This window comes from Nitrosomonas marina (assembly GCF_900110145.1).
Classification (GTDB): domain Bacteria; phylum Pseudomonadota; class Gammaproteobacteria; order Burkholderiales; family Nitrosomonadaceae; genus Nitrosomonas; species Nitrosomonas marina.
On sequence record NZ_FOCP01000012.1, the window covers coordinates 57,672 to 104,249 of the forward strand.

The 46,578-nt window shown below is 45.4% G+C and carries 39 protein-coding genes; 16 read left to right on the top strand and 23 right to left on the bottom strand.

What is annotated here, in order from left to right:
- Positions 1 to 500: 500 nt before the first annotated feature.
- On the top strand, positions 501 to 1,553 hold the full coding sequence (locus BMX44_RS09655; RefSeq protein ID WP_090632054.1) for a multicopper oxidase domain-containing protein: 1,053 nt from the start codon (positions 501 to 503) through the stop codon (positions 1,551 to 1,553).
- A 33-nt stretch (positions 1,554 to 1,586) separates the two neighbouring features.
- Complete coding sequence (locus BMX44_RS09660; RefSeq protein WP_090632058.1) at positions 1,587 to 4,361, top strand: multicopper oxidase domain-containing protein; 2,775 nt, start codon at positions 1,587 to 1,589, stop codon at positions 4,359 to 4,361.
- A 217-nt stretch (positions 4,362 to 4,578) separates the two neighbouring features.
- Here BMX44_RS09660 and BMX44_RS09665 read toward each other — a convergent pair whose 3' ends face one another.
- Both BMX44_RS09665 and tyrS read right to left on the bottom strand, forming a co-directional pair.
- Positions 4,579 to 5,079: a hypothetical protein gene (locus BMX44_RS09665; protein ID WP_090632063.1), complete on the bottom strand. Its 501-nt coding sequence runs from the start codon at positions 5,077 to 5,079 to the stop codon at positions 4,579 to 4,581.
- 49 nt (positions 5,080 to 5,128) lie between these two features.
- Positions 5,129 to 6,331 (bottom strand): tyrosine--tRNA ligase, encoded by a 1,203-nt coding sequence (gene tyrS / locus BMX44_RS09670; RefSeq protein ID WP_090632230.1) that lies wholly within the window; start codon positions 6,329 to 6,331, stop codon positions 5,129 to 5,131.
- Between the two features lie 175 nt (positions 6,332 to 6,506).
- Between tyrS and BMX44_RS09675 the strand changes: the two genes are divergently transcribed.
- Together BMX44_RS09675 and BMX44_RS09680 are read left to right on the top strand one after the other, a co-directional pair.
- Positions 6,507 to 7,850 (top strand): M23 family metallopeptidase, encoded by a 1,344-nt coding sequence (locus BMX44_RS09675; protein ID WP_090632067.1) that lies wholly within the window; start codon positions 6,507 to 6,509, stop codon positions 7,848 to 7,850.
- Between the two features lie 159 nt (positions 7,851 to 8,009).
- Positions 8,010 to 9,107: an anhydro-N-acetylmuramic acid kinase gene (locus tag BMX44_RS09680; protein WP_090632071.1), complete on the top strand. Its 1,098-nt coding sequence runs from the start codon at positions 8,010 to 8,012 to the stop codon at positions 9,105 to 9,107.
- A 26-nt stretch (positions 9,108 to 9,133) separates the two neighbouring features.
- Here BMX44_RS09680 and erpA read toward each other — a convergent pair whose 3' ends face one another.
- The 6 genes from erpA to rplM all read right to left on the bottom strand — a co-directional run bounded on the left by erpA (position 9,134) and on the right by rplM (position 12,733).
- Positions 9,134 to 9,496 carry an iron-sulfur cluster insertion protein ErpA gene (erpA, locus tag BMX44_RS09685; RefSeq protein WP_425433715.1) on the bottom strand — a complete coding sequence of 121 codons (363 nt, stop codon included), beginning with the start codon at positions 9,494 to 9,496 and terminating at the stop codon, positions 9,134 to 9,136.
- 70 nt (positions 9,497 to 9,566) lie between these two features.
- Positions 9,567 to 9,977: a bactofilin family protein gene (locus BMX44_RS09690; protein ID WP_090632076.1), complete on the bottom strand. Its 411-nt coding sequence runs from the start codon at positions 9,975 to 9,977 to the stop codon at positions 9,567 to 9,569.
- 14 nt (positions 9,978 to 9,991) lie between these two features.
- Positions 9,992 to 10,720, bottom strand: a complete 729-nt coding sequence (locus BMX44_RS09695) for a DUF6776 family protein (RefSeq protein ID WP_090632081.1) — start codon at positions 10,718 to 10,720, stop codon at positions 9,992 to 9,994.
- Positions 10,721 to 10,761: 41 nt separating this feature from the next.
- On the bottom strand, positions 10,762 to 11,796 hold the full coding sequence (argC, locus tag BMX44_RS09700; RefSeq protein WP_090632087.1) for an N-acetyl-gamma-glutamyl-phosphate reductase: 1,035 nt from the start codon (positions 11,794 to 11,796) through the stop codon (positions 10,762 to 10,764).
- A gap of 103 nt (positions 11,797 to 11,899) precedes the next feature.
- The gene (gene rpsI, locus BMX44_RS09705; protein ID WP_090632090.1) at positions 11,900 to 12,292 is read right to left on the bottom strand and encodes a 30S ribosomal protein S9; all 393 of its coding nucleotides are present in this window, start codon (positions 12,290 to 12,292) and stop codon (positions 11,900 to 11,902) included.
- Between the two features lie 6 nt (positions 12,293 to 12,298).
- The gene (rplM, locus tag BMX44_RS09710) at positions 12,299 to 12,733 is read right to left on the bottom strand and encodes a 50S ribosomal protein L13 (protein ID WP_090632094.1); all 435 of its coding nucleotides are present in this window, start codon (positions 12,731 to 12,733) and stop codon (positions 12,299 to 12,301) included.
- 306 nt (positions 12,734 to 13,039) lie between these two features.
- Between rplM and BMX44_RS09715 the strand changes: the two genes are divergently transcribed.
- Positions 13,040 to 14,734: a glutamine--tRNA ligase/YqeY domain fusion protein gene (locus tag BMX44_RS09715; RefSeq protein ID WP_090632098.1), complete on the top strand. Its 1,695-nt coding sequence runs from the start codon at positions 13,040 to 13,042 to the stop codon at positions 14,732 to 14,734.
- A 92-nt stretch (positions 14,735 to 14,826) separates the two neighbouring features.
- On the opposite strand, the gene BMX44_RS09720 is transcribed toward BMX44_RS09715, so the two are convergent.
- The 12 genes from BMX44_RS09720 to BMX44_RS09775 form a co-directional block, all read right to left on the bottom strand.
- Positions 14,827 to 15,006: a hypothetical protein gene (locus BMX44_RS09720; protein ID WP_090632102.1), complete on the bottom strand. Its 180-nt coding sequence runs from the start codon at positions 15,004 to 15,006 to the stop codon at positions 14,827 to 14,829.
- 97 nt (positions 15,007 to 15,103) lie between these two features.
- The gene (locus BMX44_RS09725; RefSeq protein ID WP_090632107.1) at positions 15,104 to 15,781 is read right to left on the bottom strand and encodes a Bax inhibitor-1/YccA family protein; all 678 of its coding nucleotides are present in this window, start codon (positions 15,779 to 15,781) and stop codon (positions 15,104 to 15,106) included.
- A gap of 198 nt (positions 15,782 to 15,979) precedes the next feature.
- Positions 15,980 to 16,405, bottom strand: coding sequence for a YdbL family probable chaperone protein (locus BMX44_RS09730; protein ID WP_090632112.1), 426 nt, complete (start codon positions 16,403 to 16,405; stop codon positions 15,980 to 15,982).
- 68 nt (positions 16,406 to 16,473) lie between these two features.
- Positions 16,474 to 16,656, bottom strand: coding sequence for a hypothetical protein (locus tag BMX44_RS09735; RefSeq protein WP_090632117.1), 183 nt, complete (start codon positions 16,654 to 16,656; stop codon positions 16,474 to 16,476).
- Between the two features lie 22 nt (positions 16,657 to 16,678).
- On the bottom strand, positions 16,679 to 18,727 hold the full coding sequence (locus BMX44_RS09740; RefSeq protein WP_143056918.1) for a translocation/assembly module TamB domain-containing protein: 2,049 nt from the start codon (positions 18,725 to 18,727) through the stop codon (positions 16,679 to 16,681).
- 9 nt (positions 18,728 to 18,736) lie between these two features.
- Positions 18,737 to 19,624: a cysteine synthase CysM gene (cysM, locus tag BMX44_RS09745; RefSeq protein WP_090632123.1), complete on the bottom strand. Its 888-nt coding sequence runs from the start codon at positions 19,622 to 19,624 to the stop codon at positions 18,737 to 18,739.
- Positions 19,625 to 19,745: 121 nt separating this feature from the next.
- Positions 19,746 to 20,045 (bottom strand): ComEA family DNA-binding protein, encoded by a 300-nt coding sequence (locus BMX44_RS09750; RefSeq protein ID WP_090632126.1) that lies wholly within the window; start codon positions 20,043 to 20,045, stop codon positions 19,746 to 19,748.
- A gap of 230 nt (positions 20,046 to 20,275) precedes the next feature.
- Positions 20,276 to 21,163, bottom strand: coding sequence for an alpha/beta fold hydrolase (locus BMX44_RS09755; protein WP_090632131.1), 888 nt, complete (start codon positions 21,161 to 21,163; stop codon positions 20,276 to 20,278).
- Between the two features lie 276 nt (positions 21,164 to 21,439).
- Positions 21,440 to 22,687, bottom strand: coding sequence for a D-alanyl-D-alanine carboxypeptidase family protein (locus tag BMX44_RS09760; protein ID WP_090632135.1), 1,248 nt, complete (start codon positions 22,685 to 22,687; stop codon positions 21,440 to 21,442).
- Positions 22,688 to 23,038: 351 nt separating this feature from the next.
- Positions 23,039 to 24,142 carry a lipocalin-like domain-containing protein gene (locus BMX44_RS09765; protein WP_090632137.1) on the bottom strand — a complete coding sequence of 368 codons (1,104 nt, stop codon included), beginning with the start codon at positions 24,140 to 24,142 and terminating at the stop codon, positions 23,039 to 23,041.
- Positions 24,142 to 26,703 (bottom strand): FtsX-like permease family protein, encoded by a 2,562-nt coding sequence (locus tag BMX44_RS09770; RefSeq protein WP_090632142.1) that lies wholly within the window; start codon positions 26,701 to 26,703, stop codon positions 24,142 to 24,144. The genes BMX44_RS09765 and BMX44_RS09770 overlap by 1 nt, the downstream gene beginning before the upstream one ends.
- Positions 26,703 to 27,365 (bottom strand): ABC transporter ATP-binding protein, encoded by a 663-nt coding sequence (locus tag BMX44_RS09775; protein ID WP_090632147.1) that lies wholly within the window; start codon positions 27,363 to 27,365, stop codon positions 26,703 to 26,705. Before BMX44_RS09775 ends, BMX44_RS09770 begins: the two co-directional genes overlap by 1 nt.
- A gap of 275 nt (positions 27,366 to 27,640) precedes the next feature.
- Between BMX44_RS09775 and BMX44_RS09780 the strand changes: the two genes are divergently transcribed.
- The 11 genes from BMX44_RS09780 (at position 27,641) to BMX44_RS09825 (ending at position 43,138) form a co-directional block, all read left to right on the top strand.
- Positions 27,641 to 29,038: a TIGR03013 family XrtA/PEP-CTERM system glycosyltransferase gene (locus BMX44_RS09780; protein ID WP_245738894.1), complete on the top strand. Its 1,398-nt coding sequence runs from the start codon at positions 27,641 to 27,643 to the stop codon at positions 29,036 to 29,038.
- 25 nt (positions 29,039 to 29,063) lie between these two features.
- Entirely contained in the window at positions 29,064 to 31,154 is a 2,091-nt protein-coding gene (prsK, locus tag BMX44_RS09785; RefSeq protein ID WP_090632155.1) for an XrtA/PEP-CTERM system histidine kinase PrsK, read from the top strand.
- A gap of 175 nt (positions 31,155 to 31,329) precedes the next feature.
- Positions 31,330 to 32,691 carry a PEP-CTERM-box response regulator transcription factor gene (gene prsR / locus BMX44_RS09790; protein WP_090632158.1) on the top strand — a complete coding sequence of 454 codons (1,362 nt, stop codon included), beginning with the start codon at positions 31,330 to 31,332 and terminating at the stop codon, positions 32,689 to 32,691.
- A gap of 79 nt (positions 32,692 to 32,770) precedes the next feature.
- Positions 32,771 to 34,357: an acyl-CoA ligase (AMP-forming), exosortase A system-associated gene (locus BMX44_RS09795; RefSeq protein ID WP_090632163.1), complete on the top strand. Its 1,587-nt coding sequence runs from the start codon at positions 32,771 to 32,773 to the stop codon at positions 34,355 to 34,357.
- Positions 34,354 to 35,589, top strand: coding sequence for a pyridoxal-dependent decarboxylase, exosortase A system-associated (locus BMX44_RS09800; protein WP_090632167.1), 1,236 nt, complete (start codon positions 34,354 to 34,356; stop codon positions 35,587 to 35,589). Before BMX44_RS09795 ends, BMX44_RS09800 begins: the two co-directional genes overlap by 4 nt.
- Before the next feature lie 120 nt (positions 35,590 to 35,709).
- Positions 35,710 to 37,293 carry an asparagine synthetase B family protein gene (locus tag BMX44_RS09805; RefSeq protein ID WP_281246244.1) on the top strand — a complete coding sequence of 528 codons (1,584 nt, stop codon included), beginning with the start codon at positions 35,710 to 35,712 and terminating at the stop codon, positions 37,291 to 37,293.
- The gene (locus tag BMX44_RS17420; RefSeq protein WP_281246245.1) at positions 37,290 to 37,559 is read left to right on the top strand and encodes an asparagine synthase-related protein; all 270 of its coding nucleotides are present in this window, start codon (positions 37,290 to 37,292) and stop codon (positions 37,557 to 37,559) included. The genes BMX44_RS09805 and BMX44_RS17420 overlap by 4 nt, the downstream gene beginning before the upstream one ends.
- A 15-nt stretch (positions 37,560 to 37,574) precedes the next feature.
- Positions 37,575 to 38,375, top strand: coding sequence for a PEP-CTERM/exosortase system-associated acyltransferase (locus BMX44_RS09810; RefSeq protein WP_090632172.1), 801 nt, complete (start codon positions 37,575 to 37,577; stop codon positions 38,373 to 38,375).
- Between the two features lie 85 nt (positions 38,376 to 38,460).
- Entirely contained in the window at positions 38,461 to 38,898 is a 438-nt protein-coding gene (locus tag BMX44_RS09815; RefSeq protein WP_177167723.1) for a type 2 periplasmic-binding domain-containing protein, read from the top strand.
- On the top strand, positions 38,879 to 40,201 hold the full coding sequence (locus BMX44_RS09820; protein ID WP_218143951.1) for an OprO/OprP family phosphate-selective porin: 1,323 nt from the start codon (positions 38,879 to 38,881) through the stop codon (positions 40,199 to 40,201). Before BMX44_RS09815 ends, BMX44_RS09820 begins: the two co-directional genes overlap by 20 nt.
- 15 nt (positions 40,202 to 40,216) lie before the next feature.
- Positions 40,217 to 43,138, top strand: coding sequence for a bifunctional diguanylate cyclase/phosphodiesterase (locus tag BMX44_RS09825; RefSeq protein WP_090632180.1), 2,922 nt, complete (start codon positions 40,217 to 40,219; stop codon positions 43,136 to 43,138).
- Between the two features lie 33 nt (positions 43,139 to 43,171).
- On the opposite strand, the gene BMX44_RS09830 is transcribed toward BMX44_RS09825, so the two are convergent.
- The 3 genes from BMX44_RS09830 to BMX44_RS09840 form a co-directional block, all read right to left on the bottom strand.
- Positions 43,172 to 45,202, bottom strand: a complete 2,031-nt coding sequence (locus BMX44_RS09830; protein WP_090632184.1) for a CopD family protein — start codon at positions 45,200 to 45,202, stop codon at positions 43,172 to 43,174.
- A 2-nt stretch (positions 45,203 to 45,204) separates the two neighbouring features.
- Positions 45,205 to 45,615, bottom strand: coding sequence for a copper resistance CopC family protein (locus BMX44_RS09835; RefSeq protein ID WP_090632242.1), 411 nt, complete (start codon positions 45,613 to 45,615; stop codon positions 45,205 to 45,207).
- Between the two features lie 169 nt (positions 45,616 to 45,784).
- A complete protein-coding gene (locus BMX44_RS09840; protein WP_245738895.1) occupies positions 45,785 to 46,357 on the bottom strand; it encodes a hypothetical protein in 573 nt (190 codons plus the stop codon).
- Positions 46,358 to 46,578 lie beyond the last annotated feature (221 nt).

The window sequence follows — 46,578 nt, forward strand, 5'->3', positions numbered from 1 at the left end:
TATACGCTCACCACCGGCCCTGGTTTTTGTTGCACACACTCTGATTTCAGGAAAATACTCAATAAGCATTTGATAAATAATTCATAAAATACGTCTTAATCTCCAGCCTTTTGTGCTCACCTCATCATACTGTCGAAAAATTTTACACTGCATTTTTGGCACAGGTGCGACAAATTGTCGCACCTGTGCCTGTGAAAGTTGCTTAGCTTTCAACAAATTGAAACCATTTTGAAACATTTCAAACCTGATAATAACCATATGATAATTAATGCTTTTAGTGCTCAAATTGTGTCGAAATATTTTACTTAATGTCATTATGGTTTTTTGTTTCGAGATACAATCCGCACCTCAAATTTTTATCTCATAATAATCAACGGGTTAAATATCTAATAAATTTCTGGCACAAAAAATGCTTGGAAAAACATTGACGTAATTTTCACTGAAATTACGTTTCTGAATTTAGCACCAATCTAGATAAATCATTAACGGAGGGGAATTAAATGATACGTAAAGTAATGCATACATTACGGCCGAAACATTCGCACTTGGCGTCTACGGCAACAGTGTCTGCTCGACGAGGCGCGCAAAAACAGACCAGTTTTGTTTTTTATATACTGACCGCGCTCGCGTTAATATTGTGCATCCAGACTGCATTCGCTGCCAGCGCAGGAAAAACACACATAATCGAACTGTGGGCCGAGAAAATACCGGCCGGCGTTGAAGGCGGAAACGATCTGTTTGCTTACCGTATGGCCCGGCACATCATTAAAAAGGGCAACAAGGAAACCGATGTGACATCCAGGTATGTATCGGAGCCGACGATACCGGGACCAACCCTGGTCATCGACGAAGGTGATGAAGTCGTACTCACGTTGAAACACGTATTCGACCCGGGCAATTCGGCCACACTTGAACAGGTCAGCGTCCATGTACATGGCGTGCATTACGATATTCACAGTGACGGCACCCTCGAATACATTAATCTGGTTGCAGACGAAAGCGCCACGCCCACGATGAGTTATACGTATCACTGGGTTGCCGCACCCGGCACAGCAGGTACATGGCCCTACCACGATCACAATATGATCACGCTCAATGGTGCCGAGGACAGAGGGTTGTATGGCGCTGTCATTGTCAATGGGCGCACCAGTATGCAGGCCCTGAACAAGACCGGAAAGCTAAAAAATGTGCCTGTTTCCAGTATCAAAAAGGAATATGTCCTGTTTATCGGTGATGACGCGTTCTGGGGAACCGAAATCGATAACAAGACAGGCCAGCAGACGCCACTCTGGCATAACCCGACGCTCTCGGCCCATCAGGGCAACAATGTCCGCTTTCATCTGATTGCGCTTGGTTCCAATTCACACAATTTCAAAATGAACCATTACGGATGGATCGATCCCGGTACAAATCTGATTATTACTGAAAAAGTGATTGGCCCATTAGAGAAGCATGTTTTTGCTGTCCAGGCAGCATGGGATTCACAGTATAAGGATGACACCTTTCCCGGTAACTCACTGGGTATGCAGGGCAACTTTAACGTTAATCCCTAATTGAAACGTAATTCTCAATCAAAGGACAGAAGAATGAAATTTATTATCTTTGGATCGAATAAAAAAACAGTGGCGGCAACGGTTGCGTTCATAACCGCATTGTTCTTTTCAAGTATCGCGCTGGCAGCCACGCATACAATCAGCCTTTCAGCGGAGACGCTGCCAAACGGCCAGCTTGGCTATAAAATGATCAGCCACGTCGGGTCAAATCAAAATTACCCGGCAGAAACAGCCATACCCGGCCCGACTCTCTTTGTCCAGCAGGGTGATACAGTCAACATTTCACTGACGAACAACACCAGCGTTCCCGTTGGCATCAATATTCCCGGCATTCTGGAAAACGCGGCCGAGGCTGCCGCTGGCGGCGGTTCACAGAATTACTCCTTTACTGCCAGCAAAACCGGCACATATCCGTATCATGACGACGGGTCCGGATTGCTGGGCCTGTTTGGTGCTCTAGTCGTCAACGCCGCCGACGGTTCCGTACAAAGCTATATTGACGGTGACGGCACCATCACCCCGACCGACATCGCCGATCTGGACAAGGAATACATCATGTTCATGGTTGGTTCCACGTTCTGGGGCGCTGAAATTGTCAACGGTACGCAGACCCCTCTGTGGACCAACCCGGTACTTGGTGCCAATCTGGATGAAATCGTGCGCTTTCATGTGCTGTCATTAGAACACGACCATACATTCCATTTGCACGCACACCGCTGGCTAGACGAGGTCGACCCGATCAACCAGGGCCGCACACCGCATATCATTGACGTCAAAATACTGGCCGGCAAGGCGGACAGCCACGCCTTCACGCTTAAAGCAGGTAGCGGTGTCGGCGCGGGCATGTGGCACTTGCACTGTCATGTGGTATCGCACATGGAATCCAACATGGCCGCACGATTCCGTGTGGACGAGCACGGTGCTGCATCCGGTGTCAGTGTTGCGGGCGCGTCACCGTATGGTGCGATACTTCTGAGTCCCAACCAGAGCGACCCTGGTCTGGTCACCTTTGAAATTTCGGACGAGCCCGGCAGCTGGTTCAGAAGTGCGCGCAGCGACGCGATCATCGACCCCGCCGGCCCGATCGGTGCACTCAATATCAAAACGCGTTCACTTGAAGTAATGGCCCCAGGCAGCAGTGCGCATTTCATTATGTCGGACACCAACGCGGTGCACACCATTACAACCCTGATCTGGCCAAGTGATGCCGACACAGATAACAAGCATGACATTCCGTTTGACCAGACCAAGGCCTACCGCGGCGGCGGCATTGTACAACTCAATACACCGGGTCTGTATGTATTCACCTGTAAAATCCATCCTTATATGTTTGGCGCCGTGATCGTAGACGATCCCAGCACGGACGGGCTGGATTTGGGCGAAGCAATTGATCTGGTGGTTGGTATCCATGATTTGCCGACTACCAGCGATCTCGCTACGCGCTTGCTGAGAACATTTTTTGTCGCCACTACCCAGAGAAACTGGCAGGATTACACATCTGCCGCACCATGGCATGCGGAATACCCGAACGTTGACGTACGCTTGAGTGGTGGAGCGGTGTTGAATCTGAAGGCTGTACTCGAAAGCCGGTATGGTCAGGACATTGCCCTGAGTCCGTTGTCCAATCCTGCTACGCCAGGAGTCGGCGAGGTATGGATTAATACGCAGTTTGAAAAAACGGCCAGCAAAACCAAACCCGGAACCATCACCGTACTCGACACGTCGGACTGGACGATCAAACGCAAGATTGCATTGCCGTCAATCAACATGAATCATCCACATAATATGTGGATTGATCGCAATCAATCGACCGTTTTCCAGACACAATGGTTCGACAACAAGCTGACATTCATCAATCAGTCCAACGGCCAACTGATCGACAATATTCGGATTGGCGATTCACCGTCCCATGTCATGACGATGCCGGACAGTGATGATATTACCGTGGCCATTAATGGCGAAAACAGGGTGGTCACCATTCCGGCAGGCACGACGACGCCGGTATCCAGCATCCCTACGCAAATGCCTGGACAGGTGCCAGCAAACCCGCATGGTCACTGGATTACACCGGAAGGTAAAATCGTTACACCAAATATCAATACATCGGATACCGGTTTTTATGACGGCAATTCCGGGCAGATCATGGCACGTCCGGCCGCTGGTGGTAATTTCCCGCACGGGCCACACCCAATCGCGATTGGCGTCGGCAATGACAGAATTTACGCCGCCAACCTGCTGGACCACTCATTGAATGTTTATGACTTTGACGGTAACCCGGTTCCGGTAGCTGCAAACGGCGGCAAACCATACATCAATCTGATTGCTGCCTATAATCCCGTAACGGGCGAAGGTGCAGCAAATTCCGGCATCTTACCGATCCAGACCCCTGTTGATCCGACCGGCCGCGTGGTGGTAACGGCAAATACGGGCGGCACAATCACCGTTGTCGACACCAGCTCTGATACAGTCGTGGCCATATTACCTTGCGACCCTGGCTGTCATGGCGTCAATTTCGGCGCCAAAGCCGGAGGAGGTTATTACGCTTACGTCAGCAGCAAATTTTCCAACCGACTGATTGTGGTTGATCCTGACCCTAATGGCGACGGCAATTTCTCTGATGCTATTGTTGCCGGCACAATCTCCATGGCAGATAGCACTGCGGCTACAGATGATGCTGTGGTCAGCCTGGCAGGCATGGGCGGTCAGGGCGTACTGGCAATCCCTAATGTGTATAACGGCTGGGTACAACATCTGCCATCCGGATGGCAGACTGGTTTGACTGATGCGCAGAAAAACGCTGTTCCCTAAACCGGTCAGCTATAACTTGCATCACTAGAAACCAAGCTGGTATTTCTAAAAAAACCGTGCACCATTTTTTGGTGCACGGTTTTTTATTTCGTCAGCATATCCGGATTTAAAGCGACATTCAGGCATACTTTTGCCGATTTTCCGCAACCGCCTATTATTCTTTTTTCAATCAACGAATGATGCAGACGTTGACCTGATGCTCGGTCTTATTCGGGTCTTATTCGTAACGCAAAAACTCCTCGGCCAGTGCATCACCACCGTGCCGATTGATTAACGCATCAATTTCTGCAAGGAGCGCATCATCTTCGTCTTCATCCAGCACACCATCTCCAACGAGCCTTGCCGGCAACCCCATTGCGATAGCCTCTCTGACCGCTTCCAGTGTCGGCGGGGTATCCTGATCCCTGCTGTTAATGACCGCATCAATGACTCTTGACATGGGTTCGCTGGCGCTGTTTTGCACGAAATCACTCGCCAGCGCCGTTTCGCCAAATTCTTCAATCAATGCGTCCAGCTCGTCAAGCAGCGAATCATTAATATCAAAGTGATGAATATGTTCCGTCTCGGTAAACGCCGCCGACAGCATATCGGTCAGATAATCTCGTATAACTGCGAGCGTGACATACTCCTCGGGATCTGCGGTATTCAAACGTGTTTCAATCAACGCGGAGAGATTGGAACTCACACGCGTTGACACATCTATTGGATTACGAATCATGATTTTTTCCTTAATAAAAGTTAGACAAACCGGACAAAAATCAAGTGACTTATGCAGTCGTCACCCTGGCAAACTTGCGCTTGCCGACTTGTATAACTATTGTCTCACTTCGCTGTATTTCTCTCGATTTATCTTCGATCTTTTCTCCATCGACTTTGACAGCACCCTGATCGATCATGCGCATTGCTTCACTTGTGCTTGCTGATAGTCCCGCCTGTTTCATAAGAGACGTCAACCGGATGGTTTTACCATCGACCTGAACAGTCTTTTCAGGTATTTCGTCTGGAAGCGCACCGCGCTTGAACCGCATTTCAAAATCAACGAGTGCTGACTCTGCTGCGTTCCGACTGTGAAAGCGCGTAACGATTTCCTGCGCAAATATTACCTTGATATCTCTTGGATTCCGTCCTGTATCGACCTCCTGTTGCCAGGCATGTATGGTTTCGATAGGCTCGGATGACAATAATTCAATATAACGCCACATTAATTGATCTGAAACCGACATCAATTTGCCAAAAATTTCTGTCGGACTTTCTGTAATCCCGACATAGTTATTCAGTGATTTGGACATCTTATTGACACCATCCAGGCCTTCCAGTAGAGGCATGGTGAGAATGCACTGCTGCGGCAGGCCAAAATGCTTTTGCAGTTCTCGCCCTACCAGCAGATTAAATTTCTGATCCGTTCCTCCCAACTCCAGGTCTGCTTTCAATGCAACAGAATCGTATCCCTGTACCAATGGATACAAAAATTCGTGAATCGCAATAGACTGATTATTGCGGTAACGTTTCTCGAAATCATCGCGTTCCAGCATACGCGCAACGGTGTATGTCGAAGCTAACCGGATCAGGTCCGCTGCATCAAACCCATCCATCCAGGATGAGTTAAACACAATTTCAGTCTGTTCAGGATGCAGAATTTTAAATACCTGGTCCGTGTAAGACCTTGCGTTATCGGCTACTTGTTCACGTGTCAGCGGTGGTCGCGTCGTGTTTTTACCGCTAGGGTCGCCTATCATGCCGGTAAAATCACCGATTAGGAACAAAACATGATGCCCAAGTTCCTGTAATTGCCGCATTTTGTTCAACAGCACCGCATGACCAAGGTGTAAATCCGGAGCGGTTGGATCGAACCCTGCTTTAACCCGCAACGGCTTGCCGGCTTTCAATTTACTCTCGAGTTCCTTTTCTATGAGCAGCTCATGGCTGCCGTACTTTATTATTTCTATTTGCTGATTGACTGTATTATCCACAACTAAATTTTTAACAAGTAGTTCCAATCGAAATTAATTTCCGTCTCGATATTCAATTTTACTATCTGAGTAGTGTACTTAGGTACAATGTTTTTGATTTATCGTGTTAGAATTAACGGTATTTGCGACATGACATGAATTGAATCAATATAAAAGAGAAGGGGGACTGTCCTGTATGCGATTTATGCCAATACGCAGCAATTCAAGCATTTTAGCTCAAAAATCATCGAGACTAACCAAAAAAACACTCCGTTGGCTCATAGTATTATCAACCATACCATTATTTGGATTTGTTACCGCTTTCGGCATTGCGCCGAATTCGCCTGCTCTTCATGAAGTCGAGATTAAGGAAGTCGTACGCGACCTTTACCTGCCCGACGTATTACCCGAACTGGAAGCCATCTCAGATCAGTCATTCTGGCGACAGGAAACCATTCGTCGCGGTGATACCATTGCCGCGATACTGGATCGTCTTGAAGTCAATCAGCATGACAAGCTGAATTTCCTTAAGGCGGCCCGTGACAGCCGTGCCATGCGGCAGCTACAGCCCGGAAAAATCATCCACGCACAAACAACTGCGGACGGTAATCTGCTGACATTGCGCTATTTCTTTGGCAATGAAGAACTGTTCCTGATGGAAAAAACGGAACATGTGTTCAATATGTCCGAACAGAAAATTGAACTTGAATCACAAATTCAGATGAAATCGGGCACCGTCAACAGTTCACTTTTTGCTGCAACCGACAAAGCCGGCATACCCAACAACATTGCCACCCAAATGATCGACATTCTGGCATCCGAGATCGATTTTCACCGTGATCTGCGGCAAGGCGATCGTTTCACTGTCGTCTATGAAACATTAATCGACAGTAGCGGCGGTGCCAGCAAATCGGGAAAGGTCATTGCAGTTGAATTCACCAATCAACGCAAAACTTACCAGGCGATATATTTTCAATCATCCAATGGTGACTTTGGCTATTACACGCCCGAAGGGGAAAGCCTGCGCAAAGCATTTTTGAAAGCACCACTCGAATTCTCACGCATCAGCTCCGGTTTCAGTAAAGCACGCTTTCACCCCGTACTCAAGAAATGGCGTGCGCACAAGGGAATTGATTATGCTGCTCCGACTGGCACACCTGTAAAATCAACCGCTAATGGCAAAGTCACATTTGCAGGGACACAAAGAGGTTACGGCAAACTCATCATAATTAAACATGATGATCAATACGAAACCGCTTATGGGCATTTATCGGGTTTTGCCAAAGGCCTCAAAAATGGCTCGCGTGTCAGCCAGGGCGATGTTATTGGTTACGTCGGCATGACAGGAATGGCAACAGGTCCGCATCTGCATTATGAATTGCGCGTCAACGGTGTACAGCGTGATCCGTCAAAAATAGCGCTACCGACAGCAACGCCAATTGCGAAAAAAGATTTACCAGCGTTCCAGAAGGAAGCCACGGCGCTGCTTTCCCGTCTGGATATCATGCGCAATCTGCATCTTGCATCGAATAATAATTAACTGTTTGCTACGCTGATACCGATCATACCCAGCCAGAAACAGGCTGCAAACCGGGCATTAAATGATTGGTCATAGTGTATTGAGTTCGAACATGGCATCGCAAAGGAACTGCAAAATGTCTGTTACTGACTTTGCGTAACGTCTTTTGAGTTAATCTTCTTGGAATCCACTTATTACATCGGCATCATGTCCGGCACCAGCCTGGATGGTGTCGATGCCGTATTAGTCGATTTCAGATCGGACAGGATTTCACTTGCAAAAACCTTTTTTCTGCCTTACGACGATTCACTCAAATCAAAATTACTCGCTCTGAATCATACCGACTATGACGAGCTCAATACATCGGCAATGGTCAGCAACCGCCTGGCCCACGTATATGCAGCTGCAGTCAAAGGTCTCTTGAAAGACAGCGCAGTATCGCCACAGGAAATAACCGCGATCGGATGCCATGGACAGACAATTCGTCATTGTCCGGAAATCGAGAAAAAATACACTATACAGCTTGTCAACGCCGCACTACTCGCTGAATTGACCTGTATTTCCGTTGTTTCCGATTTCAGAAGCCGCGATCTTGCCGCCGGAGGTCAGGGCGCACCACTGGTACCTGCCTTTCACCGCGCCGCATTCATGAGTTCGAGCCACCGCCGCGTCATTGTCAACATCGGCGGCATCGCCAATTTAACTTATCTAGATCCATGTGGTGAAGTCAGCGGATTTGACTGTGGTCCCGGTAATATACTTTTGGACGCCTGGTGCCAACGACACACCGGCAAAAATTTTGATAATAATGGCGACTGGGCAGCAACCGGCAGCGTCATTCCGACACTACTTGATAAATTACTTTCAATCGATTTTTTTTCTTTACCTCCTCCCAAAAGTACGGGAAGAGATTTGTTTAATTACAAATGGCTGGAAAGCCACTTACGAGATGAACTTCCTGAGGATGTGCAGGCAACATTAATACAGTTATCGACCGTATCCATTTCACAGGCCATCCAGACGTATTATCCAAACTCCAACGAAATCTACTTGTGCGGCGGTGGTGCACGCAACCTGCATTTGGTTCATCATTTGAAGAAATTACTCTCCGGTATAAAAGTTTCTTTGACCGATGAACTCGGAATACCTGTAGATTGGGTTGAGGCCAGCGCCTTTGCCTGGCTTGCCCGTCAAACAATTTTAAGAATTCCGGGAAATATCCCCGCTGTCACCGGCGCATTGGGTAAACGGATACTGGGTGCAGTATACCCCGCGTAACAGACGAAACTGAATTACTGATGATCTTAAACCGTGAATGAAGAACCACATCCGCAAGTACTGGAAGCTCCTGGGTTCTTGATGACGAACTGGGCACCTTTTATATTTTCCTGGTAATCAATCTCAGCCCCGATCAGATACTGGAAACTCATGGAATCAACTAACAATTGCACGCCGTTTTTTTCCATGACCATGTCATCTTCATTGACCGTTTCGTCAAATGTAAATCCATACTGAAATCCCGAGCAGCCACCACCACTGACAAAGACTCTTAATTTAAGCGCTTCATTACCTTCCTCTGTTATTAGCTGCTTGACTTTGTTTGCCGCGTTCTCGGTAAACAGAATCGGTGTATTTTCGGTATTGGACATACCTGCTTCAGTTATCATTTTTTTAACAAACCAGTTGTTTTGTTGAACAAACCGTTGAGAATACAACGCCTTTTCATTACCGCTGTTTTCATTCGGGTGCAGCCGGTATTAATGAGACCAATTTCTCGGACTGAAGTTTATCCTGATGAATCATTTTCCCATCAACAGAGGCGCCCAGCTTGACTTCAATTGAACCGTAATACACATCGCCATGAATTTGTGCATTTTCTTGCAGTTCCAGATATTTGGAAGCATGAATAGGCCCCTTCACCGTACCATTAATGATCACATTGGCGACCTGTATCTTCCCTTCAATATAACCCGCGTTACTGAGTATTAATGTGTGCTGGTCACCATCTTCAGCGATGATATTACCATTGATATTCCCATCGACACGCAACCCGCCGCTAAAACAGACATCACCGGTAATACGAGTTTGAGCGCCAATCAATGTGTCTATATGGCTGTGAAGTTTGGCTTTCTTTTTTTTCCCAAACATGATCTTCTCCTTTACTACGAAGGTTCTGCAGTTTGTGTCAATTTGACCTGCGAATCCCCCTGTTCAAAAACCTGTACTTTCATGCTTTCTACAATTGCGTCGGGCGGTATTTTGAACGATTCTTCAATTCTATGATAAAACTTAAAACTGATAGCGAAGTTTTTTTCTGCTTTTTTATTAGTCAACAGCACAGTTTTTCGTTGGTCATTCTGCTGGAGATTCACAAAAAATTTCAGGCTTCCATTAAAATCTTTTGGCCGCTGCCCACCTTGCACCATGGAAACAGAATATCGGTATACGCCTGGCTGAGCATCTTTCTTCAGATTGAATTGATGTATTGAAACACCATTATCAATCTTTGTGTTACCCGTCATTACATGCTCGAAAAAATCAAGTTCTTCCTTCAATCTGTTGTTTTCTTTACTTAATGAACGTGTCTGCCTGGCAAGATCCTCATTGGTTCTCTGAACAATCTGAAACTGCCTTGTCAATTCGGCCAGTTGTGTACATAGCTCCGTCCGTTTCTTTTGCAAACAGGTCGCCACATGATAAGGCTCACTCAATGTTGCCAATGATGCAGCATCCACTGCCCCTGCTGTCCTTTTTCCTGCCTCATACATACCCCAGGAAAGCATTGCCAGCAGCAAGCTGATCAAAAAGACAACCAACAAACGGGTCTTCCAGGAAACATATGAGCGTATGATTACTCGTTCAGGCAACAATTCAGATTTTTTTTTGAACAATTTATTCCCCTTCGGCACCTGATAGCCAATCAGACAATCGGCTAAGGTATCAAAGGAATCTGACTGATACCAAGCGTTTCAGGAAAGCCAAACATAATATTCATATTCTGCACAGCCTGTCCCGCAGCGCCCTTTACCAGATTATCAGTAACCGATAGAATTACAACGGTATCACTATTTTGCGGTCTATGCACAGCAATTCGACAAATATTCGAACCACGAACTGTACGCGTCTCGGGGTGTTTTCCTGCTGGCAATACATCTACAAATGCTTCTGTTGCAAAACGCTCCTCATAAATTGCCTGCAAATCGATATTGCGCTTTTTAGTCAACCGGGCATACAGAGTAGCATGAATGCCCCGTATCATTGGCACCAGATGCGGTACAAATGTAAGCCCGACTGGTTTGCCGGCAATTTTGGTCAATCCTTGCCTGATTTCGGGATGATGTCTGTGGCCCGGTACTCCATATGCTTTGAAATTATCTGAAGCCTCTGCCATCAATGTATGTACTTCTGCTTTTCTACCCGCACCGGACACACCTGATTTTACGTCGGCAATCAAATGATTTGCATCAACAATACCCATCTCAATAACGGGCAAAAACCCCAACTGCACCGCTGTAGGATAGCAACCAGGATTGGCAACCAGACACGCACTTTTAATTTCTGCACGATTCATTTCCGGCAAACCGTAAACAGCACGCGCCACCAGTTCGGGGCATGCATGTTGCATGCCGTACCATTTCTCCCATTCTGCAGTATCTTTTATGCGAAAATCAGCAGCCAGATCAATTATTTTCACACCCGCCTCTAACAATGCTTGAGCTTGTTGCATGGCGATCCCGTTGGGCGTTGCGAAGAAGACCAGGTCACATTGATCAAGTGCAGACGCTGATGGATCGCTGAATTTCAGATCAATACGCCCCCTTAAACTGGCGAACAATTCCGCCACATCCATACCCGATTCATTGCGCGATGTAATGGTTGTAATTTTAACTTCAGGATGTTGTATCAGAATACGCAGCAACTCTACGCCTGTATAACCTGTCCCACCTACAATACCAACTTTAATCATATGATTTCATGATACAAAATTTATATTATCCAGCACATATATGATTGAAAACAAAAAAGCCGCCATAAAACGGCGGCTTTGTGCATTCAAATGAAGCAAAATCTCAGCGTTTGGAAAATTGCTTGCGCCGCCTCGCTTTACGCAAACCAACCTTTTTTCTCTCAACTTCACGTGCATCACGCGTAACCAGTCCGGCCTTGCTCAATATCGGTTTCAGCTCAGCGTCATAGTCAATTAATGCGCGGGTGATACCATGCCTCACTGCCCCAGCTTGCCCTGATTCACCGCCACCACGTATATTCACCATGATATCAAATGTTGTCAGATGTTCTGTAAGCTCCAGCGGCTGTTTAACAACCATTTGACCCGTTTCCCGCGAAAAATATTCATCGACAGGTTTGTTGTTTACAATAATCGAACCTGTGCCCGGTTTTATATAAACCCGCGCTACGGCGCTTTTACGTCGGCCGGTTCCGTAATTAAACTGTGTTGTCATATTTAATTATGCCCTGATTTCAAGGGGTTGAGGTTGTTGCGCCGCATGCGGATGTGCATCGCCTGCATACAGTTTGAGCTTTTTAATCATGGCATATCCCAATGGACCCTTGGGTAGCATGCCCTTGACTGCTTTCTCGAGCGGTCTACCGGGAAAACGGGTGTGCATCTTCCTGAAGTTTGTTTCATATAATCCACCCGGATAACCTGTATGCCTGTAATATTTTTTATCATCCGCTTTATTACCGGTTATACGTAATTTATCGACATTTATGACGACTATATAATCGCCTGTATCAACATGAGGCGTATAAATGGCCTTATGCTTGCCACGCAAGCGGTGCGCTATTGCAGAAGCAAGGCGACCCAATACTTTATCAGTAGCATCGATAACATACCAGTCATGTTTTACTTCGTGTGCTTTGGCTGAGAATGTTTTCACGAAAAAATCTATCCTGCAAATTCTAAAAGAGGCGGTGATTTTATTCGACACAACCCCAAAAGTCAATCAAAACAACTTTTGGAAAACGCGAAGTTTAAATAAATTTTTAAACAATCAAAGTTATAATTATTGGGATTAATCAAATATATTAAGACTAAAGACCATGCAATGATTAAGCGGTTTTTTCAGCGTAGTTGCGAGTTGCGGCATGTTCCGCCTACTGCAAAGACTATTGCAGCCGGCAACTACTAAAATTCAATGCCATCAACATAAATCACATTCAAAAAAACAAGCGCTTTATTTTTTATGAAAAATCCATCCTCAAAAGAATCGACAGCTTCCAATTTTATTCGCAGTATCATTAATGAAGACAATAGAACCGGTAAATGGCAAGGTAGAGTAGAGACCCGATTTCCGCCAGAGCCAAACGGTTATCTGCATATCGGACACGCAAAGAGTATTTGTCTGAACTTTGGTATTGCCAAAGAATTTAATGGCGTCTGTCATTTGCGCTTTGATGATACCAATCCGGAAAAAGAGGCACAGGAATTCGTCGATGCTATCTGCGACAATGTACGCTGGCTGGGTTTTGACTGGGGCGAGCATCTGCACTTTTCTTCAGATTATTTTGATCAGTTATATGCATTTGCAGAGTATTTGATTGCAGCGGGCAAAGCTTATATCGACAGTCAATCTGCCGACGAAATACGTGAAAGACGCGGCACGCTAACCACCCCGGGGGTGCATAGCCCTTTCCGTGATCGTTCTGTGATGGAGAACATGGATTTATTTCGTCGCATGAAAGCAGGTGAGTTCGCAGAGGGCACCCATGTATTGCGCGCCAAAATCGATATGTCATCACCGAATATCAATATGCGCGATCCGGTTATTTACCGTATCCGCTATGCACATCATCAGCGTACCGGAGACAAATGGTGCATTTATCCCATGTATGATTACACGCATTGTATTTCCGATGCGATTGAAAATATAACACACTCATTGTGCACGCTCGAATTTGAGGATCACCGCCCCCTTTATGACTGGGTGCTGGATCAACTACAAGAACATTTACCCTGTCATCCGCAACAAATTGAATTCGCACGCCTCAATCTAACCTACACTGTGATGAGCAAACGAAAACTCATTGAGCTGGTTGAACAAAAACTTGTCGACGGCTGGGATGATCCGCGTCTTAGCACATTAGCTGGCGTGCGTCGTCGGGGTTATACGCCACTATCAATTCAGAAATTTGCCGAACGCATCGGCGTAAGCAAGGCAGATTCCTGGATCGATATGGGCGTACTGGAAGATTGTCTGCGTGAAGACCTGAATGAACATGCGCCACGCCGTATTGCAATCCTGAAACCCTTGAAACTGATAATCGACAATTATCCAGAAAATCAGGAAGAAGATTGCTTTGCGCCCAATCATCCACAAAAACCCGAATGGGGAAAACGAACTATACCGTTTGCCAAAGTCGTGTATATAGAACAGGATGATTTTATGGAAGAACCCGTTAAAGGTTTTTTTCGGCTCAAACCCGACGGGGAAGTTCGTCTTCGCTATGCTTACATCATAAAATTCGAGCGCATTGAAAAAAATGCACAAGGAGAAATCGCGGCAATCCACTGCACTTACGATCCCGAGACCAAAAGCGGTACAGATGGCGCTACGAAGCGTAAAGTAAAGGGAAATATACACTGGCTGGCCGCCAATCACGCCAAGACCGTGGAAATCCGACTTTTTGACCGTTTGTTCAACGATCCCTATCCTGACAGCGGCGACAAGGACTACAAAAACGCCCTTAACCCGTATTCAAAAATGACTATCCATGCTCTTGTAGAGTCGGCGATATTGGAAGCAGAGCCGGAACAGTGTTTTCAGTTCGAGCGCAATGGTTACTTTATCGCAGACTGTATCGACAGCCGTCCCGGCAAACCTGTATTCAACAGGTCGGTCACATTACGGGACTCCTGGGGAAAAACTGCGGGCACATGAATGGCAGTCTTTGCGCACCGTTTACAATAATCTTTTTCTTTTGAGCATGACATGCTTCATTAGAACAAAATGATGTATTTGACAGATGATAGCTAGACCAGCTGGACGAGCAACATAACAAATAACACAATCACCAGTATAGGCACCACAAAGCCCATCCAGTCAGCCGATGAGCCTTTAGGGCTATTTTCCATCATATGGCGCGCTCTTGGAAATAAATACACAATGAACATGATCAAAGCCAGCGCAGCAACTATTTTCATCCAGTCCATAAGAATATCACTTTCTACTGTGTTTTAAACAATTATTCGACCAAAAACAAAACCCCGGCTTGCCGGGGTTTCTTCTATTAATCAGTGTATTTGATAATTAATCATCACCGCCCATAATGCCCAGAATCTGCAGCAGGCTGATAAAGATATTAAAAATCGTCATATACAATCCAATTGTCGCCAGAATATAATTCGTTTCACCACCATGAATAATTCGGCTGGTATCGTGCAGAATAAATCCGCTCATCAACATGATTACAACCGCTGATATCATTAGCGACATGGCGGGAATAGCCAGAAAAATATTCGCTACTGCAGCGACCAGCACCAACAAAAAACCAACCATCAAGAAACCACCGAGGAAGCTGAAATCTTTACGTGTTGCCAGTACATATGCTGACAGACCCATAAAGATCACCCCCGTCCCGCCCAGCGACAGCATAATTATATTGCTGCCATTAGGCACTGATGCATACATACTTAGTATTGGTCCCAGCCCAAATCCCAATAGACCGGTAATCAGGAAAACTATACCAATGCCAGCTGTTGAGTGCGCAAAACGCGGCAACACGAACATGGCAATGACCATACCGCCAATCACGGATATTAAATAAGTCATCGGCGGCATATTCATCATCATTGAAATAGATGCCGTCAACCCACTGAACAGCAATGTCATTGCTAATAACAAATAGGTATTACGCAGTACCTTGTTTATTTCAATTGCTTGCTTTGTTCGCGAACTTCTGCCGATAGTCGAGTAATTTTGATCCATTATTAAACAACCTCCTCTTGAGAATTAAATATCAGACAAATCTGCCAGATTAATAAGACATACTACCATCTTCTTAAGTTCAAGCATATCACACAAAACCATTCTGCCAACAGGCCTATTAGTGCGTGTATTACAAAAATACCAAACCTTCAAATCATCGGCACAGATCGAGCTGTGATATCTCGATTAAAACGTATTTTACTTTTGAGTCCACCGTCCGCCGGCCTGATACCACCAGCCGGATCTTGCCAAATTTATCCAACGTTCACCAAATGTTGATCGTATTTTCGATTCCCATTCAGGATGATTGTTTGCGCGTGCAATTTCACGGTACAACGCATTTCTATCCTGATTCTCGGCTGAAACCAGCGAATTGACATGCTGACGTTTGGCCAAAGAAACCGCATTCGCATTACGCACCATGACCATACCATCCTGAGTTAAACCGACAGCCCCGCTGTTGTAATACTCCACAAGCTCAGAATGCCGACTTTGCATCCGCTGTTTAATGCTGCTAATGGCCGGCGAATTGATTTCGAGATCCGCCTCTGCATAACCCAGCACCGGTATTGATGCAAACAATAAACAAAGCAGCAACAGATAATATTTTGTGCAATTAACCATGACTAACCTGAAAAAAGTTGACTGACTCGCGCTCTATTGCCACGACTACAATTATTCCATTTGACCCGTTATTCTTCTTTTTCTTTATCTTCTTCATTTTGATCACGCTCCAGTTGCCAGACCTCCTCAATGATTTTGTCTGCTGCTTTTTCAGCTGCAGCAGCAGGAAAATAAATATTGATCGTAACGCATGCTGATAACACCATCGTTACACATATGAACTGCACTGTCTGCGTTAATTTTTTTTGCATTCTTATACTACAGTATTAAAAACTATTGAATAATCGGTTCATTCTCACTGGTAATGCGCTGCAGGCGACTGATCAACTCCTGCCACCCTACTTCGCGATTATAGCCTATTACTGTAATTGCCGGGACACCTCCTCCCTGGATTAACGTATAACGCGATTCCGGTTCCGCATCAATTCCGCCCATATAGCATATATTAAGTCGTAGCTTGCAACGCCAACCGATTTCCGCATAGCGAAATTCTTCAAAAAAACGCAAAATACTGCGCTGAATTGCGGCCACGGCTCCTTTTCCTCCCAATGCCGAGATATTCTCAATCGCCGCCTGGCTGATACGGCGGGAATAACTGCCAGAACTACTGAACAAGTGCGCATCAAAATGAACAGGAACCCAGTTGGCAAGTTCGAGATTCTGCACATCTATGTCCACCCGGCCTTCCACCTTGCCAAAGGAGAAAGTTCCGGTCAACAATTCCAGATCCAGATTTCGCATGGCTATATCAGCCATTAGATGCGGCGCCAATCCCATCGGTTCAATCAATTTAAGATTGTGCATTACGATACTGCCATCAAAAACACTGAGTTGCAGCACGCCGTTCACTGAAACAGTATTTCCATCAAAGTTGACTTCCGGTATGTAACCAGAAAGTGTGCCGTGCATAGGCTGGGTTTGCAATACATTCGTTAACGCTTCCATTGAAATCGGCGTCAACCCGCCATTAAACTTCCAGCGCCAACCGTCTTCCGTATACTTTGCACCAAAATTCTCAAGTTTCAAATGCCCATCCAATACTGGCAAGGTAACCTGCGGCAGGAATATGTCGAACTGATTCAACTCCAATGGCACGCGCACCTCCCCAAGAGGAATAGATAACACATGACCGCTCAGAAAACTGATATCGGCAACTGTAGCGCCTTCAAACAACCAAGGAATGTGTGCATTGATACGGTAAAATGCAAAACGATTTCTCGCATCTACGATGCTCACCTCGTCAAAATCGATTTGTAATGACTGCACCACGCCGTCTTCCACACGCACCAACCAATCAACATCTCCTGTTAACTGTATTTCCGCAAACGCAGTATTTCGCAGAAACGGTTGTAACAACTGCTCATACAGTGCCGACAAACGCACTCCATCGGCCTTCAATTCTAAAGTACTTAACTGTTTACTTGATAGATCGAGAATACCTGAAAAATCAAAAACTCCCAGTCCGTTTAATTTAACGGCGCTTTCCATCAGGCGTATAGTTTCGCCATCGAATATACCTTGCAAATTTAAATAGTGATCCGATCCCGCCATATAGATCGGTTGCCAAAAGACTTCGCCCTGTTGCCAATAAACATCGCTGTGCCAATGCCACCGGCTTTGATGCGGCGCGCGGTTTATACCACCTTTCAACAAAAGACTGATATTATCACCGGCATGCAATCCGCCCCGGTCGGAAAAAGCCAGTTTTTCGATTGACAAATCCATTGCGGCAGTCCTCAAATCCGCCCCATTCCCAGAAAAAGAAACATTTCCACTTACACGACCATCGCCGGGCATGGGCACTTTTTCCTGGTCCGGAAGCCATTTGGCAATAGAGTCCAGAGAAATATCATGAATTGTTACAACACCCTGCCAAGAAATATTGTTCCACTGCAATGCGACTTCCCAGCTTTCATTTTTTGCTGGAAATCCTTTGATGGTTAATGTCTGTGCATCGAAAAAAACATGGAACGCAACCGGGAATGCGATAAATTCAGGAATCCTCACGTATCCGTCCTCGCACTGCATCGCCGTGCGCCCGTACTGGAAAGTACCGCATGATAACCGAATGTTCTTCCAGACATAATCCTGGACTTTTAACTCGCCAATCACGATTTCGATTTCACCTGCTTTATCGCCGCCACTAACAAAACGAGACAAAACAGATTTCACTTCAAAAGCCGGATGTTTAATGTCATCGAAAATCAGCGCAAGGCGGGGAAAAGCTGCTGAAGCACATAGCATCAACGCACAAGTTATTAATATCAGAGAGATGACCGTGATCGGCCCCTTACGCAGGCTGGAAATGCTACATTGACTCATGCAATGGTTTTACGCAGGAAAAACACCTGTAGACAGGTAACGGTCACCCCGGTCACAAACTATGAACGCTATCACGGCATTTTCAAGTTGAACCGACAGCTTGAGTGCAGCAACAAGAGCGCCGCCCGATGAAATACCGGCAAAAATACCTTCTTCTCGTGCAAGGCGTCGTGTCATTTCCTCTGCTTCCTTCTGCGATACATAAATCATGTCATCCACCCGTGCCACGTCATAAATTTTAGGCAAATATGCTGCAGGCCATTTACGTATTCCGGGTATTTGCGCGCCTTCTTCCGGCTGAACACCAATAATTTTTATACTTGGCTGCTGCTCTTTGAAAAAACGTGAACATCCCATGATGGTTCCTGTCGTTCCCATACTGCTGACAAAATGTGTAAGCTTTCCTGCTGTATCACGCCAGATTTCTGGAGCAGTGCCCTCATAATGTGCGAGCGGATTGTCCGGGTTAGCAAATTGATCCAGAATAAAACCTTTACCCTCATCACGCATTTTTTCGGCAAGATCTCTGGCGTGTTCCATACTACCGGTCTGCGGTGTCAGAATAATTTCAGCACCATAAGCGCGCATCGATTGCCGCCGTTCTATACTCAGATTCTCGGGCATAATAAGAATCATTCGATAACCCATGATAGCAGCCGCCATAGCCAGCGCAATACCGGTGTTGCCACTCGTCGCTTCTATTAGCGTGTCTCCAGGCTTGATATCACCGCGCTGTTGCGCATGTTTGATCATCGACAGTGCAGGCCTGTCTTTTACCGACCCAGCCGGATTGTTTCCTTCAAGTTTGGCAAGAATTATATTGCTGGTATCACCGGGCAAATGTCTTAACCTCACCAGCGGCGTATTACCGACAAAATTTTCTATAGTTGTAAACATGAGCAGATGCTCCATCATTAATTATTCTCTTACATGAAGTCTACTCGATACACTAAAGTTTATAAATAAAAAAGCCCTCCGGTAAGTTACAATCCGGAGGGCTTTTTGGTGAAGCGGGTACCTAGTCTTTTTGAACCGCCACAGCAGCTGAGGTTGCTGTATCTGGCATATCACCCACAGTAATACTGTCACGTAGCTGATTCATGGTTCCCTGACCGATACCATCGACCTCTATCAGGTTTTCCGTTGAAACGAATAAACCTTTTTGGTCACGATGCATCACGATCGCTTTTGCTTTGGCAGGTCCAATACCCTGGAGCGATTCCAGCTCCGCCTGTGTTGCCGTATTGATATTAACAACCGCAAATGCAGGCCCAGCAAAAACAAACATCAGAATTACGGATATGAAAATTAATTTCATAAGTTCTCCTATAAAATGGTAAAAAGCGAGTTGAGCAAATAACGTTACCCAACGCGCTTTCCACGTGACTATAAAAGATGTCTTGTAACAGTTGACTAATAAAGCACTGCGTTCAGACATTATTTACATCGGACACTTTCTAGTCTTTATTGAGAGAATTCTCCGTCACAACATTATAATTGTTTATAAACAGCAAAATACAGTGATGTCAACATGAAGCCCGATATATATCAGCTTAATAAAAATTCCTTGACAATTGATATCTGTTTATTATCAAGCAATATTGGCGCATGCCCGATACCGGGCAACTCAATTACTGTGGCGCGGGGACCTCGCTGTTGCATCTGGGTTGCAGTTTCAGCTTGTAATACATCCGAATCAGTTCCTCTGATCACCAAAGTAGGCGTTTGCAGCATGTCCCAGTATTGCCATAAATCAACATCATCCTGCAGTGCGTGCTCTTTGAAGCTTGCTGAAATTTTGGGATCGTAGTAGAAGGTGTAGGTTCCATCATCAAGCAAACGCGCGCTGTGTATTGTCAGGTGTCGCCACTGTGCATCGGTTAAAGGACCAAATGGGGCAGATATTCTTCGAATATAAGCTTCAAAATCATCCAGATTGCCAAATCGAATCTCCTTTCCGACATACTCAGCCATTCTTTTTAAAGCAGCTATCGGAATCAATGGTCCAATATCGCTAATGACCAGTCTGCGAATTGTGTCTTTAAGATCAATAGCCGTCATCATGCCGATTAATCCACCCATTGAAATTCCTACCCAGTCAATGGTTATTGTTGAGCTGTACTGGCTTTGAATATGTTTGACGAGTATAGCCGCATCTGACAAATAAACCGGGTAGTAATCATAATCCCGCTCATCCACGAGCCAGTCGCTTTGACCTCGTCCAACAACATCAGGACAGATTACACGGCAATGTGACAATAAATCGGATGCCAGATAATCAAAATCCCGGCAATTGCGGGTCAAACCGTGCACACAGATTACAACGTGTGGATTATTTCTATCACCCCAGTCCATATACGCGATATGATGGGAGGGTCTATGCGCACCATCTGGCGACAGTGTTGGAACAAGCAGTTTTTCAAGGTGTTTACCCATACCTATCTCTGGAAAAATTAGACAGCAGTGGCTATGCAGCGTATTTAAAGAAAAACAAACGTTGCTCGATCACGCATATAACATAACCTCATCGATTTGTTCGTTGTTACCGTATCAGATAGAAATTCGCAGCAATTGTGCTGACTAATATAATCCCGCAAACAGGAATAATATTGTCATGCTAATGGCAGTCAATTTGAGCAAAACAGACGGTAATGGCAATCCGAAAACCACTATCCTTTACTTTTTCAACACACCCGGCACGGAAATAGTCAACTAGCCGTGAGAACGGACAACCATGCAGTCCATACCATTGCGTGACAGGCTTTGACACGCTGTGTGTGCCTGGTTTTTTTTCAATCCAATCAACCGGGCTCGATAAAATGTCCGGTTACTGATTTCCACCTCAACCACGGCAACTTCTCCTGCTACCCAGCGAGTCGCCGCCTGTGCCTGAGCATGTGCCCGATCGGGCTCGAAATACGAACCTATTTGAACTGCCCAGCTATTGTTTTTTGGCAAATCAGTATTATTCGGCAGGTCTCTGACAGGTGTTAATTCGCCGCGTAATATCGCTGCTGGATCAACAGGCTGGTTATCCGTAGATACATTCGGTTTAGTGATGGGAATAGGCGCTTCGGCAAGTAAATTTTTACGGTCGTTTGGTGAACCAATCGTGATAATGTCAGAAGCTGCTATATGTGCAGCAGATGCTTTATTGAAGCAACGATCAAGTAACGCAGCTGTATGCTGATCTCGGGAAGCAGCAGTTTTTCCGCCCATCACAACGGCAATCACTCTGCGATTATCACGCTTGGCAGATGTCGCGACATTGAATCCGGATGCACGAATAAAACCGGTTTTTAAGCCATCAACGCCTCGTGTATTACGCACCATACGGTTGTGGCTGTTGTAGGTTGTTCCTTTATAGTTGAAGGACTGTATGGAGAAATAATGATAATGCTGGGGAAAATCTTTCATAAGACGCACTGACAGTTTAACCATATCCCGTGCAGTCGTTTTCTGCTCATAATTTGGCAGTCCAGAGGCGTTTTTGAAAGTAGTCGAGTTCATTCCCATTTTTCGAGCCTTTTCTGTCATCATTCGGCCGAAATTCGATTCAGTCTGACCGAGCGCCTCGGCGATTACAGCGGCTGCGTCATTTGCGGAACGTACAATCAAGGCTGGAATCGCATCACGTACTCGCAAAGTCTCACCTGCACGCAAACTGATATTTGTTTGTGGCATTGATGCAGCGTGTGTTGATACCGGCATTTTAGTATCCAGTGTCATTTTACCCTGTTGTATCGCTTCAAACAGCATGTACAGCGTCATCATTTTTGTCAAAGAGGCTGGGTAACGACTGGCATCTGCATTGGATTCATGGAGTACAGCGCCCGTATCAGCATCGATTACAATCGAAGCGTAACGAGGGTTTGCATGCACGTGGCTGCTCAATGCCATGAAAACCCACATCGCAGTAACAATAAACCCTTTTATTCCGGCAAGTTTTAAATCAAACATGAAATCTGCTCCGCTAAATGAGTTGAAGTCCACAAGATATTAAATACCAGCAAATATGTTCTGGCTGCACTCTCTATTTATTCAGGCTTTCAACTGAGAAATATTTTCATAAAAGACTTTACCAAGAAATCTGGAAATTTCAGTGCTGTTCTTGCTATTCGATACTTCATGGCAAATTGTCTTTCAAGCAGTTACAAACTGCAGCATTATTTTAATAGCATGGAATTCTAATCATTCTAAAAAAAAAGCCATAAAATAATGACGTTTTCCTTATATAACAAAACGGGACAAATGTTAACAATTTTTTTAAGTTTATACTGCAATATAATGATTTTTATAAAACAAACATTATCATAAATCTAAAGGTTGTAGATATCCCGTCAATTCAAGATACCCTTTACCTATATTTTTCCCGTTTTGAAAAACGGTCACCGCGCCTTCCCAGTAAACCGCACCGGACGATCCACGGGAATCCAGTTCCTGGTCATCAAACAATGGCACCAACCGCCATTCTGCCTCTCCAGCACGGATTCGCATTTCTACTGGATAGTGTGCTTTGGTATGCGGTGATTCCCAAACGCGTTCCGGAATAAACTCAATCTGATCAGAGGCAAATTGTGTAATGCGCCCCGCGGCATTACGTCGCGCACCATAAGCCCACAATTTTGACCCATCCTTTCCACGAATCCTGAACACCATCAAAGCGGAGCCATCGTCGAGATTCGCACTCATCCAGTCCCACCCATCCGCACGTGGGTCAAGAATCTCCGACGACCACTCGTGATCGAGCCAAGCACGTCCGCGCACACTTATAGGTTTGTCTTGCTGAGTTATCGTGCCAAAAACATCCAAGTGTGGCTCACTGTAATAGTAGCTGGCCTGTTCAATGTTGGGCCCTTTGCGGGAAAATCCGCGCTCACCCTGCAACATGATTGATTGTGTTGGGGTCAAAGACAATTCAAAGCTGAATTTATCGGATTTAACTTCAATAATATATCGCCCATCGGGATTACGTTTGAAATACCAGTCATCAATTTTCACATCGGTATCCCCTTCACGGGCATATGCCAGCTCAAATCCAGCGCGCGCAGTTTTTTCATCGTAAATAAACCGGCCCAGCGCCGGGTCAGATAATGCAGCATGCGCGATAATGATCTGCTGGGGTGCAAAACGACTCGGATTACTTGAATGCCGAGGTGACGCAGTGCGAAAAAAGGTAACTTGAAAGCCGAGAGATTTATTTTCAGATGTTTCAAGCCAACCTGTCACATACCACCATTCGATGCGGAAATCTGGGTGCGACCCATAATCCTGCGGAAATACCAGTGTATAACCCGGAACAACCGGTGCATACTGCTGATCTTCTGCACGCAATTGTGATTGCAGCATGGCAAGCAAGATCATCATTAATAGCGAGGCGATCAGATTACTGGATTTGCTGTATTTTTTTGGCATCACCAGTCTTCCCGAACAGCACGAACAACACTGCCAGAAACTGCGCGGCGCCCGGCAATTAATGCTGTGACGGTTGCCGCAACCAGCATGATGGCAGCTACCAATAACAACCAGTCCCAGGGTATCGACAATTGCATGGTCCAGTGAAAGGATTGCGGATTAACGATAAAAATCAGTATCAGGCTGATAATACCGCCCAATATAAATCCCAGCACAACTCCCAGCATGGTCAGCAGGCTTCCTTCAGCAGCCAGCAAAGCCAGTACTTGCTTACGGGTTACGCCAATGTGGCGCAACATGCCAAATTCCTTAGAGCGGGCGAGCATCTGTACCGAGAAACTTGTAGCAACACCAAGCAAACCAATAATCACAGCGATTATTTCCAGCAGATAAGTGACGGCAAAACTTCGATCGAAAATCTGTAAACTTGTATTACGTATTGTCTGTGATTGTGTAATTTCCAACGCATCGGCGTAGGGTAATTGCTGCAACGCTCTGTAGGCAGCATCCAAGGTAGCCTGTGATCGCAGCCACAACGCAGCGGTGTTTACACTCATATCACCCGTTAACTCCTGATAATCAGAAAGTTGCATTTGCACAGCGCCAAACTGACGACCGTAATCGCGCCAAATACCAGCGACAACAAAAGTATGCATCCCATTACCGACAGGCAGCCTGACTTGTTTACCCACGGTATATCCGTACAAATCAACCATCGCTTCAGAAACCCAAATGGGCCGATCATGTTCAGACAGTTGCGAGGATTTAATGAATTTGCCCACTATCGGCAAAGTATTTCTGGGGTCCGCCGAATCAACCGGTCTTGCAATCAGTGTAACTTCGGGGCGTTCCGGGTCAAGAATCAATTGCTGGTAACGTAAAAAATCAGAACGTGAGAACAAAGACTGTCCAGCCAGTGATTTTTGCTCATCTGCAAGAAAACCACCCTGTTTGCCGCTATCTGCCGCACGAACATAAAGATCTGCCGGCAGAACATGCTCCAGCCAGTTATCAACCGACACACGAAAACTAAGTACCATTATTGCCATGGCAACCATTAAACTAAAACTTGCCAGCACACCGCTCAAGGCAACTGAAGCCTGACCGGGCACGTTCGCCAGACGTGCCAGCACCATCAGAACAATTGCATTCAATTTACCATCACTAAACCTTTTTTTGACGTTATGCAGCACAAAAGAAAAAAACCATGCAGCAAAGCGAGGCATCAATGCAATACCACCAATCAACAGCAATGCGATTGCCAGATATCCAAATACAGGCAATCCAGCAACAGGCGGCAGTTGCGTCAACAGCAAAGCAACCACCAGGCACGTAAACGCTGGCCAGGGCGATGACAACCGTTCTATTACGTTGCTTTCGTGGTCCGATTTCAATGCCACGGCAGGTTTGATTTGCATTGCATCTCTGGCCGGCAACACTGTTCCAAGCAAGGTAACGCCAAGCCCAACAGCAAAATACACCAATGCAGCAACCAAATCCAAGTGCAAATCAGGCTGTATACCTGAAAAAAAAATGCTGCCCAGATCACCGCCGAACAACTGAATGACCAGTGCCGCGAATCCATAACCCAAAGCCAGTCCCAAAAAAGAACCGATAACACCCAGCACTATACCCTCCGTGACAATTTGCAACATCAATTGCTTTCGCGTAAAACCCAAAACGCGCAACAAAGCAAATTGGCTGCGGCGACGCATCACTGACAACACCTGGGTTGAAAACACCAGAAAAGCACCGGTAAATAATGCCACCAGTGCAAGCATATTCAGGTTAACACGATAAGCGCGAGACATACTGGCCAGCCGTGCTTCCTGTTCTTCGAGTTCAGTGACAAAAAACTGCGTTCCGAGTTTTCTTTCCAGCTCTTTCCTGAATACATCATGGTGAATCCCGGCGTCAAGCTTCAACTCAATACGCGATAGTAACCCGAGATAATTAAAGCGCCACTGTGCTGCTCCTATATCCATAACCGCTATCCGCTGTCCGGCTCGTACCCGTGTAACTCCCCCCGCTACACGCAGCGCAAGTGTTTGCGTACCAACATTAAATCGCAGCAAATCCCCCTGCCCGACCTGCAGCCACTCCATTGCTGCGGGAGACAAAAAAACCGCATCATCGGCCAAACCATCCATTCGCTGATCTTCAGCAGGTACACCTAATAAATCAGGCGATATTCGAGCAGCCCGGAACATATCTATACCAAGTATTTTTAGCTTGCGCTCATTCTCTCCATTATGTTCACCTGAGATGCGAGCTGTAAATTCAAGCACAGGATTGGCCAATCTGACACCCTCGTGCTGCGCGAGCCTCGGATAAAGTAACTCATCAAAATAGCCCTGCCTGCTATAAACCTGCAAATCCGACTGCCCTGAAAGGCTTTTACTCGCTGCTGAAAATTCGTTGAAAGCGGCTGTATTTACAAGATGAATCGAGAAGCCAAGCGCTACACCGATCGCAATGGCCAACACTGCAACCATAACCTGCATGAAACGTGCTCGCCATTCCCCCAGCAGCAGCCAGCTGGACAAAGTCGACGTGTTCATTAGCGTTTGACCGGCTCGGTTTCGCGCAAACCGTGCTTGGTCATCATCAATACAGCATCTGCCGTAGCCGCAGCAATATGTGAATGCGTTACAAGTATGCCTGATGCATTGTTATTTTTGATTTCTGTACGAATGAGTTGCAGAATGTCGCGAGCCGTTTCTGGGTCAAGATTGCCTGTTGGTTCATCCGCCAGCACGAGCCTTGGGCAATGCACCAGTGCACGCGCAATTGCCACACGCTGCAATTCCCCTCCTGACAACTGATGGGGAAAATGATTTTCCCGACCGCTCAAACCGACTTCGGTCAACATCTTTTCAACACGCCGTACAGGCATGTTATTTAGCAGTAAAGGCAGCGCTATATTTTGCTTCAACGTCAAATGCGGTAGAATGTGAAACGCTTGGAAGATAAAACCCAAAGCTGTTCGACGCAACAGTGTTGCAGCAGCATCATCGAGCTGAGAAATTGCAATACCGTCAATTAACACTTCTCCGGAATCTGGTGTGTCCAATCCTGCAACAAGATTAAGCAAAGTCGATTTTCCGACACCGGATTCACCCATAATCGCAACATACTCGCCTGCCTTCAGCGTATATGACAAACCAGACAGCACCTGCCGCCCTTCTGCATAGGCCTTGCTGACACAACGTAATTCAAGCATAAGTCTGAAACCGAATACCTTTAGAATCGAAAAAACATACTTCTCATTGCTGCTATATAAAAAAATTTGCCAACGTCAACCGTCCATCTGCACCCGAATCTACTCTCATGACATTGATTCTAGAAAATTAAATCATTCTTGGGTACACTTTGCCACTGACTGATCCTGATATGTCTAGCCGGCTGAATCACAAAGAATTGTACACTTTCTTAGTGCAATTCGGAGTCAGTACCGTTTATTTACAACAGCAAGTGTTTAGTAAGCTGGAGAAAAAATTGCTCAAAATCAATAATCTTTACATACCCAAAATTTCCATCCTGATCATCGGCATTGATTTTTTATTATTACTGATCGCCTTTTTTGGGGGAGTCCATTTGAGGCTCGCCGAAGGGCATGATTTTACATTTACATTGTTCAGTGATTCATTTTATGAAGCCTGTATATTCATTATTGCCATGTTATTCAGTATGGCCGCAATGGGCATGTATCTTCCTGAGACACAGCGCGATTTCAACACGACATTATTTCGCCTGATGCCCTCCGTGGCGCTGTGCTTTGGATTGATGACACTTATTTTTTATATTTTTCCAGACACTTACCTCGGGCGTGGCGCACTGTTTTTTGTCATGATTTTATCTTTCGCTGGAATATTGCTTGCCAGGGCTATCCTGTACAAAGGAGTCAGCACGGATATATTCAGGCCACGTACAATAGTACTGGGTATAGGAAAAAATGCAAAAGAACTGATCAATCAGAATGGAAAGTTACCTGCACACCATCAACCGAAAATAATCGGATTTGTCCCTTTTCAAGGTGAAGAACGCCATGTACCCACTTCCCTGATTATTAGCGGCAAAGACTCGCTGTTAAAACTAGCCAGCCAATACAAAGCGGAAGAAATAATTATTGCTCCACAGGAAAGAAGAGGAGGCTATTTTCCCATTCAGGAACTGCTTGAGTGCAAAATGCATGGTATTCGAGTCATGGATATCGCTACATTTTTCGAACGGGAGAACGGTCATATCCGCATGGACTCCTTATATCCAAGCTGGTTTGTTTTTGGAGGCGGATTTGATCAAAGTCTGCTGAGGTCAATAATCAAACGGACTTTTGATTTACTCGCCAGTCTCACATTATTAGTGATCACGCTGCCAATTATGTTGATTGCAGCATTGTTTATTTTAATCGAGGATGGTTTTCCCATATTTTATCGTCAGGAAAGGGTTGGTAAAACCGGTGAAACCTTCATGGTGTTGAAATTTCGCAGCATGAAAAAGAATGCCGAAAAAGACAACAGTCCTCAATGGGCCGCAACTAACGATCCACGCATCACAAGAGTTGGCAACATTATCCGCAAGTTACGCATCGATGAGTTGCCCCAGATTGTCAACGTACTCAAAAATGAAATGAGTTTTGTTGGGCCTCGTCCCGAACGCCCTTATTTCGTCAACATGCTCAATGCTCAGGTACCGTATTATAATGTACGCCACAGCGTCAAACCAGGAATAACCGGCTGGGCGCAGGTACGTTTTCCCTATGGATCTTCGGTAGAAGATGCAATCGAAAAACTTCAGTACGATTTATATTATGTCAAGAATCATAGTCTATTTCTTGATGCCGTGATAATAATTTTGACTGTTGAGGTTGTTTTAATGGGCAAAGGAAGCAGATAAACCAGAGCACGACTATCGATTCGTTATGTGGACAAATGTTGCGACTATCAGCTATTCATCAGCAGCGGTCGCTTTCCTTTTTTTATCCATTCTGTTACTGACAAACTGGCGGGGCAGATTGTATGGAATGATGCTGGCTGTCGCCTGCATCATATCAGCAATATGGGCAGCAATAACGGCTATCAATACTGTCTGGGGTTATTCGCTTACATCTTTGGTATTAATTCTGGAAATTTTAAGAAATGCATGTTGGTCGGTATTTCTCATCGTACTGATAGGCCCGTTCCGAAGTAAGTCAGATAATTCCTCACAACTGCGGCTAAGGCCCTCAATCGTTTTCATTGCCCTGATCTACCTGTTCTTTATTGGTTACGCAATCTATACCTTCCAGGATGATACTTTTGCGCCCGGCATATCTATCAAAAAACTGACCAGCGTGGTGGGCTGTATGTTCATGGCAATCATCGGCATCATTCTAGTCGAACAGTTCTATAGAAATACACCACCCGAGAAACGCTGGGGCATCAAATTTATCTGTCTGGGTATTGGCGCAATTTTTATTTATGACTTTTATCTTTTCAGTGACGCACTGCTGTTCAGATCCATCAATTTTGATATTTGGGCTACGCGGGGCATTATCAACGCAATCGTTGTGCCGCTGATAGCCGTATCTGCAGCCCGCAATCCAAAATGGGCAGTCGGCATAGCAGTCTCCCGCCAGGTTATCTTTTATACAGCGGCGTCTTTCGGTACAGCAGTTTACCTGCTAGTCATGGCAGGCGCCGGCTATTATCTACGCTTTTCAGGAGGCAAATGGGGCCCCATCTTGCAGGTGAGCTTCTTATTTGGCGCAATTATCCTGCTTATAGGCATTTTGTTTTCCGGCACGATCCGATCATGGTTAAAAGTGTTTATCAGTAAACATTTTTACAGCTATAACTATGACTACAGGGAAGAATGGCTGCGATTCACTCGCACCCTGTCTGAAGGCAAAGGAGAATTGAAGGAGCGTGTTATACAATCACTTGCACAACTGGTCGAAAGTCCAGGTGGCGGATTATGGCTGGCACAGGAAACAGGTCTTTTTGTTCCGGTCCAGCAATGGAACATGCCTCGCATCAACGAACCCATAGAAGCAAACAGCTTACTCTGCGAATTTATGGTGCAGAAAGACTGGATTATAGATTTAAACGAATATCGTGCGAACCCGGCAATTTATACACCTCTCGTTATACCGCAGTGGCTTGATGAAATACCAGATGCCTGGTTTGTTATTCCGTTAATTCAGAACGGAAAGCTTTTAGGATTTATCGTCTTGATTAAGCCCAGAAGCAAAATAAAACTAAACTGGGAAGTAATAGACCTGCTTAAAATTGCAGGGAATCAGGCTACCAGTTATTTAGCACAGGAAGAAGCATCGCGCGCACTGATGGTTGCGCGTCAATTTGAATCCTTTAATCGCATGTCCACATTTGTCGTACATGACTTAAAAAATTTGATTTTTCAACTGTCACTGCTACTATCAAACGCACAAAAACATAAAAACAATCCTGAATTCCAGGATGATATGATACAAACAGTCAATTTATCTATTGGCAAAATGAAGCGCTTGCTTGAGAAATTAAGCAGCAATAGCTCGCTGGACAAAACGGACAGCATTTCCTTAAACCGATTATTACAGGAAATCATTGAGAGTAAATCCATTTTTGAGCCCAGACCCAATTTCGAGGCACACGTAACTGAACTGCATGTGTCTGCGGAAGAAACACGTCTGAAACGGGTTATTAGCCACATTGTACAAAATGCGATCGAAGCCACACCCAAGGATGGCTGTGTGAACGTTAACTTATCCCAAAAAAATAACAAAGCTGTTATTGAAGTAAGCGATACAGGCCACGGCATGAGTGAAAAGTTTGTTCAGGAAAGGCTGTTCAAACCGTTTGAATCAACCAAATCAGCGGGCATGGGCATTGGTGTTTTTGAAAGCAAAGAATATTTACAGGAGATTGGCGGCAGACTCGATGTTTCCACGCAGGAATCCATTGGTACGACTTTCACGATTACTTTAGATTTATTAGACACTACACCGGGGAACATTATTATTAAATCCATTTAAACTGTTAATAAAAAGACAAGTCACACGCTTGTTTAACAGAAAGGTTAAAAAAATCGCCGGTAAAATATCGACTCACAATTTGGGGATATATTTGACATCAATAACATGCTTTGAAAGCATCGTTGTTGAAAGATCAATTCAATTTCGGTCTAACAGCAGGAAACAGTTAAATACTATGTCGGGAAATCGGGAAAAACAAAGGTTGCTAATTATAGAAGACGATCTCGGTTTACAAAAACAGCTTCGCTGGAATTTTGATAAATACGAGACTAGCGTGGCTTCCGATCGCGAAAGCGCCCTTTCCAGTGTCAGGCGGCACGAACCTGCCGTTGTAACAATGGATTTGGGCTTGCCGCCTGACCCGGATGGTGCTACCGAGGGGCTGGCAACATTGCAACAGATCCTGGCGTTGGCTCCAGATACAAAAATCATAGTACTGACCGGCAATCAGAATCACGCTCATGCTTTGAAAGCGGTTGAAATGGGTGCTTATGATTTTCATCAGAAACCTTTTGATCCTGATATGCTAAAACTGGTCGTGGAACGCGCATTTTATTTACATGCAATCCAACAGGAAAATCGTCGATTAAATCAGGCACAGAGCAATTCACCAATAGATGGCCTAATCACGCGCGACCCTGAATTACTGAAAGCATGTCGCAGCATTGAAAAGGTAGCGCCTTCTGACGCAACCGTAATGCTGCTGGGTGAAAGCGGAACAGGCAAGGAAGTGCTGGCAAAAGCGTTACATAATTTGAGCAACCGTAAATCCAAGCGTTTCATGGCAATCAATTGCGCGGCCATACCCGAGACGCTTTTAGAAAGCGAATTGTTTGGCTATGAAAAAGGCGCTTTTACTGGCGCATCAAAACAGACACTCGGTAAAATCGAGCTTGCTGATGGCGGCACTTTTTTCCTGGACGAAGTGGGTGATCTACCATTTCAGTTACAGGCAAAACTGTTGCGTTTTCTACAGGAAAGAGTGATTGAACGTATCGGGGGGCGCGCAGAAATTCCCGTAGATGTACGTATTGTCTGCGCTACCCACCAGAACCTCAATAAACTGATGGAAAACGGAAAGTTTCGTGAAGATCTTTATTTCAGGCTGAGCGAGATCGTCATTACAATCCCACCGGTAAGAGAGCGGATAGGCGACGCCCTGCTGCTAGCCCACCATTTTAAAAACACGTTTTGTGCGAAGGAAGGAAAAGCCACTCTGAATTTCAACCCGGAAGCTATCGCAGCTATTGAACAACACCAATGGAGTGGCAATGTCCGCGAAATTGAGAACTGCATCAAACGGGCCGTGATCATGGCTGAGGATTCGGTCATCACGGCGGAAGATTTGGGGCTGCACACAACCGATACAGGCATAGAGCCACTCAATCTTAAATCCATACGTGAACAGGAAGAGTGCAAAGCGCTTGTTAAAGCACTGGCCAGAGCGGACGGAAACGTTGCGCAGGCTGCTAAACTTTTAGGAGTCAGCCGCCCTACGATTTATGATTTAATGAACCGATGCGGTATTAAAACATAAAATGCTTCACTGATGCACGACGGTTAATGCTGTCATACAACTGACGCAGAGAACCGATAACCAAGAGGCCTTTAAACACGTGGTTTATTTAGTACATGACTTGATTTCTCAATCTGCGCATCAAACACCCGATAAAGATGCGCTATCGTACCAGGGGCAAACAAAAAGCTATGCCACTCTTGCAAGTGAAATTGAACAACTAGCATCCGGTTTTTTAAATATAGGATTTGACCGCAATGAACGACTGGCGGTTTATCTTGAAAAACGGCCGGAAACTGTCAGCGCTTTATTTGCTGCCAATGCTGCAGGCGGTGTATTTGTACCCGTGAACCCGTTACTGAAACCGGAACAGGTGGGATATATTCTGGCTGACTGCAACGTTCGTATTTTAGTGACTTCGGCCGAAAGATTGAAATTGTTAACCGGCGTCCTGCCTTCCTGTCACGATCTTCATACAATCATCGTTGTTGACAATAAGGCCGGTATTCCTGAACTTGCCGGTTTGAACATTCTTAACTGGTCGGATGTATGTTCAGTTCAATGCAAACCTAAACCCAGCCGTACCATAGACGGTGATATGGCTGCCATCCTTTATACATCGGGCAGCACCGGAAAACCCAAAGGTGTAGTACTCTCGCACAGAAACATTGTTACAGGCGCCAAAAGCGTTGCACAGTATCTCAAGAACGAATCAGTCGACAGAATTTTATCAGTATTGCCGCTCAGTTTTGATTATGGCCTGAGTCAACTGACTACAGCATTTCACGTGGGGGCAACCAATATACTCATGAATTATCTGCTGCCGAAAGATATTATACGAACAATCGAAAAAGAGAAGATCAGTGGTCTTGCTGCAGTCCCGCCATTGTGGATCCAACTGGCTCAATTAAACTGGGACAATGCCCAATCTTTACGTTATATTACCAATTCAGGTGGCGCAATGCCGCGTGCTACGCTTGATTTGCTCCGCAAGGCACTGCCGCGCACCCAGATTTTTTTAATGTACGGTCTGACGGAAGCTTTTCGGTCAACCTATCTGCCGCCTGAAGAAATTGTGCATCGTCCCGACTCAATTGGCAAGGCCATACCCAACGCGGAAATACTGGTATTGCGCGAGGACGGCTCACCTTGCGTACCGGGAGAACCGGGAGAACTGGTACATCGAGGCGCTCTGGTGTCTATGGGTTACTGGAACGACATTGAAAAAACTGCGGCATGTTTCAAACCGATCAGTTCGCGTCAGAGTGGTTTGACGATTTCCGAACTTGCTGTATGGTCAGGAGACACTGTACGCATGGATGAAGAAGGATTTCTTTACTTCATTGGCCGCAGAGATGAAATGATTAAAACCTCGGGATATCGGGTAAGTCCTACAGAAATTGAAGAAATCATATACGCAACGGAAAAAGTTGGCGAGGCAGTGGCTATCGGAATCCCGCATCCTGTTCTTGGCCAGGCAATACTGGTTATTGCCACACCGCGCGAAGGAGAAACACTGGTAGCAGACGAACTGCTGGCAACCTGTAAACAACGGTTACCCGCATACATGTTACCCAGTCATATCGAAGTACGTGAAAACAGTTTGCCAAGAAGCCCAAACGGCAAAATTGACAGAAAGAAACTTTCTCAGGAAATGGAACATCAATTCACAAATAACAATCCATGACCGGTATTCAAACCCAACATTTCGCGCTTGCGCAGTTTCCGGTACAAGACGGCTGTCTGGAAGTTGGCGGTATACCACTGACACGGTTAGCACAGCGAGTCGGAAGAACGCCATTTTATGCTTACGACCGTAAAAAAATCACCGAGCGTATCCAATTACTGCGCCGATCACTGCCTGAAGACATTCATATTCATTATGCTATGAAAGCAAACCCGATGCCGGCAGTCGTGCAGCACCTGGCCGGACTTGTTGACGGAATTGATGTAGCCTCTGCTGGTGAAATGCGCATAGCTCTCGATACTACCATGCCTGCCGAGCATATCAGCTTTGCCGGACCGGGAAAAACCGAACATGAACTGTCTAGCGCAATCGCTGCCGGTATCGTTCTGAATATCGAGTCTGAAAGAGAGCTGATGCTGATAACCCGGCTGGCGGATCAGTTAGGCATACGTCCCAATATCGCCATTCGCGTTAATCCTGATTTTGAGCTTAAATCCTCGGGCATGAAAATGGGCGGTGGCCCGAAGCAATTTGGCATTGACGCAGAATTGGTACCCGGGTTACTGGTCCAGATTGGCAGACTTGATCTGAACTTTATCGGTTTTCATATTTTCAGCGGCTCGCAAAACCTGAAAGTGGAAGCCATCCAGGAAACGCAGGAAAAAACATTTCAATTAGGTCTGAAACTGGCGGAATATGCCCCGTCGCCTGTACGCATGCTAAATATTGGCGGCGGATTCGGCATCCCTTATTTTCCCGGAGAAAAGGCTTTGGACATCAAGGCGATTGGTCAGAACTTGAAAGATTTGCTACCCTCGGTCAGGCAACAGCTTCCGCAAGCCCAGGTTGTTATTGAGCTTGGCCGCTATATTGTTGCTGAAGCGGGTATATATGTTTGCCGCATTATTGAGCGCAAACAATCCAGGGGCAAAATATTTTTGATTACCGATGGCGGCCTTCATCACCATCTTGCCGCTACCGGCAATTTTGGCCAGGTTATTCGAAAAAACTATCCCGTTCTGGTTGGTAACAAGGCTCACAACACCCCCAAAGAAACCGTTTCGGTTGTCGGGCCATTATGTACACCGCTGGATTTACTGGCAGAACAGATGGAAATGGCACAAGCCGAGGAAAATGATTTTGTGGTTGTTTTGCAGTCAGGTGCTTACGGACTCACTGCCAGTCCCACGGCATTTCTTGGTCATCCCGAACCATTGGAAATTCTGGTTTAACGGATTGTACTCAATGCGACCAAATTTTGATTTACCAAGATGCTTTCAACTATTTCATTATAATAGAAACTTTAGTCACGCTGTTTCAAGCTGAATTTCAAGAAAAATAAGGAGATCACCATGGGCGGTATTTGCGGTTGGACAGGCTGCGAAATGGCGGATACTGAAAGCCGCGCGCTTCTTGACAAAATGAATGAACCCATAATCCGGTATGACAGTCGTCCCGTTCAAAAGCTCATTGGAAAAAAATCGGCGCTGGCCGTATCCGGCCATCCTGACAGCGTGCATACCTACCAGGATCAGGGAATAATCATCGGCATATCAGGACATATTCGATTTAACAATATTCAAACAGGCCAGCATTCCGATCATCGAAATAAAGCGCGGATTTTTTTGGAAAACTGGTTGGTCAATGGCGAAAAAGCACTAACCAGTATCGCCGGCGAATTTACTCTCGGTATTATTGATGAAAATAACGACCGGTGCTTACTTGCTGTTGATCGTATGGGAACCAAATCACTGGTCTGCCATGCCAATGGTGAACATCTGGTATTCTCAACATCGCTGGATGCGATTATCCGTCATCCTCAGGCAGAACCCCAAATTGATGCCCAAAATATATTTAATTATGTTTATTTTCATATGATCCCCAGTCCGGGAACTATTTATAAAAAACAGCACCGTTTATTGCCGGGCGAATACCTGACATTCAAGAATAGAGAAGCTAAAACCGAATATTACTGGACACCCAGCTTCGAAGAAGCTGGCACACGCTCATTTAAAGATTTAAAGAATGAACTGAGAACCCTACTACGATCCAGCATACAGGATGCTGTAGGTAATGAAACCGCCGGCGCATTCTTGAGCGGAGGAACAGATAGTTCGACAATAGCCGGCATACTTGGGGAAGTTACCGGCCAACCTGCAGCAACCTACTCCATTGGCTTTGATGCCAAGGGATATGATGAAATGGAATATGCACGTATTGCAGCCCGCCATTTCTCGACCCGGCACCATGAATACTATGTAACGCCCGATGATGTCGTCACGGCTGTTCCTGACATCGCAGCAGTCTTTGATCAGCCTTTTGGCAATGCATCTGCAATACCTGCTTTTTTTTGTGCTCGCATGGCAAAAGCGGACGGCATCACCCGATTACTGGGCGGTGACGGTGGTGATGAGCTGTTTGGCGGAAATGAACGCTATGCAAAGCAATACCTCTTTTCATTATACTCACACCTGTCTCCGTTTTTACGCGAAAAAATCCTTGAACCATGGGCAGAAAGTGTTTCCGGAAAACAGCTGCCGTTACCTTTTCGAAAAGCATATCGTTTTATTGAGCAGGCTGCGATTCCAATGCCCGCACGCATGAATACGTATAATTTGCTGGTGCGCCATGGCATTTCATCAGTTTTCACAACCGATTTCCTGGCTAGTATCGACACCACATTGCCCGACACATTAAATGATCAGACCTATCACCAGATAAATGCAAGAAGCCTGGTTAACAAAATGCTCGCTTATGACTGGAAATTTACCCTCGCCGATAACGATTTGCCCAAAGTTGTGCATGCCTGCGAGCTCGCTCAAATAGATGTTGCGTTTCCGCTGATTAGCGACGAAATGGTAGCGTTCTCAACGCAACTAAGACCGAACTATAAGGTAAAAAAACCAGATTACGGTATTTTTTCAAAGAAGCGTTGAAAGACTTCCTACCCAAAGAAATTATAACCAAACAAAAACAGGGATTTGGTCTGCCATTCGGTGTCTGGCTGCAAGACCATCCTCGACTTAAGACGCTGGCCGCAGACAGCCTGACCGATCTTAAATCACGCAATATAATCAGAGGCGATTTTATCGATACACTACTCGGACAGCATTTACAGGAACATGCAAGCTACCATGGCTCCATGATCTGGATATTAATGATGTTGGAACAATGGTATAAGCTTCGTCAAACACAAATATAAATTAATAGGTATGTGATGAGTGAGACTTATGATACTTTCAAAAGAGCGTTCAATTTGATTGAGGCAGACACTCCGGAGTTACGCAAAACAGTATATCAATTACGCTACCTGGTTTTCTGTTTGCAACTCAAACTTCCGGGCTTTATTGCCGAGAATTATCCCGACAAATTGGAAAAAGATACATACGATGAGCACTCATGTCATACCCTCATACAATTTGTTCCAACAGGAAAATTTATTGGAACAGTGCGTTTGATTTTACCGGACCCTTCCAATTCCGATAATCTTTTTCCTGTTGAACAACACACCCAGATTGACCCGTCACTGTTCAAGCTGGACAGCCTCTCAAGAAAGCATACTGCCGAGATTTCTCGATTTTTAGTGGCTCCAGACTTTGACCGACGAAAAGGGGATCGCAGAAAATCAGCGGAACAGAACCAACCATCCAGTTCTGCAGTCACGCCACCACCAGCCGCAAATTGCCAATCCGGGAATGAACGCCGCCAGGGAGAACGGCGTAAAAGCGACCGGCGCTGTCTCAGTATATACATGGTGCTAATGGCAGCGGTTGTCCGTATGTCGGCCGCAAACAACATAAAATACTGGTTATCTGCCATGGATCCCGCATTGAATCGTTTAGTGGGTTTCTCAGGAATGAGAATCGACCCCATTGGCCCGATAGTTGATTACCATGGCTTGCGTCAACCGCATTTTGGAGAAATAAACGATGTACTCAAAAGATTGTATAAGCGTAATCACGGCGCATGGGAAGTCATAACAGACCGTGGAAAATACTGCTGGCCAGAAGAAAACTAACTATTAAGAATTTTCAGATTTTGTTCGCTATTTACGGTGCCGCACCTTTTGCAGAATCAGATTGTAAACTGAATCCTACAGCATAATGCGTACACGAAATACAAATTATCTTTGTATTCTATTAATAATTCTTCTTTTTGTCATAACAGACGTTAAGGCAGAAACCCGCTATCAGATCGTAGCGCACCCCTCTGTAGATGAAGACAGCATATCCAAAAATTATCTGCGTGCTATTTTCAGTATGCGTCTTCGGGCCTGGTCCAATGACTTGATCATCAAGGTATTCGTCCTTCCGGACGATAATCCGCTCCATCATAGTTTTTCGAAAGAACAATTAGGTCTGTTTCCCTACCAATTACGGCAGTCATGGGATCGGCTGGTTTTCTCTGGTACAGGTCAGGCACCAACTACTGTATCTTCAAATGAGGAAATGCGACTCAAAATCATGAATACACCGGGTGCTATCGGATACTTAGAAACTGCTTATATCGATGATGAAATCAATGTACTCCAGATTAAATAACCGACGGATAGTCGTATCTTGCGCGCCGCTAGAAGTAGTTTTTATCTTGTTCGCGCTTACACTTATAGTGCATAGCCAGTTTGTTTCTGCTCAGGATAAACCAAACGAAACCAGTTCTGAAAGTAACACGTCATCATCTTCAATGTGGTCCACTGCCAAGGATTTACTTGATAATTTGCAGATACAAGGGTTTGCAAGCCAGGCTTTTATGGCAACTTCCGACAATGATGTATTTGGCAATACCGACGAGGGTGGCGGCTTTGGTTTCACGGAATTAGGATTGAATGCACTGTTTCGTCCGCACTCAAGGCTGCAATTATCCGCGCAGATGCTGTCAAGACGCGCAGGCAAAGATAACACTGGCGAACCGCGTCTTGATTTTGCTTTTCTGGATTACCGGTTGTATTCACACGAAACCAATCAGTTCGGTATACGCTTCGGCCGGTTGAAAAACCCATTTGGCTTTTATAACGATACGCGTGATGTCGCTTTTACCAGACCGAGTATTTTGTTACCGCAATCTATCTATTTTGACAGAACACGCAACCTCGGACTGTCATCCGATTCGATCCAGTTTTATGGTGAAACCTCGAGCGCCAAATGGGGTGATTTTACTGTCCAGTTCGGTATTTCGCGGCCTATTGTCGATGACCGCGATACCGAAATATCGTTTCTTGGTTCCCGTTTAACAGGCGGTCTTTCGCCCGATATCTCACTGGTTGGACGCGGTCTTTATGAAACCCCTGGCAAACGTTTCCGGTTTGCAATTAGTGGTGTATGGCTTAATACCGATTACAAACCCGCCGCGAATGAAGTAGGTTCAATCGGTCCGGGATCAATTGAATTTTCTCCGATTTACCTATCGGCCCAATACAATACCGAACGCTGGACCCTGACATCCGAATACGCGTTGCGGAAGTTCAGGTATACAGATTACGGTGTTGCAGCGCTTGACAATTTGGATTTTTTTGGAGAAAGTTTTTATTTTCAGGGGGAATACCGCTTCAACCACAAATGGGAAGCTTTAATTCGCTATGATGTCCTGTATACAGACCGCAGCGATCGCGACGGCAGCAAATTTGCTGCTTTAAATAATAATGATCCTGATAGACCGGCACATTCACGCTTTGCCAAGGATCTGACCGTGGGGCTGCGCTGGAACATCACACCACGGATCATGGCGCGGCTGGAGTATCATCGCATTAATGGAACCGGATGGCTTGCGCCATTGGATAACCCCGATGCGTCGATGACATCCAAGAACTGGAATCTTTTTGCAGCGCAACTTTCGTTCCGCTTTTAGACAGATAAATATCTGATGTTACAGATTGTCAAAAAAGACACACTGACCACTCATGCGCAGTCTGAGACCGAGAAACGCGCATTTCTCAGTTTTAAATGGAAAATCACCTCACTGAGCAGTCTGATCTTGATAGCAGTTGTGTTGTTGTTTTGCATAGTCAGTTATCTGGGACTGATTACTAATTTTAACGATCAGCGAAAAATTGAGCACCAGCGTTTCGAAAGAGAAATTGACAGTCTGATAGAGCGATTGACACAGAAAATACGCCAACAGGCTGAAATAATTCCTTTCCTGGACGGTATGGGGAAAGCGCTGTTGTCCAATGATAAAGAAGCCATTAGCAAGATATTTGACCAGCATTGGACATTGTTACATTTTCACAGCGGTGTCGAATTTGTCCGCTTCTATAACACCGCAAACGAACTTACCGCCGACTGGGGCATTACTGAACTCAATGAAAATGACAATCAGACCCTCTTTGAATGGGTCAAGCAGGTTAACCAAAATGAGGTACCTATCGACCCCTTGCTGTGCAGGCAGAACTGCGTTCAACTGACAGTTGCACCACTCTTGATCGAAGGTCAGACGGCTGGCATTGCTGTCATCGGCATTACGCTGGCTGACGCGCTTTTGGCATTCAAACGTATTTCTGGTGCGGATATAGGTTTATTGTTACACAATCTGCACCCTACCGACCTGGAAGCATCGCATATTGAGGCATGGCAGACTTCCGTTGCAGCGTTAACCAACAAAAGCGACAGTTACGAAATTTTATTGGCGACTTCGAAAATATATTCGATTACTGACAGTCTTAAAAACATTGTCCAGATTAACCAGGATAACCGTCACCATCAAATTAAGCTTTACCCATTAGAGTCAGTCAATAAAAATCTGGCTTACCTGGTAGTGATATCTGACGTCACACCCGCAGTTAACAACATATATGACTCAATCTGGAAAATTGCACTGATCGGATTTTTAGGTCTGGTCATTTCAGAATTTCTTTTATTCAGTATCTTCACGCGCTTACTTTCCCGCTTAAAAGATGTTTCGTTCACTTTGCCTTTGCTGGCCAGTGGGCAGTTTGAGGATTTCAGGCATTCGCTGACATTAACTAATAAAAAACAGATATACAGAGATGAAATTGACATGCTCTATGATGCTGCTGTCAAGCTGTCAGTGCAGTTAGAAGATCTCGAACAGAAAGTTTCTTCGCGTACAAAGCTACTGATTCAGCAGAAAGATGAACTGAGTAGAGAAAGAGATTTTGTAGCCAACCTGCTCGATACTGCCCAGGTTATCGTTCTGACACAAAATTCGAGCGGCAAAATTATTTCCATGAATGCTTACGGTGAAATGCTCACCTATTATTCCGAAGAAGAACTCAAAAATACACCTTTTTTAAATATCCTGGTATCGGACTTCGATTCACACGAACTCTCCATGCACCTGGATGAAATCAATCAGGGCTTAAGGGAACAGCTGCGTCATGAAGCCATCACCCATTGTAAAGATGGCACTACACGCCATGTAGCCTGGCTGCACTCACGCCTTTCCTGGAATTCCATTGACGATCCTTCAGTCCTTTCCGTAGGTCTTGATATTACCGAATACAAACGGGTAGAAGGTCATCTGGCCTGGCTGGCCGATCATGATCCGTTGACCAACCTGTATAACCGCCGCCGTTTCAGCGAAGAACTCGAACAGGCCATTAGCCGGTCCGATCGATACCATCATCCCGGCGCGCTGCTTTTCTTCGATCTGGACCGGTTTAAATACATTAATGATACAAGCGGTCATCAGGCCGGCGACGCCCTACTCAGAATGGTGGCAGGAATGCTGCTGCGCACAATACGTTCTGATGACGTATCCGCCCGCCTGGGAGGCGATGAGTTTGCTGTGATTCTCCCAGAAATCAACACGGAAGGTGCCATTGAAGTAGCCAAGAAAATTCTTGCGCATTTGAGCGAGACGCAATTAACAATTAACAGCCGCACCCATAAAGTTTCAGCAAGTATCGGCATAGCGCTTTTTCCCGAGCACGGTGAAAACGTACACGATCTACTCGCAGCAGCTGACTTGGCCATGTATCAGGCCAAAGATACCGGACGTAACGCCTGGTATCTGTTTTCTACTGAAGACCGGAGCAGGGAACGCGTACAAACCCTTGTCTACTGGAAGGAAAAAATAGAATATGCACTGTTGCATGACAGATTTATGCTGTATTTTCAGCCAATCATGAGTGTGCAAACAGGAGAAGTACAACACTACGAGGTGTTATTGCGTCTGCATGATGTTGATGGTGCAATTTTGTCACCGGCTGGTTTTATTTCTGCCGCCGAACATACCGGGCTTATCCATTCGATTGATCATCTTGTCTTACATAAAGCTATTATGCAGGCTGCCAGAATCAATCAGAACCGGGAAAAAACCATTAGCTTTTCTATAAATTTATCAGCACATGCATTTAACGATCCCGAGTTATTGCCAATTATCAAACAAAAACTTATTGATCATAAAGTTGATCCTAAAACATTAATGTTTGAAATTACCGAAACCGCTGCTTTGGAAAATCTACCAGGCGCGCGCGCCCTTATGAAAGAAATCAAGGAGTTGGGCTGTGGGTTTGTGCTGGATGACTTTGGCGTTGGTTTCTCTTCTTTTTATTATCTGAGAGAACTGCCTGTTGATACAGTAAAAATTGATGGTTCGTTTATACGTAATATCATTGACAACAAAGATGACCAAATCCTCGTAAATGCACTGTGCAGTGTCGCCAGCGGTTTTGGTAAGAAAATAACGGCCGAATTTGTTGAAAACGAGCAAATCTTAACAGTACTTAGAAAAATGAAAATTGATTATGCTCAAGGCTATCACATCGGCAAACCCGCTCCCTATGACCGCTGTTTCTCCCAGGACAGTGAATTCTCAGGATAACTTAGTTTGCATGTGAGCCGGTCTTACATGTACTTAACTTATAAATTCACTGGCTGTAGCAGCATTAACACTTTCTTTTTTTAACAATTCAACTTGTCTGAGAAGCAATTCCATGTTTTTCCAGCCTACATCTTCAGCCAGTGGAATCCATCGTGCCCGCAGATAGCCATCTCGATCGATCAAAAATTCCATATGATCGGGAACTGATCCACGTCCCAGCAAATCCGGACGATTCAGTGTGCGACGTGATAATGCATAGCTTTCCACAATCTCCTGCGTGCCTTCTACAATGAGTGGAAAAGGCATATTGTCCGTTACTTCAATCAATTCTTCTGATGTCAGCGCATTTGTTGGAACAGCCAATACAGCTAAATCATGCGCTTGGAAATTGGCGTAGTTCTGTTTTAGCTGCTCTATACGATCTTTTGATTCAGGCCAGGAAAAAACAACCAGCAGCACCGGCTGCTTTTTACGAAACTCCTGCAGAACGCCGGTTGTTCCTTCATGAGTGGTATAGGAAAATACAGGCGGCTGTAAATTTTTTCTATTGGGAATAATTTCTGATGTCAGAATTCGCGCCTGGTAACCCCGGGATAACGCGTAAACATAATTCACCAGGTCCCAGCGTTCTTCTTCGGACAGTTTATTTTCATAACCCGGCATGTCAGTATCTTTGATACCATGAGATATCCAATAGAAAAAATCACCGGGTGTATGTTCGACAGTATGTGGTTCCGTCAACATATCCGGCACCACCGTAGATAATGTTCTTGCCTTAATACCGTTCCCCTTGCCCTGGAATCCATGACAATCTACGCAATATTCGGAATAGAGTTCCGCGCCATAATAAATAGAAACTGCATCATACGGTACTGGTGGCTTTAAATAGGTTTCAGGATAGGCTTCTATGGTCAATGGCGGCAACGCAACAGCAAGTCCGGAAATCAACAGCGCAACAGGCACAGTAATCAACCGTTTAAGGCTCCAGTTTGAAACACGTCCAAAATATATCGCCACCGCAGCCAATGCGATGATCGCAAGACCGCACCAAACCTGTATGGCAACATTCTCCGCACCCCATGTGGCCACAATTGAAAAGCGGAACGGAAACGGCCAGTCCTCGATAAGAGCGTGTTTAGCAGGTGTTGCATTATTTGCAATAATAGTTGCAATAAATAACAGCACAACAGCCAGTAGAAATTCGATCCGCACCCATTTGCGCATTCCTGCGGCGCTTCTCTGAGTTTCCTGGCTATCCTTACTATTAGCGAAAAGAGGCAACCAATAAGATCGTACACTCGCGGCTATAAGCAAAATAATGCACAATAATAAAACCTTTGCACTGAGCAGCCAGCCATAAGGTGTCGCCACCAACGCAGCATAATGTCCATCAAAAATCCGATCTCCTACAATGATGCCAGTAAACACGATTATCAGCATAACGGGCAGCGCCATTGAGGAAAACCGGTTAAGTATCTGAACATCCATAAAACTGGATTTTTTACCCTTTACCTGTTTTACATATTCATATTTTAGTAACAATAATGCAGGCAGACCTCCCAGCCAAACGCCGGCTAAAATAATATGCAACGCGTAAGGTAAAACATTAGAAATCGTCATCCCTTCAGAAGCAGAATGACTGACCATCGCATCGGCAATCAACGGGAATGTTGCGATTAAGGCACAGAATAAATAGCGTGTCCGCGATTTGCCGCTCTTTCGAAGATAAACAACCGATAGAATTACTACAAAAGCAGAGATTGTATGGCCCAACCAGATCTGGCCAGTATGCGTACCACTGATAAAATCAAGCCATACCTGCAATTGCAACAGCTTGCCAGTATCGCCTGTAACCTGCCCGATAGTCGCCGCCAGAGTTATGATGAGTCCAGCGACGATACTAATTGCCAGCTTAGGAAATAATCGTTCTAGTTTCTCTACCCACTGTGCTGAATAGACTCGCTTCTCTGTACCTGCAATTACTAAAAATACACAACTTCCTAATATAATCAAATTTGCTGCAAGCTGGAACCAGCGAGCAGCTGCCGCGATTATCTCTAACATTTTTATTGTTGATTGTTTTTTATTCTAAAGCCATAGCTCGATTCAACAACATGCCCATCTATTGATAACACTCTGAATTGTACTTTATAGCTGCCGGGATTCAGGGCAGGCAAGTCCAGCACAACGGACTTTGCGTCGTCTGGCACAGCTTCAGGTTCAGCAACCGCAACATTTTTCTCATCAGCATCCAGAACTTGCACTGAAGCATAAGCAGCTTCAATTTCTTCATTGAACCAGAGTTGTACCTGAGCGGGTGACTCAGACAACGAAGCTCTTCGTGGTGGATCAGATTTAACCAGCGAAGCGTGTGCCCATACCTGATTTACTTGCAGCACCATTACAAATACAACCATGCCAACCATTAATTTTAGGATACTTCTTACCACATTCTCATTAGATTTTTTATTTAGCATTGTGTTTACCATTTATGTGTACTTTTTATGAAAAGCCGTGTTGAAATCAATTTTGATTTTAAATGATGAATCGAGTTCCTTTATCTAAATAGTTCAATCATATTCTGAATTAATACGTATTCACGTACTACAGGAAATGTCCTTAACCCCAGAAAAACAGGTTAAACTTTTATCTTCTTGTAGCCAGCCAGTCTTTGAATCGCTTGGACCTGAAAAGCTTGTAACCAATCAATACTGTCAGCAACAGCCCGACCGCAGGACCGATCGTGGCCCTGAACACCTCCGCATAATTGACCATGTCAATCCGCAGATGATAAACATACTTTAACGGCTGCACTCCTTCCGCCGTCACAACCAGCAAATGTCTGCCCTCTTCCAGCGCCTGCTGCGTGTTGATGACACCATCCTCATATATGTTTGAACGTATGTCGGCAATCACATCGCCATCCTCGCTGCTGCCTCGTATCAGCTTCAGTCCAACCGGCATTTCTCGAAGCATCGGCTCAACCAGATCCACTACCAGCACCGTATCGCCCACCGCAGGTATGTCCGTGCAATAATGCCCCGCTATGTCATTCTGTGGCTGGTATACGCTCAAATGTATCATGTTCTCGCCCACCCGGCGCATGCAACTGTCGTCCTCCAGCGCTTCCGCTCCATGTGCAAATACCGCGCCTGTATATAATAACGCCGCAGCACACATTATCACTGTCGCGCCAATCTTCATGGCTCGCTTTAACACTAATCTCTCCTCCTGTGCTGAATCGCATCTGCCTTTTACCATGCGCTCCTGCAATCCTCTTCTCTTATATCTGTCTCTTTCCCGCACCCGTTACAGTGCGCCCAGTTTTACTTTGTTTTCCCGAACAAAAAAGCCGGTACACCGGCTGTCATATGACAGTGGTGTACCGGCGTTGTTGCTTGCTTCTGGTTTACAGTCTGGTAAAGACCGGGATTACCGCT

What these genes read in the sequence shown, in the direction of transcription:
- BMX44_RS09655 (WP_090632054.1), top strand. Translation starts at nt 501, where the DNA reads ATGATACGTAAAGTAATGCATACATTACGGCCGAAACATTCGCACTTG.
- BMX44_RS09660 (WP_090632058.1), top strand. Translation starts at nt 1,587, where the DNA reads ATGAAATTTATTATCTTTGGATCGAATAAAAAAACAGTGGCGGCAACG.
- BMX44_RS09665 (WP_090632063.1), bottom strand. Translation starts at nt 5,079, where the DNA reads ATGATTCGTAATCCAATAGATGTGTCAACGCGTGTGAGTTCCAATCTC.
- BMX44_RS09675 (WP_090632067.1), top strand. Translation starts at nt 6,507, where the DNA reads ATGCGATTTATGCCAATACGCAGCAATTCAAGCATTTTAGCTCAAAAA.
- erpA (WP_425433715.1), bottom strand. Translation starts at nt 9,496, where the DNA reads ATGATAACTGAAGCAGGTATGTCCAATACCGAAAATACACCGATTCTG.
- BMX44_RS09690 (WP_090632076.1), bottom strand. Translation starts at nt 9,977, where the DNA reads ATGTTTGGGAAAAAAAAGAAAGCCAAACTTCACAGCCATATAGACACA.
- argC (WP_090632087.1), bottom strand. Translation starts at nt 11,796, where the DNA reads ATGATTAAAGTTGGTATTGTAGGTGGGACAGGTTATACAGGCGTAGAG.
- rpsI (WP_090632090.1), bottom strand. Translation starts at nt 12,292, where the DNA reads ATGACAACACAGTTTAATTACGGAACCGGCCGACGTAAAAGCGCCGTA.
- BMX44_RS09715 (WP_090632098.1), top strand. Translation starts at nt 13,040, where the DNA reads ATGAAAAATCCATCCTCAAAAGAATCGACAGCTTCCAATTTTATTCGC.
- BMX44_RS09720 (WP_090632102.1), bottom strand. Translation starts at nt 15,006, where the DNA reads ATGGACTGGATGAAAATAGTTGCTGCGCTGGCTTTGATCATGTTCATT.
- BMX44_RS09725 (WP_090632107.1), bottom strand. Translation starts at nt 15,781, where the DNA reads ATGGATCAAAATTACTCGACTATCGGCAGAAGTTCGCGAACAAAGCAA.
- BMX44_RS09730 (WP_090632112.1), bottom strand. Translation starts at nt 16,405, where the DNA reads ATGGTTAATTGCACAAAATATTATCTGTTGCTGCTTTGTTTATTGTTT.
- BMX44_RS09735 (WP_090632117.1), bottom strand. Translation starts at nt 16,656, where the DNA reads ATGCAAAAAAAATTAACGCAGACAGTGCAGTTCATATGTGTAACGATG.
- BMX44_RS09740 (WP_143056918.1), bottom strand. Translation starts at nt 18,727, where the DNA reads ATGAGTCAATGTAGCATTTCCAGCCTGCGTAAGGGGCCGATCACGGTC.
- cysM (WP_090632123.1), bottom strand. Translation starts at nt 19,624, where the DNA reads ATGTTTACAACTATAGAAAATTTTGTCGGTAATACGCCGCTGGTGAGG.
- BMX44_RS09750 (WP_090632126.1), bottom strand. Translation starts at nt 20,045, where the DNA reads ATGAAATTAATTTTCATATCCGTAATTCTGATGTTTGTTTTTGCTGGG.
- BMX44_RS09755 (WP_090632131.1), bottom strand. Translation starts at nt 21,163, where the DNA reads ATGGGTAAACACCTTGAAAAACTGCTTGTTCCAACACTGTCGCCAGAT.
- BMX44_RS09760 (WP_090632135.1), bottom strand. Translation starts at nt 22,687, where the DNA reads ATGTTTGATTTAAAACTTGCCGGAATAAAAGGGTTTATTGTTACTGCG.
- BMX44_RS09765 (WP_090632137.1), bottom strand. Translation starts at nt 24,142, where the DNA reads ATGCCAAAAAAATACAGCAAATCCAGTAATCTGATCGCCTCGCTATTA.
- BMX44_RS09770 (WP_090632142.1), bottom strand. Translation starts at nt 26,703, where the DNA reads ATGAACACGTCGACTTTGTCCAGCTGGCTGCTGCTGGGGGAATGGCGA.
- BMX44_RS09775 (WP_090632147.1), bottom strand. Translation starts at nt 27,365, where the DNA reads ATGCTTGAATTACGTTGTGTCAGCAAGGCCTATGCAGAAGGGCGGCAG.
- prsK (WP_090632155.1), top strand. Translation starts at nt 29,064, where the DNA reads ATGTGGACAAATGTTGCGACTATCAGCTATTCATCAGCAGCGGTCGCT.
- prsR (WP_090632158.1), top strand. Translation starts at nt 31,330, where the DNA reads ATGTCGGGAAATCGGGAAAAACAAAGGTTGCTAATTATAGAAGACGAT.
- BMX44_RS09800 (WP_090632167.1), top strand. Translation starts at nt 34,354, where the DNA reads ATGACCGGTATTCAAACCCAACATTTCGCGCTTGCGCAGTTTCCGGTA.
- BMX44_RS09805 (WP_281246244.1), top strand. Translation starts at nt 35,710, where the DNA reads ATGGGCGGTATTTGCGGTTGGACAGGCTGCGAAATGGCGGATACTGAA.
- BMX44_RS09810 (WP_090632172.1), top strand. Translation starts at nt 37,575, where the DNA reads ATGAGTGAGACTTATGATACTTTCAAAAGAGCGTTCAATTTGATTGAG.
- BMX44_RS09815 (WP_177167723.1), top strand. Translation starts at nt 38,461, where the DNA reads ATGCGTACACGAAATACAAATTATCTTTGTATTCTATTAATAATTCTT.
- BMX44_RS09820 (WP_218143951.1), top strand. Translation starts at nt 38,879, where the DNA reads ATGTACTCCAGATTAAATAACCGACGGATAGTCGTATCTTGCGCGCCG.
- BMX44_RS09825 (WP_090632180.1), top strand. Translation starts at nt 40,217, where the DNA reads ATGTTACAGATTGTCAAAAAAGACACACTGACCACTCATGCGCAGTCT.
- BMX44_RS09830 (WP_090632184.1), bottom strand. Translation starts at nt 45,202, where the DNA reads ATGTTAGAGATAATCGCGGCAGCTGCTCGCTGGTTCCAGCTTGCAGCA.
- BMX44_RS09835 (WP_090632242.1), bottom strand. Translation starts at nt 45,615, where the DNA reads ATGCTAAATAAAAAATCTAATGAGAATGTGGTAAGAAGTATCCTAAAA.